At 71.1% G+C, this 56,629-nt stretch carries 53 protein-coding genes and 1 pseudogene; 12 read left to right on the forward strand and 42 right to left on the reverse strand.

What is annotated here, in order from left to right; translation table 11 throughout:
- From ABZS37_RS28855 to ABZS37_RS28865, 3 genes and pseudogenes are all read right to left on the reverse strand, one after another.
- A pseudogene (locus tag ABZS37_RS28855) lies at positions 1-97 on the reverse strand (AraC family transcriptional regulator); the annotation flags it as partial.
- A 384-nt stretch (positions 98-481) separates the two neighbouring features.
- Positions 482-2,020 (reverse strand): replication-associated recombination protein A, encoded by a 1,539-nt coding sequence (locus ABZS37_RS28860; RefSeq protein ID WP_355174097.1) that lies wholly within the window; start codon positions 2,018-2,020, stop codon positions 482-484.
- A gap of 74 nt (positions 2,021-2,094) precedes the next feature.
- The gene (locus ABZS37_RS28865) at positions 2,095-2,316 is read right to left on the reverse strand and encodes a hypothetical protein (protein ID WP_355174099.1); all 222 of its coding nucleotides are present in this window, start codon (positions 2,314-2,316) and stop codon (positions 2,095-2,097) included.
- A gap of 140 nt (positions 2,317-2,456) precedes the next feature.
- On the opposite strand from ABZS37_RS28865, the gene ABZS37_RS28870 reads away from it, so the two are divergent.
- A complete protein-coding gene (locus ABZS37_RS28870) occupies positions 2,457-3,197 on the forward strand; it encodes a GNAT family N-acetyltransferase (protein WP_355174101.1) in 741 nt (246 codons plus the stop codon).
- Positions 3,198-3,244: 47 nt separating this feature from the next.
- On the opposite strand, the gene ABZS37_RS28875 is transcribed toward ABZS37_RS28870, so the two are convergent.
- The 4 genes from ABZS37_RS28875 to aspS form a co-directional block, all read right to left on the reverse strand.
- The gene (locus ABZS37_RS28875; protein ID WP_355174103.1) at positions 3,245-4,549 is read right to left on the reverse strand and encodes an MFS transporter; all 1,305 of its coding nucleotides are present in this window, start codon (positions 4,547-4,549) and stop codon (positions 3,245-3,247) included.
- Complete coding sequence (locus ABZS37_RS28880; RefSeq protein ID WP_355174105.1) at positions 4,543-5,139, reverse strand: helix-turn-helix domain-containing protein; 597 nt, start codon at positions 5,137-5,139, stop codon at positions 4,543-4,545. Before ABZS37_RS28880 ends, ABZS37_RS28875 begins: the two co-directional genes overlap by 7 nt.
- A 58-nt stretch (positions 5,140-5,197) precedes the next feature.
- Complete coding sequence (locus tag ABZS37_RS28885) at positions 5,198-6,010, reverse strand: sugar nucleotide-binding protein (protein WP_355174107.1); 813 nt, start codon at positions 6,008-6,010, stop codon at positions 5,198-5,200.
- A 104-nt stretch (positions 6,011-6,114) separates the two neighbouring features.
- Positions 6,115-7,920 (reverse strand): aspartate--tRNA ligase, encoded by a 1,806-nt coding sequence (gene aspS, locus ABZS37_RS28890; RefSeq protein WP_355174109.1) that lies wholly within the window; start codon positions 7,918-7,920, stop codon positions 6,115-6,117.
- Positions 7,921-8,075: 155 nt separating this feature from the next.
- Between aspS and ABZS37_RS28895 the strand changes: the two genes are divergently transcribed.
- Together ABZS37_RS28895 and ABZS37_RS28900 are read left to right on the forward strand one after the other, a co-directional pair.
- On the forward strand, positions 8,076-8,789 hold the full coding sequence (locus ABZS37_RS28895; RefSeq protein ID WP_355174111.1) for a DUF998 domain-containing protein: 714 nt from the start codon (positions 8,076-8,078) through the stop codon (positions 8,787-8,789).
- 25 nt (positions 8,790-8,814) lie between these two features.
- A complete protein-coding gene (locus tag ABZS37_RS28900) occupies positions 8,815-9,462 on the forward strand; it encodes a DUF998 domain-containing protein (protein WP_355174113.1) in 648 nt (215 codons plus the stop codon).
- A 91-nt stretch (positions 9,463-9,553) separates the two neighbouring features.
- Here the strand turns inward: ABZS37_RS28900 and ABZS37_RS28905 are convergent, their stop codons facing one another.
- Complete coding sequence (locus ABZS37_RS28905; protein WP_355174115.1) at positions 9,554-10,600, reverse strand: S1 family peptidase; 1,047 nt, start codon at positions 10,598-10,600, stop codon at positions 9,554-9,556.
- Between the two features lie 290 nt (positions 10,601-10,890).
- The gene (locus ABZS37_RS28910) at positions 10,891-11,367 is read right to left on the reverse strand and encodes a helix-turn-helix domain-containing protein (protein ID WP_355174117.1); all 477 of its coding nucleotides are present in this window, start codon (positions 11,365-11,367) and stop codon (positions 10,891-10,893) included.
- Between the two features lie 55 nt (positions 11,368-11,422).
- Here ABZS37_RS28910 and ABZS37_RS28915 point away from each other — a divergent pair, with 55 nt between their 5' ends.
- The gene (locus tag ABZS37_RS28915) at positions 11,423-11,935 is read left to right on the forward strand and encodes a PaaI family thioesterase (RefSeq protein WP_355174119.1); all 513 of its coding nucleotides are present in this window, start codon (positions 11,423-11,425) and stop codon (positions 11,933-11,935) included.
- Between the two features lie 128 nt (positions 11,936-12,063).
- Here the strand turns inward: ABZS37_RS28915 and ABZS37_RS28920 are convergent, their stop codons facing one another.
- The 3 genes from ABZS37_RS28920 to ABZS37_RS28930 form a co-directional block, all read right to left on the reverse strand.
- Positions 12,064-12,999, reverse strand: coding sequence for an acyl-ACP desaturase (locus ABZS37_RS28920; RefSeq protein WP_355174202.1), 936 nt, complete (start codon positions 12,997-12,999; stop codon positions 12,064-12,066).
- A gap of 77 nt (positions 13,000-13,076) precedes the next feature.
- Positions 13,077-14,405, reverse strand: coding sequence for a histidine--tRNA ligase (hisS, locus tag ABZS37_RS28925; protein ID WP_355174121.1), 1,329 nt, complete (start codon positions 14,403-14,405; stop codon positions 13,077-13,079).
- A 71-nt stretch (positions 14,406-14,476) separates the two neighbouring features.
- Positions 14,477-15,196: an MBL fold metallo-hydrolase gene (locus ABZS37_RS28930; protein ID WP_355174123.1), complete on the reverse strand. Its 720-nt coding sequence runs from the start codon at positions 15,194-15,196 to the stop codon at positions 14,477-14,479.
- A 270-nt stretch (positions 15,197-15,466) separates the two neighbouring features.
- Between ABZS37_RS28930 and ABZS37_RS28935 the strand changes: the two genes are divergently transcribed.
- Together ABZS37_RS28935 and ABZS37_RS28940 are read left to right on the forward strand one after the other, a co-directional pair.
- Positions 15,467-16,345 carry a peptidylprolyl isomerase gene (locus ABZS37_RS28935; RefSeq protein WP_355174125.1) on the forward strand — a complete coding sequence of 293 codons (879 nt, stop codon included), beginning with the start codon at positions 15,467-15,469 and terminating at the stop codon, positions 16,343-16,345.
- A 60-nt stretch (positions 16,346-16,405) separates the two neighbouring features.
- Positions 16,406-17,245 (forward strand): peptidylprolyl isomerase, encoded by an 840-nt coding sequence (locus ABZS37_RS28940; protein WP_355174127.1) that lies wholly within the window; start codon positions 16,406-16,408, stop codon positions 17,243-17,245.
- Between the two features lie 66 nt (positions 17,246-17,311).
- Here ABZS37_RS28940 and ABZS37_RS28945 read toward each other — a convergent pair whose 3' ends face one another.
- The 8 genes from ABZS37_RS28945 to ruvC form a co-directional block, all read right to left on the reverse strand.
- Positions 17,312-19,822 (reverse strand): bifunctional (p)ppGpp synthetase/guanosine-3',5'-bis(diphosphate) 3'-pyrophosphohydrolase, encoded by a 2,511-nt coding sequence (locus ABZS37_RS28945; RefSeq protein ID WP_355174129.1) that lies wholly within the window; start codon positions 19,820-19,822, stop codon positions 17,312-17,314.
- 170 nt (positions 19,823-19,992) lie between these two features.
- On the reverse strand, positions 19,993-20,559 hold the full coding sequence (locus ABZS37_RS28950) for an adenine phosphoribosyltransferase (RefSeq protein ID WP_355174131.1): 567 nt from the start codon (positions 20,557-20,559) through the stop codon (positions 19,993-19,995).
- Positions 20,560-20,647: 88 nt separating this feature from the next.
- Positions 20,648-21,841 (reverse strand): protein translocase subunit SecF, encoded by a 1,194-nt coding sequence (gene secF / locus ABZS37_RS28955; protein ID WP_355174133.1) that lies wholly within the window; start codon positions 21,839-21,841, stop codon positions 20,648-20,650.
- 1 nt (position 21,842) lies between these two features.
- Positions 21,843-23,747: a protein translocase subunit SecD gene (secD, locus tag ABZS37_RS28960; protein WP_355174135.1), complete on the reverse strand. Its 1,905-nt coding sequence runs from the start codon at positions 23,745-23,747 to the stop codon at positions 21,843-21,845.
- A 273-nt stretch (positions 23,748-24,020) separates the two neighbouring features.
- Positions 24,021-24,359, reverse strand: coding sequence for a preprotein translocase subunit YajC (gene yajC, locus ABZS37_RS28965; RefSeq protein ID WP_355174137.1), 339 nt, complete (start codon positions 24,357-24,359; stop codon positions 24,021-24,023).
- A 140-nt stretch (positions 24,360-24,499) separates the two neighbouring features.
- The gene (gene ruvB / locus ABZS37_RS28970; protein WP_355174139.1) at positions 24,500-25,567 is read right to left on the reverse strand and encodes a Holliday junction branch migration DNA helicase RuvB; all 1,068 of its coding nucleotides are present in this window, start codon (positions 25,565-25,567) and stop codon (positions 24,500-24,502) included.
- A gap of 146 nt (positions 25,568-25,713) precedes the next feature.
- Positions 25,714-26,316: a Holliday junction branch migration protein RuvA gene (gene ruvA / locus ABZS37_RS28975; RefSeq protein WP_355174141.1), complete on the reverse strand. Its 603-nt coding sequence runs from the start codon at positions 26,314-26,316 to the stop codon at positions 25,714-25,716.
- The gene (ruvC, locus tag ABZS37_RS28980; protein ID WP_355174143.1) at positions 26,313-26,840 is read right to left on the reverse strand and encodes a crossover junction endodeoxyribonuclease RuvC; all 528 of its coding nucleotides are present in this window, start codon (positions 26,838-26,840) and stop codon (positions 26,313-26,315) included. The genes ruvA and ruvC overlap by 4 nt, the downstream gene beginning before the upstream one ends.
- 576 nt (positions 26,841-27,416) lie before the next feature.
- Here ruvC and ABZS37_RS28985 point away from each other — a divergent pair.
- On the forward strand, positions 27,417-28,199 hold the full coding sequence (locus ABZS37_RS28985; RefSeq protein ID WP_355174145.1) for a 3-hydroxybutyrate dehydrogenase: 783 nt from the start codon (positions 27,417-27,419) through the stop codon (positions 28,197-28,199).
- A gap of 14 nt (positions 28,200-28,213) precedes the next feature.
- Positions 28,214-30,133 carry a helix-turn-helix domain-containing protein gene (locus tag ABZS37_RS28990; RefSeq protein WP_355174147.1) on the forward strand — a complete coding sequence of 640 codons (1,920 nt, stop codon included), beginning with the start codon at positions 28,214-28,216 and terminating at the stop codon, positions 30,131-30,133.
- Positions 30,134-30,234: 101 nt separating this feature from the next.
- On the opposite strand, the gene ABZS37_RS28995 is transcribed toward ABZS37_RS28990, so the two are convergent.
- From ABZS37_RS28995 to ABZS37_RS29030, 8 genes are all read right to left on the reverse strand, one after another.
- Positions 30,235-30,843, reverse strand: coding sequence for a TetR/AcrR family transcriptional regulator (locus ABZS37_RS28995; RefSeq protein ID WP_355174149.1), 609 nt, complete (start codon positions 30,841-30,843; stop codon positions 30,235-30,237).
- Positions 30,844-30,854: 11 nt separating this feature from the next.
- Positions 30,855-32,423: an MFS transporter gene (locus tag ABZS37_RS29000; RefSeq protein ID WP_355174151.1), complete on the reverse strand. Its 1,569-nt coding sequence runs from the start codon at positions 32,421-32,423 to the stop codon at positions 30,855-30,857.
- 81 nt (positions 32,424-32,504) lie between these two features.
- Positions 32,505-33,176 carry a transcriptional regulator gene (locus ABZS37_RS29005; protein WP_355174153.1) on the reverse strand — a complete coding sequence of 224 codons (672 nt, stop codon included), beginning with the start codon at positions 33,174-33,176 and terminating at the stop codon, positions 32,505-32,507.
- A 78-nt stretch (positions 33,177-33,254) separates the two neighbouring features.
- Positions 33,255-34,268 (reverse strand): branched-chain amino acid ABC transporter permease, encoded by a 1,014-nt coding sequence (locus ABZS37_RS29010; protein ID WP_355174155.1) that lies wholly within the window; start codon positions 34,266-34,268, stop codon positions 33,255-33,257.
- Positions 34,265-35,146, reverse strand: coding sequence for a branched-chain amino acid ABC transporter permease (locus ABZS37_RS29015; RefSeq protein ID WP_355174157.1), 882 nt, complete (start codon positions 35,144-35,146; stop codon positions 34,265-34,267). The genes ABZS37_RS29010 and ABZS37_RS29015 overlap by 4 nt, the downstream gene beginning before the upstream one ends.
- Positions 35,143-36,393: an ABC transporter substrate-binding protein gene (locus ABZS37_RS29020; RefSeq protein WP_355174160.1), complete on the reverse strand. Its 1,251-nt coding sequence runs from the start codon at positions 36,391-36,393 to the stop codon at positions 35,143-35,145. The genes ABZS37_RS29015 and ABZS37_RS29020 overlap by 4 nt, the downstream gene beginning before the upstream one ends.
- 49 nt (positions 36,394-36,442) lie before the next feature.
- Entirely contained in the window at positions 36,443-37,135 is a 693-nt protein-coding gene (locus ABZS37_RS29025; protein WP_355174162.1) for an ABC transporter ATP-binding protein, read from the reverse strand.
- The gene (locus tag ABZS37_RS29030) at positions 37,122-37,883 is read right to left on the reverse strand and encodes an ABC transporter ATP-binding protein (RefSeq protein WP_355174164.1); all 762 of its coding nucleotides are present in this window, start codon (positions 37,881-37,883) and stop codon (positions 37,122-37,124) included. Before ABZS37_RS29030 ends, ABZS37_RS29025 begins: the two co-directional genes overlap by 14 nt.
- Before the next feature lie 224 nt (positions 37,884-38,107).
- Here ABZS37_RS29030 and ABZS37_RS29035 point away from each other — a divergent pair, with 224 nt between their 5' ends.
- On the forward strand, positions 38,108-38,965 hold the full coding sequence (locus ABZS37_RS29035; RefSeq protein WP_355174166.1) for an SPFH domain-containing protein: 858 nt from the start codon (positions 38,108-38,110) through the stop codon (positions 38,963-38,965).
- Positions 38,966-39,025: 60 nt separating this feature from the next.
- Here ABZS37_RS29035 and ABZS37_RS29040 read toward each other — a convergent pair whose 3' ends face one another.
- The 6 genes from ABZS37_RS29040 to ABZS37_RS29065 all read right to left on the reverse strand — a co-directional run bounded on the left by ABZS37_RS29040 (position 39,026) and on the right by ABZS37_RS29065 (position 44,536).
- Positions 39,026-40,402 (reverse strand): permease prefix domain 1-containing protein, encoded by a 1,377-nt coding sequence (locus tag ABZS37_RS29040; protein ID WP_354993729.1) that lies wholly within the window; start codon positions 40,400-40,402, stop codon positions 39,026-39,028.
- Positions 40,399-40,764 (reverse strand): helix-turn-helix transcriptional regulator, encoded by a 366-nt coding sequence (locus ABZS37_RS29045; protein WP_355174168.1) that lies wholly within the window; start codon positions 40,762-40,764, stop codon positions 40,399-40,401. Before ABZS37_RS29045 ends, ABZS37_RS29040 begins: the two co-directional genes overlap by 4 nt.
- 134 nt (positions 40,765-40,898) lie before the next feature.
- Positions 40,899-41,141 (reverse strand): hypothetical protein, encoded by a 243-nt coding sequence (locus tag ABZS37_RS29050; RefSeq protein ID WP_355174170.1) that lies wholly within the window; start codon positions 41,139-41,141, stop codon positions 40,899-40,901.
- 85 nt (positions 41,142-41,226) lie between these two features.
- Entirely contained in the window at positions 41,227-42,369 is a 1,143-nt protein-coding gene (locus ABZS37_RS29055) for an alcohol dehydrogenase catalytic domain-containing protein (protein WP_355174172.1), read from the reverse strand.
- A complete protein-coding gene (locus ABZS37_RS29060) occupies positions 42,366-43,823 on the reverse strand; it encodes an aldehyde dehydrogenase family protein (protein WP_355174174.1) in 1,458 nt (485 codons plus the stop codon). Before ABZS37_RS29060 ends, ABZS37_RS29055 begins: the two co-directional genes overlap by 4 nt.
- Positions 43,824-43,879: 56 nt before the next feature.
- Complete coding sequence (locus ABZS37_RS29065; protein WP_355174176.1) at positions 43,880-44,536, reverse strand: TetR/AcrR family transcriptional regulator C-terminal domain-containing protein; 657 nt, start codon at positions 44,534-44,536, stop codon at positions 43,880-43,882.
- A gap of 96 nt (positions 44,537-44,632) precedes the next feature.
- Here ABZS37_RS29065 and ABZS37_RS29070 point away from each other — a divergent pair, with 96 nt between their 5' ends.
- The gene (locus ABZS37_RS29070) at positions 44,633-45,805 is read left to right on the forward strand and encodes an acyl-CoA dehydrogenase family protein (protein WP_355174178.1); all 1,173 of its coding nucleotides are present in this window, start codon (positions 44,633-44,635) and stop codon (positions 45,803-45,805) included.
- A gap of 7 nt (positions 45,806-45,812) precedes the next feature.
- On the opposite strand, the gene ABZS37_RS29075 is transcribed toward ABZS37_RS29070, so the two are convergent.
- The 4 genes from ABZS37_RS29075 to ABZS37_RS29090 all read right to left on the reverse strand — a co-directional run bounded on the left by ABZS37_RS29075 (position 45,813) and on the right by ABZS37_RS29090 (position 52,426).
- On the reverse strand, positions 45,813-46,850 hold the full coding sequence (locus ABZS37_RS29075; protein ID WP_355174180.1) for an aminotransferase class V-fold PLP-dependent enzyme: 1,038 nt from the start codon (positions 46,848-46,850) through the stop codon (positions 45,813-45,815).
- Positions 46,851-46,978: 128 nt separating this feature from the next.
- Complete coding sequence (locus ABZS37_RS29080; RefSeq protein WP_355174182.1) at positions 46,979-48,412, reverse strand: FUSC family protein; 1,434 nt, start codon at positions 48,410-48,412, stop codon at positions 46,979-46,981.
- A gap of 383 nt (positions 48,413-48,795) precedes the next feature.
- The gene (locus tag ABZS37_RS29085) at positions 48,796-50,202 is read right to left on the reverse strand and encodes an FAD-dependent oxidoreductase (protein ID WP_355174184.1); all 1,407 of its coding nucleotides are present in this window, start codon (positions 50,200-50,202) and stop codon (positions 48,796-48,798) included.
- A 73-nt stretch (positions 50,203-50,275) separates the two neighbouring features.
- On the reverse strand, positions 50,276-52,426 hold the full coding sequence (locus tag ABZS37_RS29090; RefSeq protein WP_355174186.1) for a serine/threonine protein kinase: 2,151 nt from the start codon (positions 52,424-52,426) through the stop codon (positions 50,276-50,278).
- Positions 52,427-52,904: 478 nt separating this feature from the next.
- On the opposite strand from ABZS37_RS29090, the gene ABZS37_RS29095 reads away from it, so the two are divergent.
- Positions 52,905-53,258 (forward strand): hypothetical protein, encoded by a 354-nt coding sequence (locus ABZS37_RS29095; RefSeq protein ID WP_355174188.1) that lies wholly within the window; start codon positions 52,905-52,907, stop codon positions 53,256-53,258.
- Positions 53,259-53,460: 202 nt separating this feature from the next.
- Here ABZS37_RS29095 and ABZS37_RS29100 read toward each other — a convergent pair whose 3' ends face one another.
- Entirely contained in the window at positions 53,461-53,964 is a 504-nt protein-coding gene (locus ABZS37_RS29100; protein WP_355174190.1) for an NUDIX hydrolase, read from the reverse strand.
- Between the two features lie 161 nt (positions 53,965-54,125).
- On the reverse strand, positions 54,126-55,106 hold the full coding sequence (locus ABZS37_RS29105; protein WP_355174192.1) for a phosphotransferase: 981 nt from the start codon (positions 55,104-55,106) through the stop codon (positions 54,126-54,128).
- Between the two features lie 69 nt (positions 55,107-55,175).
- Here ABZS37_RS29105 and ABZS37_RS29110 point away from each other — a divergent pair, with 69 nt between their 5' ends.
- Positions 55,176-55,289, forward strand: a complete 114-nt coding sequence (locus tag ABZS37_RS29110; protein WP_354994047.1) for a DUF3224 domain-containing protein — start codon at positions 55,176-55,178, stop codon at positions 55,287-55,289.
- 169 nt (positions 55,290-55,458) lie between these two features.
- Here the strand turns inward: ABZS37_RS29110 and ABZS37_RS29115 are convergent, their stop codons facing one another.
- Positions 55,459-56,004, reverse strand: coding sequence for a hypothetical protein (locus ABZS37_RS29115; protein ID WP_354993745.1), 546 nt, complete (start codon positions 56,002-56,004; stop codon positions 55,459-55,461).
- A 214-nt stretch (positions 56,005-56,218) separates the two neighbouring features.
- Positions 56,219-56,569 (reverse strand): cyclic-phosphate processing receiver domain-containing protein, encoded by a 351-nt coding sequence (locus tag ABZS37_RS29120; protein WP_355174205.1) that lies wholly within the window; start codon positions 56,567-56,569, stop codon positions 56,219-56,221.
- Positions 56,570-56,629: the final 60 nt, after the last annotated feature.

Here is a 56,629-nt window from a genome sequence, read left to right on the forward strand (position 1 = left end):
GGCGGATGACGTGCAGGCAGAGGTCGATGCCGGCGGCCACTCCGGCGGAGGTGAGCACCCGATCGTCGCCGATGAAGAGCACGTCCGGGTCGAGGCGCCTCCCCCGGCCAGGGGCCGTCGACCGGTCGACGCGCGGGCGCACCGCCCGGGTCGCTCTGGCGCGGTGCGGGCGGCGCCGAGGTCTCCGGTGCACCTCCGCGCGCACCGGTCGGCTCTGCCGGCGCACCCGTACGCGGCCCGGCGGGTTCTGCCGGCGCACCCCCGCGCGGGCGGGTCGGCTCTGCCGGGGCCCCGTCCGGGCCCAGCTCGGTGCGTTGCTGTTTGGCCGAGCGCAGGTCGTCGATCCAGCCGAACTCCTCGCCGGCGACCGGTTCCGCCGGCTCGGCCTCGGCTGCCCGGCCTCGACCCCAGCGTCGCGTCTTGGCGCGGGGATCGCGCCGCTCGTCCGGGCCCTCGTCCGGGTGGTCCCCACCACGCGATCTCACTGTTGACCCTCTCCTGCGGCTTCAGTGCCGCTGTCCTGCATCGTGCCGGGAGCGCGCGTGTCTGTCGTCGGGCGACCGGTCTCGCCAGGAAGCGCCGACGCGGTCTGCGCCGTTACAGGCGGCTCGGCTGTCGGAGTCTCCGGACGGGCGGCCGGGGCCGGCAGGCCACGCACGATTCGGCGCAGCAGCGGCAGCCGGGTGGCCACCGATCGTTCCGCGCCGTGCGGGCTGGGCTGGTAGTAGTCGGTGCCCACCAGGTCGTCCGGGACGTACTGCTGGGTGACCACGCCGCGCTGGTCGTCGTGCGGGTAGCGGTAGCCGGTCCCGTGGCCCAGCCCTCGGGCGCCGGAGTAGTGCGCGTCGCGCAGCCCGCGCGGCACCGGACCGCCGCGACCCGCCCGCACATCGGCGATCGCGGCACCGATGGCGGTGGTGGCCGAGTTCGACTTGGGCGCGGTGGCCAGGTGGATCACCGCCTGGGCCAGGTTGAGCTGCGCTTCGGGCAGCCCGACGTACTCGACCGCGTGCGCGGCCGCGGTGGCCACGCTCAAGGCCCCGGGGTCGGCCATGCCCACGTCCTCGCTGGCGAAGATGACCAGGCGGCGGGCGATGAACCGGGCATCCTCACCGGCGACCAGCATGCGGGCCAGCCAGTGCACCGCGGCGTCCACGTCCGAGCCGCGCATGCTCTTGATGAAGGCGCTGACCACGTCGTAGTGGGCGTCGCCGTCGCGGTCGTAGCGCACCGCCGCCACGTCGACCGCCTGCTCGGCGGTGGCGAGGTCGATCCGCCCGGTGCCGAGCGCCGTCGCGGAGGCCGCCGCCGCCTCCAGCGCGGTGAGTGCCTTGCGGACGTCACCGGCGGCGAGCCGGACGAGGTGGTCCTCGGCCTCCGCGGTCAGGCTCAGCGCGCCGTCCAGGCCGCGCTTGTCGGCGACCGCGCGGCGCAGCAGGCCACGGACCGCCTCGTCGTCCAACGGTTGCAGGGTGAGCAGCACACACCGCGACAACAGCGGGGAGATGATCGAGAAATACGGGTTCTCGGTGGTCGCCGCCAGCAACGTGACCGTACGGTCCTCGACCGCGGCGAGCAGCGAATCCTGTTGGGTCTTGCTGAACCGGTGCACCTCGTCGATGAAGAGCACGGTCTGCGGGCCGCCCGAGCGGCGCTGGCGACGGGCCGCCTCGATCACCGCCCGCACGTCCTTGACGCCGGCGGAGAGCGCCGACATGGCGACGAAGCGGCGGTCGGTCGCCCCGGCCACCAGGTGCGCGATGGTGGTCTTGCCGCTGCCCGGCGGGCCCCAGAGGATCACCGACATCGGGGCACCGCCGGAGACCAACTGCCGCAGTGGGGCGCCGGGGGCGAGCAGGTGGTCCTGCCCGACCAACTCGTCGAGAATCACCGGGCGCATCCGGACGGGCAGGGGCGAATCGTCGGCCACCGCAGTAAAGCCGTCGACACCGGCGGGACCGTCGGGCGCGCTGCGCGACCCGGCGGGTTCACCGAGGGAGAAGAGGGCGTCGGACTCCATCACGAAGACAGTACCGGGCCGGGCCCACGACGCCGGAATCGCGCCGTGGGCCCGCCACGGGTGATCGGTTCCGGTCAGCCACGACCGGGGCGCCGGCCCCGGTACCAGCGGCCGCCGCCACCGCCGCCACCGCCGCGCGGGCCGCTGCCCACGCCGCCGAGGTAGAGCGAGAGCAGGAACAGTCCGAGGAGTACGAGCGTGTTCCAGTTGAACAGGTCCGGTGCTCCGAAGTTCGTGTCGAGCAAATCGATCAGCAGGGCGAAGCCAAAGACGATGGCGGCCAGGATGGCGAGCATGTCGGTCCTCCGGTGGGGGTTCCCAGTAGGTCGGCGCGTGATGTACCCAATCGGTCGACTCGTCAATCTCCACGATGGATTTGGTTGCGCCGCGGTGGCCCGGCGCAGGCGCTCGGCCGCTGACTCCTAGGCTGCTGAGCATGATCATCGACGACCAGGTGCTCCAGGACCGGAGCGCCATCCTGGCCGCCGTCGGCCACCACCCGTTCGCCCGGCACGCACTCGGGCGGGGCACGCCCGCGCACGGCTACCGGCGCGACGGCGCCGTGCTGTGGTTGGTGCCGCCCGAGCACGGGCCGGCCGGCTGCGCGATCGGCCCGGCTGGGCCGGCGATCGAGGTCTGTGTCGCGCTGGTCGCCGACGGGGTGCTGCGCCCGGAGCAGCGGCTGCACCTGCCCCGGCACGATCCCGCGCTGCTTGTGGGGCGACTCGCGGTGACCCGCCACGACGACTGGGACTTCCACTGGACCGACACGCCACCACCGGCGCAGGAGGACGAGCACCGGGTGGTACGACTCGCCGAGGCTGACCATCCGGCGCTGGAGGCGCTGATCGACGAGGCGTTCCCGAGCACCACCGCCCGACCGGGCGACCCACGAGTGGTGGCCTGGTACGGCATCCGGGCCGGCGACCGGCTGGTGGCGTGCGGCGCGGACCGCAGCCAGGGTGACATCGGCTTCCTCGCCGGCCTGACCGTCGCCCCCGACCAACGGGGTCGAGGTCTGGGTGCGGCGCTGACCACCGGGATGACCCGGGCGCTGCTGGCGCGCCACGACACCGTGGGGCTCGGCGTCTACTCGAGCAATGTCGGGGCGGTACGGCTCTACCGGCGGCTCGGCTTCACCAACACCCTCCCGCTCAGCACGCTACGGCTCGGCTGAGGGTGGGGCACCCCTGGTATCGCCTCGGGTAGCCGAAGGTGCCCTTCCTAACGCCCGGCGACCTGCGGCTCGGTGGATTCGGGAACTGCGGGCGGCTCGGCGGGATCGGCCGCGGGCTGGCGGCCGGCCAGCCAGGCGGGCAGGTAGAGCGGGGCGGCGACGGCCAACACCACCGCGCCAACCACCATGGCGGTGCCAACGCTGGTGGCGGCGGCGAGCGCGGTCAGCACCACCCCGCCGAGCGCGCCAGCCGGCTGCGCCATCATCGAGTTCAGTGAGAGCACGCTGGTCCGGTACGGGCCGTCGACCTGCCGGTGCAGCAGCCCATTGTGCAGCGGGTTGGACGCTCCGTGCACTGTGTAACAGGCGAGGTAGGCCACGAGCACTCCGACCGGCCCGGCGAACAGCCCCATCCCGACCACCGTGACGCCCTGCAGGATGCGCAGCAGGGCCGCGCCCGGTGCGGCGCCCAGCCAGCGCAGCAGCAGCGGGGTCAGTGCCGCGCCGGCAGCCGAGGCGATCCAGGCGGCCGAGTTGGCCGGTCCGAGCAGCGCGGCGGCGCGCTCCGGGTTGCCGATCACCTCGGCGAGCCGCACGGGCAGCAGCGACTCGAAGGTGACCATGCCGAAACCCCAGAACAGCTCCACGGCCACCAGGGCAAGCAGCACCCGGGACCGGCGCAGCAGCCCGACCGCCTGGCCGATCATCCGGGGCGCCTGCGCCACCGAGGCCCGTAGCGTCGCCGCTCCGCTGGCCGGCCGCTGCTCGACCAGCAGGACGAGCAACGCGACAAGCGCCGCCGCCTGCGCGAGGATGGCGACCAGCACGGGCGCCGTGAGCGCGCTGACCGGCCCGATCGGGCCGAGGGCGATCAGGCCACCGCTGATCAGCGCTCCAGCGCCGATGGCACCGCCGATGACGGTGCCGGCGTACCCGAGGCCCCGCTCATACTCGGCATCCGGGTCGGCGGCCAGGGTGGCATCGACGTACCAGGACTCCAGCGGGCCGCTGTCCAACGCCCGGTAGATCCCCTGCAATGCCCAGACCAGGAAGAACAGCGCGAACGAGTCGGCCACCGCGAACAGCGCCAGCGAGATGAGGTTGATCGCTCCGGCGGCGAGCAGCACCGGTCGGCGGCCGAGGGCGTCGGCGAACCCACCGGTGGGCAGCTCCAGCGCCAGCACCAGCAGCCCCTGCGCGGTGCCGACCAGGCCGATCTGCGGCAGCGACAGGCCCCGCTCCTGCATGAGCAGGATCATCACCGGAATCATGAGGCCGGTGGGAAGCCAGCGCAGGCCGTACAGCGTGAGGTAGCGAGCCCGAACCTGGCGTACGGTCAGCGCGCTCACCACCGCTCGTCCAGACGCGGGAAGCCAGCCAGGAACACGTGCACGGGTTTGACGTCCGCGGCATCGGCGACGGCTTCGTCGCGGTAGCGCATCAGCACCGCCCACAGGTCGTCGCTGAGGGCACGCAGTCGAGCTGGGTCGAGCGGCAGCACCAGGTCACTCATGCCGGCGGCGTCGCGCCAGGACCGGGACTGGTGGTGCTCGACGGCCATCCACCGCTCGGCCAGCTCGGCCATCACACGTACCTGGTCGGCCTGGATCCACTGGACGGCGGCGCGGGCGTCCGGGTCGTCGTCGAAATCGGTGGGCTCGAAGTTGCTCACGTCGTGCGCGGCCTGCCACCAGCGCTGCCGGCTACTGCCCCGGTCGGGGTCCTCGGTCACCAGCCCCACCTCGGCGAGTTGGCGCAGGTGATAGCTGGTAGCCCCGGTGTTGGTGCCCAACTTCTGGGCGAGGGCCGTGGCGGTTGCCGGGCCGTCGACGCGCAGCGAACCAAGCAGCCGCATCCGCAGCGGGTGGGCCAGCGTGCGGACATGCTGGCTGTTCAGATGGACGCGGCGGGGCTCGGCCGGCCCGTCGGATGAGGAGCTCATTCCTGCACACTATCTCTGCACACTTCCTATGCACAAGATTTATGCATAGGAAGTGTGCTCAGGGAGCAAGGAGTTCGCGCACCCCCCGCAGCCGGGTCCGCAGCAGGCCCGCGGCGCGGGAGGAGTCGAGGCGTACATCAAGGGGGCGGACCAGGCCGGTGGCAGCGCCGGTGGTGGTCTTGAGCCCGGCCGCGTCCAGGCCGAACCGCTCCGCGACCAGCAGTCCCAGGTCGGCGCGGCTGACGGCATCGGGGCCGGCAACGTTGAGCAGACCCGCGTACGAGGAGGCGACCAACTCCAGCACGGCGTCAGCCAGGTCGGTGACGTCGACCGGGCAACGGAGCTCATCGGTGAACAGGGCGGCCCGGCCGGCGAGCGCGTCCCGGCAGAGCTGGATCTGCTTACTGCCCTCCCCCAGGATCAGCGAGGTACGCACCAGGGCCGCGCCGGGGTCGATCGCCCGCACGGCGGTCTCGGCCGCGGCCTTCGCGGCGCCGTACGCGTGCACCGGGCTGGGTGGCTCGTCGTCGGCGTAGGGCGTGGGACGGCCAGCGTGCAGCGCGTCGCTGGACACGTGCACCAGCCGGGCCCCCACCTCGGCGGCGGCGACCGCCACGTGCGCGGCCCCGTCTGCGGTGACCGCCCAGTCGTCGTACCGGTAGGGGGTCCCGACCACGGCATCCGGCCGCACCTCGGCGACCAGCGCGCGCACCGCGGCCCGGTCGGTCACGTCCAGCCGCCGCCCGGCAACGCCCGGCGCGGTGATGTAGCCGGAGTGGAACGTCCCCACCACCGACAACCCGGCGCTGACGCCCCGCCGACACACCTCCGCGCCGAGAAGCCCACTACCCCCAACAACAAGCACCCGCATCCCAGCCCACTCCCCCGTCGCCATTGATCAAGAGGTTTGCGTCATCTCGCGGGGCGATGATGACGCAAACCTCTTGATCAACCAAGCAGGTGGGGGGTGGGGGGTTAGACCGGGTCGGCTACCGGGGCTGCCACGCCGGCGGTGCCGGTGTGGGGGGTGGCTGGGGGCTTGGGCTTGGCGTCGATGCCGGCCTCGGTGCGCTGCTGGGCGGTGATCGGCGTCGGCGCGCCGGTCAGCGGGTCGAAGCCGCCCCTGGTCTTCGGGAAGGCGATGACCTCACGGATGGAGTCCGCGCCGGCGAGCAGCATGCAGACCCGGTCCCAGCCGAACGCGATGCCGCCGTGCGGCGGGGCGCCGTACTTGAACGCCTCCAGCAGGAAGCCGAACTTGTCCTGCGCCTCCTCGGGGGTGATGCCGAGCAGGTCGAAGACCCGCTTCTGCACGTCACCCCGGTGGATACGGATCGACCCGCCGCCGATCTCGTTGCCGTTGCAGACGATGTCGTACGCGTACGCCAGAGCGCGGTCCGGCGCCTCCTCGAACCGGTCGACCCACTCCGAGTTGGGCGAGGTGAACGGGTGGTGCACGGCCGTCCAGCCGCCGTCGTCCGTGCGTTCGAACATCGGCGCGTCGACCACCCAGCAGAACGCCCAGGCGCTCTCGTCGATCAGCCCGGACCGCTTGGCGATCTCGACCCGAGCCGCACCGAGCAGCTCCTGCGCCTCCCGGCTGGTGCCGCTGGCGGCGAAGAACACCGCGTCGCCCGGCTTCGCGCCGACCGCGTCGGCGAGCCCGCCCAGGTGCTCGGCGGACAGGTTCTTGGCCACCGGGCCGCGCGCCTCACCAGTCTCGGCGTCCAGCACCACGTACGCCAGGCCACGCGCGCCACGCGCCTTGGCCCAGTCCTGCCAACCGTCCAGCTCCTTGCGGCTCTGCGCCGCGCCGCCCGGCATCACGACCGCGCCGACGTAACCGCCCGCGTCGATCGCCCCGGCGAAGACCCGGAACTCGGTGCCCCGCAGGTAGTCGGTCAGCTCGGTCAGCTCGACCCCGTAGCGCAGGTCCGGCTTGTCGGAGCCGTACCGGGCCATCGCGTCGTGCCAGGTGATCCGCGGGATCGGCCGGCTGATCTCGTGCCCGGCCAGGTCCTTCCAGAGCGCCGAGACGATCGCCTCGCCGAGGTCGATCACGTCGTCCTCGGTGACGAAGGACATCTCGATGTCGAGCTGGGTGAACTCCGGCTGGCGATCGGCGCGGAAGTCCTCGTCCCGGTAGCAGCGGGCGATCTGGTAGTACCGCTCCATACCGCCGACCATCAGCAGCTGCTTGAACAGCTGTGGCGACTGCGGCAGGGCATACCAGCTGCCGGGCTGAAGGCGGACCGGCACCAGGAAGTCGCGGGCCCCCTCCGGCGTCGAGCGGGTCAGCGTCGGCGTCTCGATCTCCAGGAAGTCCCGCTCGTGCAGCACGCCCCGGGCGAGGTGGCTGGCGCGCGAGCGCAGCCGCAGCGCGTTCGCCGGGCCGCTGCGGCGCAGGTCCAGGTAGCGGTACCTGAGCCGGAGGTCGTCACCGGCCTCGATCTGGTCGTCCACCGGCAGCGGCAGCGGGGCGGCCTCGGAAAGCACCTCCAGCTCGACGGCGGTCACCTCGACGTCGCCGGTAGGCAGCTCCGGGTTCTCGTTGCCGGCCGGCCGGCGGGTCACCTCGCCGGTGACCTTCACACAGAACTCGTTGCGCAGCGCGTGCGCGTCCTCCTCGCGGAACACCACCTGGACAACACCGGAGCCGTCGCGCAGGTCGACGAAGATGACCCCGCCGTGGTCGCGCCGGCGGGCCACCCACCCGGCGAGCGTCACCGTCGAGCCGGCGTCCGCGGCGCGCAGGCTTCCGGCATTGTGGGTACGGATCACGGCTGGCAACTCCTCATCGTGGAACAGTCCTCACCAGCATTCTGTCAGGGGTGGCCGCCCTGCCTCCGGGGCACCCGGCAGGCCGGCCCGATTCGCTGGTGGGGCGAACCGGCGAACCCGATTCAGCCGGCTGCCACGCCGGTTAACGTGGCGAAATGCGCGCCGTACCGAACTGGGCCGTCGCCACGGCGGTGGCCGGGCCCCTGCTGCTGGTGGGCGGCTGGACGGTCGCGGAAGCCCGACAGCCCACCGACTACGACCCGGTCCGGGACACCATCAGCGAGTTGGCCGGGCACGACGCCACCGACGCCTGGATCATGATCAGCTGTCTGGCGCTGCTCGGCTGCTGCTATCTGGCGATCGCTGCCGCGCTGCACGCCGCCGGGTTGCCGAGCCGCTTCCTGCTCGCCGTCGGCGGGGTGGCAACGATCGCGCTGGTCGCGTTCCCCCGGCCGACGGTCGGCGGTTCCCTCAGCCACGGCATCGCGGCGACCGTGGCCGTCCTCGCCCTGGCGCTCTGGCCGGCCGGTTCGGCGCTCCGACTGCCGCGCGGGCGGGACGCCGCGCATCCGGCCGTACCCGAGCCGCCCTGGGCGTTTCGCCGGGGGGTGGGGCTCAGTGCCACGGTCGTGCTGCTCGCCCTCTTCGGCTGGTTCGCGTTTGAGGTGACCAGTGGGTCCCGGACCGGGTTGGCCGAGCGCGTGACGGCGGTGGCCGTGTCGCTCTGGCCCCTGCTGGCGGTCCTCTCCGCCCGCCGGGCGCACCTCGTGTGGGCCGCTGGCGGCGCCGTACCCATCGGCCCGGAACTACCGACAGGCGGCGTCGTACCTCCGGATCCGCTTCGGCCAACCCACGGGCCCACTCCGTGACGGTCCGCACCGCTACGATCGCCCGATGTCCGCCGTCCCCCGCTGGGCCCTGGTGTCAGCCGTTGGCGCACCACTGTTTCTCATCGGGGGCTGGACGCTGGCGCAGGCCGCCCAACCCGCCGGGTTCGACCCGGTCCGGCAGACCATCAGCGCGCTTGCCGCCACGGGTGCGGACCATCGCTGGATCATGACGATCGGGCTGGCCGGCCTGGGCCTCTGCCACCTGATAACCGCGCTCGGTCTGGTCACTGCCGCGCCGGCGGGCCGAGGGCTGCTCGCGCTGGGCGGGCTGGCCACCCTGGTGCTGGTCGCCTTCCCACAGCGCCCGGGCGGCTCGACGACACACGTCGTCGCCGCCGGTGTGGCGTTCGGGGCGTTGGCTGTCTGGCCCGCCCTGGCCGTGCCCCGCGGAGCGGCGCCGTCCCTCGGTCGGGATCAGCGCCAGCCGCCCGACGGGTCAGCCCCGAGCGGAACCGCGCGCTGGACAGCGCTCGCGGTGGCGGCGGTCCTGCTCGGGCTGCTCGGCTGGTTCGCCGTCGAGTTCTTCGCCGACGGGGCATGGATCGGGCTGACGGAGCGGCTGTTGGCGGCCGGCGAGGCGGTCGTGCCACTGGCCGCCGTGCTCGCCGCGCTGGCCTCTGCGCGGCGATCGGGACCGTCCGGGTCCCGCTGATCGCCAGGGGTGCCGAGTACGGCCGGAGTCGTGGGCCAGGACAGCGAACGGGCCGCCGGAGGATTCCGGCGGCCCGCTGGCGGTTACTGGATCAGAAGACGCTGACGCCGTAACGGCTCAGGGCCTCGGTGACCGGCTGGAAGTAGGTCGTGCCGCCGCTGCTGCAGTTGCCGCTACCGCCAGAGGTCATGCCCAGGGCGGTGCCGCCGCTGAACAGCGAGCCGCCGCTGTCGCCCGGCTCGGCGCAGACGTTGGTGCGGATCAGACCGGAGACCGAGCCCTCGGCGTAGTTCACCGTGGCGTTGGTCGCGTTCACCGAGCCGCTACGAAGGCCGGTGGTGCTGCCGGAGCGCTGCACCGACTGCCCGACGGAGGCGTTGCCGGAGCCGGTGATGTCCCGGTAGCTGCCGTTGTAGAGGTAGACGTTCCCGGCGGCGTTGGCCGAGTTGCTGTGCCGCACGATGCCGTAGTCGTTGCCCGGGAAGCTCGTGCCGGTACGGGTGCCGATCAGCGCCGACTGGGCCGAGTTCGAGTACCAGTTCGCCGAGATGTTGGTGCAGTGCCCGGCGGTCACGAAGTAGTAGGTGCTGCCGCTGCGCACGTTGAAGCCGAGCGAGCAACGCCCGCCGCCACCGGCGTAGATGGCCTGGCCACCGGAGATCCGGGTGCTCAGCACGCCGGCCTCGGCCTCGACCCGGACCGCGCCGTTGGCCCGCGCGGCGGCGGCCTTGACCCGCTCCAGCTTGGCACCGGTGACGGTGCTGTCCACGGAGACGACGACCTGGTTGGTGACCGGGTCACTCCACCAGGCGGTGCCCGGGATCTTGGCGGAGCGCTCCAGGTCGGAGGTGGCCCGGTTGAGCTCGGCCGCACCGCGGGTGACGTAGCGGACGGCAGCGCCGGCCTTGCTCGCCTTGCTGGCGGCGGCCGCGTCGGTCACCGTGACGACGGACTTGCCGCTGGCGTCGATGTACGAGCCGGCGGAGCGGTCGCCGAGCTGAGCGGAGATTGCGGCAGCGGCATCGGGCGAGGCTGCGGGAGCGGCCTGGGCGGGCGCGCCGATGAGCGTGCCGACGACCAGGGTTCCGGACACGGCGACGGTGGCCGCGACGCGGAATGAGGACCTCGTGGGTCGCATGTAATAAACCTCCTGGGCGGGGGGTCGGGTCACGCCGGGGGCGGCGAACCCGAGGGGGGCAACCCGGCCGATCTGGGGAAACCGGCCGAGTGAACTGAAGTATTCACATACTTAAGATCATTGACAAGGCTTGGTTTCGCCCGGATTCGCCGATCTTGGCCGGTCACATCGCCGCAACACCACTGACACGCTGGCGAACAAGCACCGTCACACCAAATCGACGCCGGATCCATTTTGGGCGGGCACGATCATCGATGCCCGAAGACCCCGGATGGCGCGAGTGCCGCCCGTCAGGGGGTACGACGGCGGGCGCCGGGACCCGGGCGGGACACCACGTCGCGTGACTGACCCACGTCGTGCCCGTCGGCACATCGCAACTCGACGCGTACCGGCGCGCCACAGTCACGGTGAGCGACGCTCAGCGGCGAGCCTTCCGGGTCGGCGAGGTACCGGTCGCCCCACCCGAGCACGGCGACCAGCACCGGCCACAGGTCCAGGCCCTTCTCCGTCAAGCGGTACTCGTGGCGCAGCCGGCTGCCGGGCTCCCGGTACGGCTCGCGACTCAGCACCCCCTGCTCCACCAGGGTGGCCAGCCGGTTCGTCAGCACCTGACGCGGAATGCCGGTGCGCACCCGCATGTCGTCGAAGCGGCGCACGCCGGTGAACACCTCGCGGAGCACCACCAGGGTCCACCGCTCGCCGAGGATCTCCATCGTGCGGGCGATGGTGCAGTTCTCCACCGACCAGTCCAGTGCCGCGGGTCGCATCCGACCAGGCTAGGTCTCGTTGACAGACTCAGCAAGATGCTGCGAGGCTGCGTCCATGACGCAGACGCAGGAACCGGCGCGCAGTCGTACCTTCACCTGGTCGGACCCGGCGACCAACGCGGCCCAGGTCGGTCGGCGAAGCGGCCTCGACATGCTCCGGGCGATGATCGCCGGTGAGTTGGCCGCGCCGCCGGTGATGCACCTGATCGACATGGCCCGGATGGAGGCCGACGAGGGGCGGGTCGTCGTCGAGCTGATGCCGCAGGAGTTCCACTACAACCCGCTCGGCACCGTCCACGGTGGCGTCCTCTCGACGCTGCTCGACACCGCCGCCGGCTGCGCCGTGCACACCACGCTGCCCGCCGGCCTCGGCTACACCTCGCTGGACCTCAACGTGAAGTTCCTCCGCCCGGTCACCGTCGACAGTGGCACGCTGCGCTGCGAGGGCACGGTGCTGCAGAGCGGCCGCCGCACGGCCCTGGCCGAGGCCCGCATCACCGACGCGAACGCCCGCCTGATAGCCCACGCCACCAGCACCTGCCTCCTCTTCCCCCTCACCGCTGCCTAACCCCACCCACCCCCACCCCGCGATCTTGCACTTACTGTCGCCGGAATGCGGCGACTGCGCGGATATGCCCCGGCAGCAAGTGCAAGATCGCGGGGCGGGGGTGGGGTGCGGGCGGGGCGGGTGCGGGTTTAGCGGAGGGCGAGGCGGGCGGCTCGGGCGTCGCGCTTCTCCTCGAAGCGGCTCGCGGCGCGCTCCAGGGTTTCCAACTGAGCGGCCAGCTCCTCGCGGGCGGCTTCGCCGTCGGCGTTGAGGCCGGTCACGTTGAAGACGTCCCACTGACGCAGCACCGGCTGCAGCACCTCGTCGCGGTGCTGGCGCAGGTCGTAGATGCCGGCCAGGGCGATCGCCACCGACTTGCGGGCGAAACCCTCGATGCCACTGCCCGGCATCTGAAAGTCGGCCACCACGTCGGCGACGGCCCGCATGGCCTGACTCGGGGCCAGCTCGAACGAGGCGGCGAGCAGGTTGCGGTAGAAGACCATGTGCAGGTTCTCGTCGGCGGCCACCCGGGCCAGCAGCGCCTCGCAGGCGGGGTCGCCGGTGGCCTTGCCGGTGTTGCGGTGCGAGATGCGGGTGGCCAGCTCCTGGAACGAGACGTACGCCAGCGAGTGCAGCACCTCTTCGCCGTGGGCGTTGGTGTAACCCTCCGACATGTGCGTCATCCGGGCGCGCTCCAGCGCCACCGGGTCGACCGCCCGGCTGACCGTCAGGTAGTCGCGGATCGCCGTGCCGTGCCGGCCCTCCTCCGCGGTCCACCGGTGTACCCAGGTGCCCCACGCGCCGTCCCGGCCGAACAGGGTGGCGATCTCGTGGTGGTACGAGGGCAGGTTGTCCTCGGTCAGCAGGTTCACGATCAGCGCGGTGCGGGCCACGTCGGGGATGGTGGAGTCGGTCGGTGACCACGCCTCGCCGCCGAGCGGCCCGTCGAAGGTCCGCCCTTCGCTCCACGGCACGTACTCGTGCGGGAACCACTCCTTGGCCAGTGTGAGGTGGCGGTCGAGGTTGCGCGCAACCACCGGCTCCAACTCGACGAGGAGTGCGGTCTGACTCATTGTGGTACTCATGGTCACGAGAAGCTCCCTACGGTGGCGTAACTTACGCTACCGTAGGTCCCCGCGGCCGTGTGCGCCAGTTGTGAGAGTCACCTGACCAACGGCTTGACGTCTTCCTGGAGCGGCATCCACTCCCCCGCAACGGCCGTGACCTGCTCGCCCGAGCGGATGTCCTTCACCTCGTCCGGCGCACCGTCGGCCCCCGGGAACCAGACGTACGGGATGCCCCGCCGCTCGGCGTAGCGGATCTGCTTGCCGAACTTCGCCGCGCTCGGCGACACCTCGGTCGGCACCCCGCGCCGCCGCAATGCCTCGGCCACCCGGTTGCTGGACGTGCGCTGCTCCTCGCTGGTCACCGCGACGAGCACGGCGGTCGGCACCTCGCGGGAGATCGACAGCTCACCCGCACCGAAGAGCAGGCCGAGCAGCCGGGTCACCCCGATCGAGATCCCCACCCCGGGGTACGAGGTGGCGCCGGCAGTGGCCAGGTTGTCGTACCGGCCGCCGGAGCAGATCGAGCCGAACCGCTCGTAGCCGCGCAGCTGAGTCTCGTAGACGGTGCCCGTGTAGTAATCCAGGCCACGGGCGATGCGCAGGTCCGCCACGCAGAGACCGGGCGAGTGCTCGGCCGCGGTCTCCACCACCCGGACCAGCTCCTCGATGCCCTCGTCGAGCAGCGGGTCGGTCACCCCGAGCGCGCGGACGGCGTCGGCGAACGACGCGTCCGGAGCGGAGATCTCGGCCAGCGCCAGGCACGCCTTGGCCTGCGCCTCGCTCGCTCCGGCGGTCTGTGCCAGCAGCTCGGCCACCTTCGCCGGGCCGATCTTGTCGAGCTTGTCCACGGCGCGCAGCGCCGCCTCCGGGTCGGTCAGCCCGATGCCCCGGTAGAAGCCCTCGCAGATCTTGCGGTTGTTGACCTGGATCGTCACCGGCGGGATCGGCAGCGAGCGCAGCGCGTCCCCGATCACCAGCGGCATCTCCGCCTCGTGGTGCGGGGCCAGGGTGTCCCGGTCGACGATGTCGATGTCGGCCTGGACGAACTCCCGGTAGCGGCCCTCCTGCGGCCGCTCACCCCGCCACACCTTCTGGATCTGGTAGCGGCGGAACGGGAAGGCCAGCTTGCCGGCGTTCTCCAGCACGTACCGGGCGAACGGCACGGTCAGGTCGAAGTGCAGGCCGAGCTGGTCGTCACCGCCCGAACCCTCGGCGTCGGCGTGCAGCCGCCGGATCACGTAGACCTCCTTCGAGGTCTCGCCCTTGCGCAGCAGCTGGTCCAGTGGCTCCACCGCGCGCGTCTCCAGCGGGGCGAAGCCGTACAGCTCGAAGGTGTCCCGGATCTTCTCGAGCACGAACTGCTCGATCATCCGCTGGCCGGGGGTCCACTCCGGGAAGCCGGAGATGGGCGTGGGCTTGCTCATGGGCGTACTCCTTGCGGTTCCGCGCCCGCGGCGCGGTGGTGTCGTGGGTCCGCGCGCGGCGCGGAGAAGGTCTAGAGGCCCCGGGTGGGCGCCGCCGGTCGGCCGCCGCCGACCTGCGCCACCTCGATGAGGTACGGATTGCTGGCGCGCTCGCGGCCGATGGTCGTGCTGGGGCCGTGGCCGGGCAGCACGACGGTGTCGTCGGCCAGCGGGAGGATCTTGTCGCGCAGGCTGGTGAGCATGGCTGGCATGCTCCCGCCCGGCAGGTCGGTGCGGCCGATCGAGCCAGCGAAGAGCACGTCGCCGGAGAGGCACAGCTCGTCGGCCTCCCAGCCCGACCCCGCGCCGGGCAGCCGGAACAGCACCGACCCGCCGGTATGGCCCGGGGCATGGTCGACGGCGATCTCCAGGCCGGCGAGCGTGAGGGTGGCGCCGTCGGTCAGCTCCGCCACGTCCTCTGGCTCGCTGTAGGTGAGCCGGCCGCCGAAGAGCGACGCCAGGTCGGCTGAGATGCCCTTGGACGGGTCGGCCAGCATCTCCCGGTCACCCGGGTGCACGTACGCGGTGATGCCGCGCGCACCGCAGACCGGCGCGACCGAGAAGGTGTGGTCGAGGTGGCCGTGGGTGAGCAGGACGGCGGCCGGATGCAGGCGGTGCTCGGCGAGCAGCGCGTCGAGCTGGTCGAGCACCCCGATGCCGGGGTCGACCACCACGCACTGCTCCCCCGGCGCGGTGGCAACCACGTAGCAGTTGGTGCCGAAGGCGTCCGCGGGAAAGCCGGCCACGAGCACGGGCGCTGTCCTTTCCGTCGAGCAGCTGTCGTCCTGTCCAGCAGCCTAACCGGCGGGCCGAGCGAGTTTGCCGCGTCCGTCCCTCCCACCCCGCGAGGCACAGTGACAACTCCCGATAAGCGCTGCTCGGAACGGGGTGGACCTCGTACACCACATTCCCAGTCGCTAGCCGTACACTCTGGCGGGCGTGTGGCGCGGCACACGTGGCGCCCGGACGGGCCGGGACGCCCGGCCGCCGGCGACAACCAGGTAGAGGAAAGGGGAGCACGGGTGGCTTCCAGCAGGGACCGGCAGCGCAAAATGGCGCGGGCCAAGCTCGACCGGCAGTTGGCACGCCGGGCCGCCGCCACGCGGCGCCGTCGGCGGATCCAGGCTGGCGTCGGTGCCGCCCTGATCCTCGTACTGGTCGTGGCCGGCTCGGCCTGGGCACTCGGAGCCTTCGACTCCGACCCGAAGCAGAACACGGCGACGGAGGACACCTGCCTCTGGACGCCGCAGGACGCGACGACCAACACGAACCTCAAGGACGTCGGCACGCCGGAGACCAAGGGCCTGCCCACCGACGGCACCCGGGCGATGACCGTGACCACCAACCAGGGCGCGCCGATCACCGCGGAGCTGAGCCTGACCAACTCGCCGTGCGCGGCGGCGAGCATCGCCCACCTGGCGAGCAAGTCGTTCTACGACAACACCAAGTGCCACGAGATCACCACCGAGGGCGCGCTGCGCTGCGGCGATCCCAGCGGCACCGGCCTCGGCGGGCCGACCTACTCGTTCTACGACGAAGAGCTGCCGACCGTGCCGTCGGCGTCTCCGTCGGCCAGCCCAGCTCCCGGCCAGCCGCCGACGTACCCGAAGGGCACCGTGGCGATGATCGCCAACCCACCGGGCAACAACGGCAGCCAGTTCCTGCTCTTCTTCAAGGACTTCACCACCACCGACCCGAAGTACCCGGTGATCGGCCGGGTTACCGGCGGGCTGGATGTGGTGGAGAAGATCGGCGCTCTCCCGACCGTGGACAATGGGACCGGGGCCAAGGTCAAGCCCGGCACCGACGTGACGATCCAGAGCCTCACTGTCGGTGAGCCGGTCACCGGTGCGGCACCGTCGGCCTCCGGCGCCCCGGCCAGCAGCCCAAGCGCTGGCTGACCGGTCGCCACCACCCACCCAAGCGGCACCCCAGCAGCAAACAGCCAGGAGGATCCAGGCGTGACGTCCACCAGAGAGCGGCAGCGCGCGGCGGCACGCGCCCGGCTCGAGAAGGAGATGGCCGAGCGCGCGGCCAAGGCCCGCAAGCGGCGGCAGACGCAGGCAATCGTCAGCGCGGGTGCCGCGCTGGTGCTCGTGGTCGCCGGCACCGTCTGGCTGGCGATGACCCTCGGCGGCGACGACGACAAGCCCGACACGGCCGCTCAGGCGCCCGGCGCGTCCGAGTGCGCGTTCACCGCGCTCCCCACCGAGCAGCGGCCCGCGCAGATCAAGGACGTGGGGCTGCCGAGCAACGAGCAGTCCGCCACCGGCGTGCAGACCATGACGATCGACACCAACCTGGGCCCGATCACCGCCAAGGTCGACCGGTCGCTGGTGCCGTGCACGGCGGGCAGCTTCAGCTACCTCGCGGAGAAGAACTTCTTCGACAACACCAAGTGCCACCGCCTCGTGACCGAGGGCATCAAGGTGTTGCAGTGCGGTGACCCGAGCGCGACCGGCAACGGCTGGCGGGAGACCGACGGCACCGGAGGCCCGAGCTACCGTCTGCCCGAGGAGAACCTGCCGACCGACAAGCGCCCGCCGTACCCGGAGGGTGTCATCGCGATGGCCAACTCCGGCCAGCCGGGCAGCACCGGCAGCCAGTTCTTCATCGTCTACGGCGACTCGCCGCTGGACCCGGCGTACACGGTGGTGGGCACCATCACCGGTGGCCTGGACCTCGTCAAGGACGTGGCCAAGAGCGGCGACGACGGGGCGTTCGCCCAGCAGGCCGGCGGTGGCCACCCGAAGAAGGAGGTCGTCATCAAGGACCTCATGATGAGCAACCCGCAGGGCTGACGCCCGAGAACACGACGAAGCGCCCGCCGGCTGAGCCGGCGGGCGCTTCCGTGTGCGGGGTACGCGTCAGGCGCCGGAGGTGACCCGGTACGCGTCGAAGACGCCGTCCACCTTGCGGACCGTGGCCAGCAGGTGGCCCAGGTGCTTCGGGTCGGCCATCTCGAAGCTGAACCGGCTCACCGCCACCCGGTCGCGGGTGGTGGTGACGGTGGCGGAGAGAATGTTGACCCGCTCGTCGGAGAGCACCCGGGTGACGTCGGCCAGCAGTTTGTGCCGGTCGAGGGCCTCCACCTGGATGGCGACCAGGAACGTCGAGGCGGAGGTGAGTTTCCAACTCACCTCGACCACCCGCTCGCTCTGCGCCCGCAGGTCCTCCGCGTTGGCGCAGTCGTCGCGGTGCACGCTCACCCCACCGGAGCGGGTGACGAAGCCGAACACCGAATCCGGTGGGACCGGGGTGCAGCAGCGGGCCAGCTTGATCCAGACGTCGCTGACGCCGCGGACCACGACACCGGGGTCGCTGCTGCTCTGCCGGCTACGCGGCGGCCGGGTGGCGACGGCGGTCTCGGCGATGTCCTCCGCCGCGCCCTCCTCGCCGCCGTACGCGGCCATCAGCTTCTGCACCACCGACTGCGCGGAGACCTGGCTGTCGCCGACCGCCGCGTAGAGCGAGGCCACGTCGGCCAGGTGCAGGTCCCGGGCGATCGACATGAGCGCGTCGGACGTGAGCATCCGCTGCAACGGCATGCCCTGCTTGCGCATCGCCTTGACGATCGAGTCCTTGCCGGCCTCGATCGCCTCCTCGCGCCGCTCCTTGTTGAAGTACTGGCGGATCTTCGTCCGCGCCCGCGGGCTCTTGACGAAGCCCAGCCAGTCCTGAGTCGGCCCGGCGGTCTCGGACTTCGACGTGAAGATCTCGATCACGTCGCCGTTGGACAGCGTCGACTCCAGCGGCACCAACTTGCCGTTGACCCGCGCCCCGATGCACTTGTGCCCCACCTCGGTGTGCACCGCGTACGCGAAGTCCACCGGCGTCGACCCGGTCGGCAGCGGGATGACGTCACCCTTCGGGGTGAAGACGTACACCTCCTGGCTGGACAGGTCGAAGCGCAGCGCGTCGAGGAACTCGCTCGGGTCGGCCGCCTCCCGCTGCCAGTCGAGCAACTGCCGCAGCCAGGTCATCTCGTCGATGTGCGCCGGCGGGCCGACGATCTGGGTGCCCTTGTGCTCCTTGTACTTCCAGTGCGCGGCGATGCCGAACTCCGCGGTGCGGTGCATCGCGTACGTGCGGATCTGCATCTCCACCGGCTTGCCGGTGGGCCCGATGACCGTCGTGTGCAACGACTGGTACATGTTGAACTTGGGCATCGCGATGTAGTCCTTGAAGCGGCCCGGCACCGGCTGCCAGTTGGCGTGGATCACACCCAGCGCCGCGTAGCAGTCGCGAACCGTGTCGACCAGGATCCGCACGCCGACCAGGTCGTAGATGTCGTTGAAGTCGCGACCCCGCACGATCATCTTCTGGTAGATCGAGTAGAGGTGCTTCGGCCGCCCGGTGGTCTCCGCCTTGATCTTGGCGGCCTTCAGGTCGGTCTGCACCTTCTGCGTCACCTGCCGCAGCAGCGCCTCGCGCTGCGGCTGGTGCTCCCCGATCAGCCGGTTGATCTCCTCGTAGCGCTTCGGGAACAACGTGCCGAAGGAGAGATCCTCCAGCTCCCACTTGATCGTGTTCATACCGAGCCGGTGCGCGAGGGGGGCCAGGATCTCCAGCGTCTCCTTGGCCTTCTGCTCCTGCTTGGGGCGGGGCAGGAACGTCAGGGTGCGCATGTTGTGCAGCCGGTCGGCCAGCTTGATCACCAGCACCCGCGGGTCCTTGGCCATCGCCACGACCATTTTGCGGATCGTCTCGGCCTTGGCCGCGTCACCCAGCTTGACCTTGTCGAGCTTCGTGACGCCGTCGACCAGCAGGGCGACCTCGCCACCGAAGTCGGCACGCATCTGGTCGAGGGTGTATTCGGTGTCCTCGATGGTGTCGTGCAGCAGCGCGGCGACCAGCGTGGTGGTGTCCATCCCCAGGTTGCCGAGGATGGTCGCCACGGCAAGGGGGTGGGTGATGTACGGGTCACCGGACTTGCGGTACTGCCCGGAGTGCCACCGTGCGGCCGTGTCGAAGGCGCGCTGGAGCAGGCGGGCGTCGGCCTTGGGGTGGTTGTCGCGGTGGCTCGCGATGAGCGGCTCCAGCACCTCGCTGACCTGCGAGGTCTGCCAGGGCGCGTTGAACCGGGCCAGCCGGGCCCGGACCCGCCGACCGGTGGGCGCGTTGGACAGCCCGAAGCCACCGCTGGGCGACGGGTCGATGCCCGCGTCGGTCGGGAACGGCACCACGACCCCATCGGCGCCCGGGGACGCCTCGACGCTCGGCGGGCCGCTGGTCGGCCGCACCGCGCTCTCGCCCGGGGCCTTGCCGGAGCCCGTCACCCGGGCCGGCGCGTCGCCTGTCCGGTCGGTCACCGAGCCGTCAGCGTCGCCTGTCGGGTGCACCGTGCCCTCCGCCGGAGGGACGACATCGTGGGACACCGGCCTCCTCACCGCTCGCCGGAAACACACCGGCCGAACATCGGCCGGCCTGGTCTCGCGCCGCCGGACGGCATACCGCCGGCGTCAGCAATGGGCAATGCTACCCGCCCGGGCGGGCCCCTGCCGCTCCGCCGGACGGTCGGCACGGGCTCCGCCCGACCGGTCGGGGATCAAACGGTCAGCAGAGCATGTACGGGACGGGGCGCCAGCTTCTTCCGCCCACCCAGGAAGCCGAGCTCCAGGAGCACGGTGAAGCCGGTCACGGTCCCGCCGGCCCGCTCGACCAGGTCCAGAGTCGCCTCGGCGGTGCCGCCGGTGGCGAGCACGTCGTCGACCACCAGCACCCGGTGCCCGGCGGTGAAGGCGTCCTCGTGCACCTCCAGGGTCGCCTCGCCGTACTCGAGGGCGTAGGAAATCGAGTGCGCCGGGCGGGGCAGCTTGCCGGCCTTGCGCACCGGCACCACGCCCACCCCGGCCGCGTACGCGACGGCTGCCGCGACGACGAACCCGCGTGCCTCGATGCCGACCACCACGTCGAAGGCGTCCCGCCCGTGGTACTCGACGATCCCGTCGACCACCTCACGGAAGACCTTTCCGTCGGCGAACAGCGGCATCAGGTCCTTGAACATGACGCCGGGCTTGGGGAAGTCGGGCACGTCCAGCACCCGGCTGGCGACCAGTTGGGCGGCCCCCGGGCCGCTGTCCCCGCGCACCGCGGTGCTGTGGGTCTCCGTCACGGCTGTTTCGTTTCCCTTCAACGACGACGGCGTCCGGCAATGCTGCTCGCACAGCATGCCGGACGCCGTTCGGGTCTTTCCGCCCGGGTCAGCGCCGCTTGGCGCCACCAGGCCGGTTGCCGCCGCCACCCGGGCGACCGCCCCGGGCACCGGTCGGCCGCTTGCCCGTCGGCCGAGCGCCCACCTTGGGGGCGGCACCGGCCAGCGCGGCGGCGTCCGGGTCGAGCGGCTCATCGCCCGCGTCGACCTGGGCCGGGCTCGGGGCACCCTTCGGGGTGACCTCGCCCCGGGCGAGAGCGCCCCGACGGGCCAGTACGCGCTTGTTGTGCGCCTGGATCCGCGGGTCGTAGTTCTTCAGCAACGCCAGCAGCGGCGTGGCCACCAGGATGGAGGTCAGGAATGCCACCGCCATACCGACGAACAGCACCAGGCCGAGGTCCTTCAACGTGCCGGCGCCGAGCAGGCCGGCACCGATGAAGAGCAGACCGCCGACCGGCAGCAGAGCGACCACCGAGGTGTTCAGCGACCGCATCAGGCTCTGGTTGACGGCCAGGTTGGCCGCCTCGCCGTACGTCTGGTTGTTGTTGGCGGTGATGCCCCGGGTGTTCTCCTGGACCTTGTCGAAGACCACCACCACGTCGTAGAGCGCGAAGCCCAGGATGGTGAGGAAACCGATGATCGTCGACGGGGTGACCTCGAAGCCGACCAGCGAGTAGATGCCGGCGGTGAGGATCAGGTTCGTGATCAGCGAGGCGACCGCGGCGACGGCCATCCGCCACTCGAAGCGCAGGATCAGGTAGACCATCACCAGCGCGATGAAGATGACCAGGCCGAGGACGGCCCGCTCGGTGACCTGGCTGCCCCACGCCTCGCTGACCTGGTTGCCGCTGATCTGGTCGGCGTTGATGCCGAGGTCGTCGGCGATCTGGGCCTTGACGGCGTTGGCCTGCTCGGCGTTGAGCTGCCCGGTGCGCAGCTCGTAGGAGTCGCCGCCGGGACCGCCGACCTTCTGCGCGGTGGCGACCTCGATGCCGGTGTTCTCGGCGGCGAGCGCCGAGTTGACCTCCCGCTCGGCGTCCTCCAGGGTGCCGACGCTGGCCGGCACCTGGAACGAGTTGCCGCCGGCGAACTCGATGCCGAGGCTGAAGCCGCGCAGCCCGAAGCTGAGGATCGCGATCAGGATCAGGACACCGGCGACGCCGAACCAGAGCTTGCGCCGGCCGACGATGTTGAGACCGGCCTCGCCGTTGTAGAGGCGGCTCGCCAGACCGTTTTCAGCCATCTCAGGCCTCCTTGGCGCGCGAATTGCGGGGCTGAGTCTGCTGGGTGCGGGCCGGAAGCGCCCGGCCCAGACCGCTGACCCGCGGGGACAGGAACGCCTGGGTCCGGGCGAACATCGTCATGATCGGGTGCCGGAACAGGAAGACCACGACCAGGTCGAGCACGGTGGCCAGGCCGAGGGCGAACGCGAAGCCCTTGACCGTGCCGACCGAGACCACGTAGAGCACCACCGCGGAGAGCAGGGTGATCGCGTTGGCCGAGATGATCGTCCGGCGGGCCCGGATCCAGGCGCGGGGCACCGCGCTGCGGGGGCTGCGCCCCTCTCTGATCTCGTCCTTCAATCGTTCGAAGTAGATGACGAACGAGTCCGCCGCCACACCGAGCGAGACGATCATGCCGGCGATGCCGGCGAGGGTGAGCGTGAAGCCGATCTGCCGGCCGAGCACCACCAACGCGCCGAAGACCAGCAACGCCGAGAGGATGAGGCTCAGGAAGATCACCGAGCCGAGCAGCCGGTAGTAGAAGAACGAGTAGATGATGACCAGCAGCATGCCGATGCCGGCCGCGAGCAGACCGGCGCGCAGGTGGCTGGCGCCCAGCGTGGCGGTGACGTTCTGCTGCTCCTGCTGCTCGAAGGTCACCGGCAGCGCGCCGTAACGCAGCTGACCCGCGAGCGCACTGGCGTCCTTCTGGTTGAAGTTGCCGGTGATCTGGGAGTTGCCGGTCAGCACGCCCTGGATCTCCGGGGAGGAGACGATCTCGTTGTCCAGCACGACGGCCACCCGGCACTTGCCGTCCTGACCGAGTGCGGTCGCGTCGCAGGCCTGGCCCTCGTTGTTGAACGCCTCACGGGTGAGGGCGGTCCACTTGCCCTGGCCGTTGCCGGTGAAGTCCAGGCTGACCACCCAGGCGTTGGTCTGGTCGAGCACCGCGTCGGCGTCGGACACGTCGGTGCCGAGCACCTTGGCCTGGTCGAGCAGGTACTTCGAGACCTTGTCCTCGCAGGAGACGACCTGCTGCTTCGGGTCGGAGATCGACGCCGGCGGGCGCTCGTCGAGCTGCTCGCAGCCGATCGTCGGCACGTTGAACTGCATCTGCGCCGGCAGCACCGCGACCTCGCGCGCCGACAGCGTGCCGAACGGCTTGAGCTTGTCAGCCAGCGACGGGTCGGTGGTCAGGTCTGCGGGGGCCTGCAGACCGTTGGCGGCCTGCCATGACGCAGCGCCGACCTTCTGCTCGACGGCCTTGCGCTGCTCCTCGATGCTGGCCGGGACCGGCTCGGCGCTGGCGCTCGGCGACGGCGCGGCGGCGCTCGCCGAGGCGGACGCGGAGGGGGTCGGCGTGGCGCTGGGCGACGCCGGGGCCATGCCGCCCTGACCGCCGCTGGGCGACGAGGTCGCCTTCGGCGCGCCGCTGCCCGACGGGGTCGGGACCGCACTGCCGGACGGGACCGCACTGCCGGACGGGACCGGCGTGGCGGCCGGCGGCGGCACGGCAGCCGTCCCGCTGCCGTCGGCGGCCTTGAGCACCTTGCGGAAGCGCAGCTCGGCCGCGCTGCCCACGTCGGTGAGGTCCCGGTTTTCACCGGGCAGGGAGATGACGATGTTCCGGTTGCCCTCGGTGACCACCTCGGCCTCGGCCACGCCGAACGCGTTGACCCGACTCTCGATGATCTGGCGGGCCTCCTCGAGGTTCTCCGCCGTCGGAGGCTTGCCGTCGACGCTGTTGGTCGCCTCCAGCGTCACCCGCGTGCCGCCGATGAGGTCCAGGCCGAGCCGGGGCTCGAGCCTGTCCTTCAGGCTGCCGCTGGCGCCGGAGAAGAACACCAAAAGATAAAGGACGACGAAGATGAACCCGAGCACGGCGAGCTGCCGCCCGGGGCGCATCTGTCCCTGAGGTGGTGCCACGGCTGTCCTGTCTCCCTGTACGGTCGCGCCGCTGTGCGCAGCGGCGGCGGTGTCGGGCCGGGTCCCGGCCGACGGCTCTACCCTGAGCCGACGAGGTGCCGACACGAGGGCCGGTCACGCCGGCGCGGGACGCCGACGGTCACGGGAACGTGCCGACGTCCGGCGTCGACCCAACTATCCAGTTTTCACGTCTCGTCCGCTGCCCCGTCGGGCGCGGCGGTCCGGAAGCCGTTCGACCGGCCGTACGCCGGACTCGCCACCCCTCAGGAGGGGTCAGTCCTTGGCGGCGTCCGCGTCCTCGCTGATCGGCTCGCTCGGCAGCTCCGCGCGGGTGACCACCCGTGCGATGGCCGGGCGGGCGTAGCGGGTCTGCACGCCCGGAGCGACCTCGATCAGGACGGTGTCGTCCTCGATGCCGGTGACCGTGCCGTAGAGCCCGCCGATGGTCACGACCTCGTCGCCGGGGCCGAGGCTCGACTGCATCGACTCCGCCTCGCGACGGCGCTTCTGCTGGGGCCGGATCATCATGAAGTACATGACACCGAAGAGCAGGGCGATCATCAGGATCGGCGTGAAACTGCCGGCCCCGCCACCCGCTGCTGCTAATTGCACGGTTACTGACCTTCCCATTGGCCACCGGCCCGGCACCTGGGGTGCCGGAGCGGAGGCGGATTCTCACGTCCTGTAGAGACCGCGGCGAAGTCTAAACCCTGCACCTGAGAACGCCGAATGCGGCACAGATCACGTTCACATCACGGCTGATCGGTATCCAAGGAGAACAGATCGGGCACAGGTGGACTATCCATGCCAAATGTACCATTCGGTGGTGTGCGCCCCAGATGCCGCCAGGCGGCCTCGGTAGCCACCCGACCCCGAGGCGTACGGGCCAACAGACCAGCGCGCACCAGGAACGGCTCGCAGACCTCCTCGACCGTGTCCGGCTGCTCCCCCACCGCCACGGCAAGGGTGGACAGACCGACCGGACCACCTCGGAACGAATCGACCAGTGCGGTCAGCACCGCCCGGTCCAACCGGTCCAGGCCGAGCGCGTCCACGTCGTACACGATCAACGCGGCACGGGCGGTGGCGAGATCGACCACGCCGTCGGCCCGCACCTCCGCGTAGTCGCGGACCCGGCGCAACAGCCGGTTCGCGATTCGCGGGGTGCCCCGGGAGCGGCCGGCGATCTCGGTCGCGCCCTCGGCGGTGATCGGCACGCCGAGAATCCGCGCCGAGCGGTGCAGCAGCGTCTCCAGATCCGCCGGGGCGTAGAAGTCGAGGTGCGCCACGAAGCCGAACCGGTCCCGCATCGGCCCGGTCAGCAGGCCCGAGCGCGTCGTCGCGCCGACCAGCGTGAACGGCTCGACGTCCAACGGAATCGCGGTCGCGCCCGGCCCCTTGCCGACCACCACGTCGACCCGGAAGTCCTCCATCGCGCTGTAGAGCAGCTCCTCGGCCGGCCGCGCGATGCGGTGGATCTCGTCGATGAAGAGCACGTCGCCCTCGGCGAGACTCGTCAGGATCGCCGCGAGGTCACCGGAACGCTCGATCGCCGGGCCGCTGGTCACCCGGATGCCCGCGCCCAGCTCGGCGGCGACGATATTCGCCAGACTCGTCTTCCCGAGCCCCGGCGGGCCGGAGAGCAGGATGTGATCCGGTGGCGACCCCCGCCGCATCGCGCCCTGCAACAACAGGTCGAGCTGGTCGCGCACCCGGTCCTGGGCGATGAACTCGGCCAGCCGTTTCGGCCGTACCGTGGCCTCCGCGTCCCGGTCGGCGTCGCTGACGTACGCCGAGACAAGCCCCTCGGTCTCACTCACCGTGCCCTCTTCATTCGCGACTGCGGGGCTCGCAAGCCCGGCTCACTCCTCGCGCTCATCGAGCCCTCTTCATTCGCGACTGCGGGGCTCGCAAGCCCGGCTCACTCCTCGCGCTCATCGTGCCGCCTCCCGTCGCGGCTGGGCGTTCATCGGGTGCGACCGAGCAGGCGGATGGCCTGCTTGAGCAGGACCGGCACCGGCGGGGTCTCGCCCTCGATGCTCTCCGCCACGGCGGCCACCGCCTGATCGGCCTGACCGGCCGTCCAGCCCAGCCCGACCAGTGCCTGCCGGACCTGTTCGGGCCAGCTGCCCCGGGTCACTCCGCCCACGCCGTCGGCGCCGATCGACACCGGGCCGATCCGGTCGCGCAGCTCCAGCACCAGGCGTTCGGCACCCTTCTTGCCGATCCCGGGAACCCGCGTCAGCGCGGCCGTGTCGGCGTTGGCGATCGCCTTGCGTACCGCGTCCGGGGTGTGCACGGCCAACACCGCCTGGGCCAGCCGCGGGCCGACCCCGCTAGCGGTCTGGAGCAGCTCGAACAGCGACTTGGCGTCGTCGTCGGCGAAGCCGTAAAGGGTCAGCGAGTCTTCCCGCACGATCAAGCTGGTGGCGAGCCGGGCGACCTGCCCGACCCGCAGCTCCGCGAGCGTCCCGGGGGCGCAGTGCACGGCGAGGCCGACACCGCCAACCTCGATCACGGCCTGGTCCGGGCCCGTCGCGGTCACCGTGCCGCGCACGCTGGCGATCATCGTGCTCCTCCTCGTCGTGCCCGGTCGGCCGCCGCGGCCAGCTTGGAACGGGTCCCGCCCCGCCACACATGGCAGATGGCCAGGGCGAGCGCGTCGGCGGCGTCGGCCGGCTTCGGTGGCTCGGCCAGCCGCAGCAGCCGGGTCACCATGGCGGTCATCTGCGCCTTGTCGGCCTGACCGGAGCCGGTCACCGCCGCCTTCACCTCGCTCGGGGTGTACGTCTGCACCGGCAACCCGGCGCGCGCCCCCGCCAGCACGGCGATGCCGCTGGCCTGCGCGGTGCCCATCACCGTACGGACGTTGTGCTGGCTGAACACCCGCTCGACGGCGACGCTCTCCGGCTGGTGCTTGGCGACCAACTCGGTCAGCGACCGGTCCAGGTGCAACAGGCGCAGCGACAGGTCGTCGGCCGGGTCGGTGTAGACCACGTAGTAGGCGACCAGAGTGCAGGGCCGGCCGGGCACACCCTCGACCACGCCCACCCCACACCGGGTCAGCCCCGGGTCAACCCCCAGCACCCGCACGCCGCCCCCTCCCCCAGCCGTCAGCAGTACGTGTGTTCGACACCCTAACTGCCTGCTCTCTCACGGGCCCCACGGGACACGCCCTCGCATTCGTTGCGGCGTCTGCGCCGTGCGCAGCGCTTGCGCCGCCCGTCCATGCCAGGCCCTCACGTCGGGGGCCGCGCCTGCCCGCCCCACGTCGGGGCCGGCCTACGTCGGGACCCTGACCGGCTCGCCTGCTGCCGCATCCGAAGCGCCTTGCCCGTCTCTCGCGGCCTTTAGTGCGGAGATCTTGGACAGTTTCCGTTAGGAGGGCCCGCCGAGCTAACGGAAACTGTCCAAGATTGCCAGAGCTCGCGGCGCGCGTCGCGCCAACGCTTGTCGATCATGGCGTTGTGGTGGGAGCAGAGCGCGCGAATCGTCGGTAAACGGGCATCACAATTCCATGATCGGCGGAGCGGCGGGCCGCCAGCACGGCGAGGGCCGCCAGCACGGCGAGGGCCGCGAGGGTTGCCGGGGTTGCCACACAGCTTTGCCCCGGAGTATGTGTCGCTGGCCCATGTGCCGGGGAGCACACAGCTCGTAACTTCTTGCGCCATGACGGCAGAACCCGTGGCGGTCCCCCACGTCGTACAGGTCGACCTCGCCGGTCGGACCGCCCTGGTCACCGGGGGCGGCAGCGGCATCGGGCGGGCCTGCGCCCTGCGGCTGGCTGCGGCCGGCGCCCAGGTGCTCGTGGTGGACCGCAACCTGGAGGCGGCCAAGGCCGTGGCCGCCGAGGCCGGAGGCCGGGCCGAGGGCGTCGACCTGTCCGACGCCGCGGCCGTGGACCGCCTCGACGTGGACGTGGACATCGTGGTGAACAACGCCGGGCTCCAGCACGTCGCGCCTGTGCAGGACTTTCCCGTCGAGCGCTTCGAGTACATCCAGCGGGTGATGGTGGAGGCGCCGTTCCTGCTGATCCGCCGGGCGTTGCCGCACATGTACGCCCGGGGGTGGGGGCGGATCGTCAACATCTCCTCGGTGCACGGGTTGCGTGCCTCGCCGTACAAGGCGGCCTACGTCTCGGCCAAGCACGCCCTGGAAGGGCTGTCGAAGGTGGTCGCCCTTGAGGGCGCCCCGCACGGAGTGACCGCCAACTGCATCAACCCGGCGTACGTGCGCACCGCCCTGGTGGAGAGCCAGATCGCCGACCAGGCGGCCAGCCACGGCATCGAGGAGGCCGAGGTGATCGAGAAGATCATGCTGGCCCGGGCCGCGATCAAGCGACTGATCGAACCGGAGGAGGTCGCCGAACTGATGGCGTACCTCTGCTCGCCGCCGGCGGCGTTCATCACCGGGGCGTCGATCGCCCTCGACGGGGGCTGGACGGCCAACTAGTGGGCCCGAGCACAATGTCGACCATGTCATCGCCGGTGGAGTTCCTGGAACTGCTCGCCCGTGAGGCCGCGGCGGTCGAGTTCGAGGGACCGCTGGTGGCCGCGCGGGCCGCCGGGCTGCCGCCCGACCGGTTGGCCGAGCTGGAGCAGGCCAAGACGGTGGCGTTGCGGGTCCGCGCGCTGCTGGAGCGTCGGCGCCGCCGCGAGACCGAGCTGTCCGGCCTGTACGACACGGTCAGCGACCTGGCCGGGCTGCGCGACCTGGACGACGTGCTGCGGGCGATCGTGCACCGGGCCCGTAACCTGCTCGGCGCCGACGTGGCCTACATGACGCTCAACGACGACGAGCACGGCGACACGTACATGCGGGTGACCGACGGGTCGGTATCGGCCCGTTTCCAGCGGTTGCGACTGCCGATGGGCGCTGGCCTCGGGGGCCTGGTGGCCCAGTCCGGAGCCCCGTACGTCACCGCCAACTACGGCGAGGACGCGCGCTTCCACCACACCGGTGAGATCGACGCCGGGGTCGGGGAGGAGGGCCTCGTGGCGATCCTCGGGGTGCCGTTGCGGCTCGGTTCCACCTCGATCGGTGTGCTCTACGCGGCCAATCGTTCGGCCCGGCCATTCGTCCGCGAGGAGGTGGCGCTGCTGGTCTCGCTCGCCGCGCACGCCGCGGTGGCGATCGACACCGCCCGACTGCTGACCGAGACCCGCTCGGCGTTGGCCGAGCTGTCGGCGGCGAACACCACCATCCGGGCGCACAGCAGCTCGGTGGAGCGGGCCGCGGCGGCGCACGACCGAATGACCGCGCTCGTGCTGCGCGGCGGCGGTGTGGAGGACGTGGCGGCCGCGGTGACCGAGGTGCTGGACGGTGCGCTGCTGGCGCTGGACGCCGAGGGCCGGCTACTGGCCCGGGTCGGCGAGATCAACGAGCCGGACCGGGCGGACATCGTCGAGGCGGTGGCCGCGTCCCGGACCGAGGGGCGCAGCGTTCGACGCGGCCCACTCTGGTACGCGGCGGTGGTTGCTGGCGCGGAGAACCTGGGTGCCCTGGTCCTGCGCCCGGACGACGAGCTGGTCGACGCCGACCAGCGGATCCTGGAACGCGCCGCGCTGGTGACCGCGCTGCTGCTGCTGTTCCGTCGGACGGTCGCCGAGGCGGAGGGGCGGGTCCGCGGCGAGTTGCTGGACGACCTGATCGCCCGCCCGCTGCGCGACACCGACGCGCTGCGCAGCCGGGCCCGACGACTCGGGGTGGACCTGGACGCGCCACATGTGCTGGTGGCGGTGGGCGACGACGCGATCGCCGCGACCGGCTCGGCCCGGCAGCGGGTGCTCTCCTGGGCCACCACGTACGCCTCGGCGCGTGGCGGGCTGGCAGCGGCGCGCGACGGCCGGGTGGTGCTGATGCTCCCGGGGCTGGACGCCGGTGGCAGTGCCCGTGCGGTGGCCCGGGACCTGTCCCGGGTGACCGCCCGACCGGTGACCGCCGGGGCGAGTGGCCCGTCGAACGGGCCGGCGGCGCTGGCCGGGACGTTCCACGAGGCGGATCGCTGCCTGACCGCGCTGGGCGCGCTGGGCCGTGCCGGTCAGGGGGCGAGCACCGCTGAGCTGGGCTTCGTCGGGCTGCTGCTGGGCACGGTCGGTGACCGGGGTGAGAAGGACGTGACCCAGTTCCTCAGCGCCACGGTCGGGCCGGTGGTCGACTACGACGCCCGGCGGGGCACGGCTCTGGTGAAGACGCTGGAGGCGTACTTCGGGGTGGGTGGCAGCCTGGCCCGGGCCGCCGAGCAGCTGCACGTGCACGTCAACACGGTGACCCAGCGGTTGGAACGGGTCGGGCAGCTGCTCGGCACCGACTGGCAGCGGCCCGAGCGGGCGCTGGAGGTGCAGCTAGCGTTGCGCCTGAACCGCCTCCGCGCCCCCGCCGGCTGACGCGCCGATCTAGGGCAGATCATCGCTGGTTGATCTCCAACAGCAGCGATATCCCCTAGATCGGCGGGGCGGGGCGGGCGCGGGGCGGGGCGCGGGGCGGGTCAGCGGGCCTGGAGGCCCGCCAGCACGGTGTCGACGACCTGCTCGGGCAGGGTCTGGTCGTCCAGGTCCGGGTTCCATTGCAGCACCCGCTGGATCAGCATCGGCCCGGTGAGGAGAGCCATCGTCACCTCCACGTCGATGTCGGGCCGGAGCGTTCCCTCGTCGATCCCGCGCCGGAGCACCTCGCGCATCAGCTGCCGGCGCGGGGCGATGATGTTCTGGTAGAGCTGGAAGTGGTCGGGGCTGCGGTTCACCTCGGGCACCAGGCAGGGCATGATCTTCGCCGCGCGCGGGTCGACATTTTTCCCGATGGCGCCGACCAGCAGGATCAGATCGTCCCGGATGGTGTGCCCCTCGGGCTGCGGCAGGACGCCCTTGAGCCGGCGCAGCGCGTCCAGCAGCAGCGCATCCTTGCCGGCCCAGCGGCGGTAGATGGTGGCCTTGCCGACCCCGGCGCGAGCGGCGATCGCCTCGATCGAGAGCGCCTCGGTGGTGCTGCCCTCGGCGAGCAGGTCGAGGGCGGCCTCGATGATCGCCTCGTCGGCGCGGAGGCTCCGCGGTCGCCCGGGCGACCGCGGAGCATCGGCAGTGGACATCATGTCGGACATTGTCCCCGAACCTAGGCCGTTCCGGCCAACTCGGGTTCTGCGGCCGGCGCCGCCGGTACGGCAGGCGTGACCTCCCGGCCCGGCATCCAGCGCAGCACCACCAGGATCCCGAGCGCGGCGACCACCGCGGAGAGCCCCGCCGCCCAGTGCATGGCGGTGACGAAGGCGTCGTTGGCCGCCGAGATCAGCGCCGGTGCCGCCGGGCCGAGTTGCCCGGCCGCCGCGTACGCCCCGGAGATCGACTCGTTGGCCGTGTCGCGGGCCTGCGCGGGCAGACCGGTCAGCGCGCCGTCCATGTCGGCCCGGTAGACCGCGGAGAGCACCGAGCCGAGGACCGCCACGCCGAGCGCGCCGGCCACCTGGCGGACGGTGTTGCTCACCGCGGAGCCCACGCCGGCCTTCTCCCGGGGCAGCGCCGACATGATCGACTCGGTTGCCGGCGGCATGATGTTGGCCATTCCGACGCCCTGGAGGAAGAAGACGACCAGCACGATCCAGATCGGGGTGGACGCGTCGATGAAGGCGAACGCGGCCAGTGCCAGCACGGTCAGCGCCAGCCCGACGGTGGCGACCGCCCGGCCGCCGTAGCGGCGGACCATCGCGGCGCTGCGCGGCGCGAAGATCAGCTGGGCGCCGGCGAAGGGCAGGAAGAGCAGGCCGGTCTGCAGCGGGCTGTAGTCGCGCACCAGTTGCAGGTAGAACGAGCTGAAGAACATCACGCCCATCGCGGCGAAGAACACCAGGCCGACGATGGCCACGGGTGCGGCGAACCGGGGCAGCGTGAACAGCCGGACGTCCAGCGACGGGTGGTCGCTGCGTCGTTCGTGCTGCACGAACCAGGCCAGCACCGCCAGGCCGACGAGGATCGAACCCCAGGCCACCGGTCGGCCGAAGCCGTGCTCGCCGCCGTCGATGATGCCGTAGGAGAGGGCGACCAGGCCGACCACGGAGAGCAGGACGCCGGGCACGTCGACGCGGCCCGGACGGGGGTCACGCGACTCGGGGACCAGCAGGGCGACCAGCACCACGCCGACGGCGACCACCGGCACGTTGATCAGGAAGACCGAGCCCCACCAGAAGTGCTCCAGCAGCGCACCGCCGAGGATTGGGCCGATCGCCACGGCGAGGCCGACCGCGCCGGCCCAGACGCCGATCGCCCGGCCGCGCTCGCGCGGGTCGAAGACGTTGGAGATGATCGACAGCGTCACCGGCATGATGGCCGCGCCGCCGACCCCCATCAGGGCGCGGGCCGCGATCAGCTGGGCCGGGCTCTGGGCGTACGCGGAGAGCAGCGACGCCAGCCCGAACAGCACCAGACCGATGATCAGGAAGCGCTTGCGGCCGGCGCGGTCGCCGAGCACCCCGAAGGTGAACAGCAGCCCGGCGAAGACCAGCGTGTAGGAGTTGATGGACCACTCCAGCTCGCCCTGGCTGGCGCCGAGGCCGTGCACCGGGTCGGCCAGGGTGCGCAGGGCGACGTTGAGAATCGTGTTGTCGAGGACGACCACGAGGAGGCTGATCACCAGCACCCCCAGGATCGCCCACCTCCTCGGGTGGCCCGTGTTGTCGTGCAGCTCCATGCCTGATTTCCCCCCATGCTTTCCCCGCGGCGTAATACGATACGGGTCAGACTCGTAACGGAGGTCAGAGTACGGCCCGCATTAACGATACGGTACCGATCCGTATCGTATGTGGTGGGCATCACGTCCCGGAGACGCGGCCAGACAGGCGGCGACAGCGGCAGGCAGCGTGCCCAGGTGGTTCGCCGGAGCGGTGAGCGGCTCGATCCAGCCCGGCCCCGCGCCGTACACCCGCAGTAGCGGGAAGTCCCGGGCGAAGCGCACGAGGCGGTACGCGCGGCCGGTGACCGGCGTCTGCGACCACAGCACGACGGTGCGCGGGCGGGCTCGGTTCACCGCGCTGGGCAGCGCGCGCCAGGGCAGCGCGGGGCCGAGATGCAGACAGCCGCGCCCCTGCTCGCGCAGCGCGGCGGAGAGCGCGTTCAGGCCGAGGCAGTGCGCCTCCTTCTCGGCGCCGGCCAGCAGCACCCCACCAGTGGGCAGTGACCGGCCCGGCTCCCGGAGGTACACGTCCAACCCGACCCGGACACCCTCACAGAGGGCGTGCTCGACGGCGATCTCGATGGCGGTGCGCCCCGGCAGCTGGGCCAGCAGCGGCCGGCAGACCTGCTCCCAGAGCGCCGGCACGCCCCACGCGCGGGCCATCTCCAGCAGCACCGTGGCGACACGGTTACCGTCTAGGTCCTCAGCCGCCAGCGAGACGCGCTTGTGCGCGATCTCCACGGCATCCACCGGCATCGAAACGGTCAGCACCAGACGTCCCCCCGGGTAGACGTTCCCTACCCGGGGGTTCGCTGAAACGGCGCGCGATGGATGCGCCCATCGCGAGATTTACCGGCGGCGGGCCGCCAGCCGATGGGCCAGCGCGGCGGCACTGCCCCAGATGCCGCGCCGGAACAGCACCACGACGAGGACGAAGATGCCGCCGGTCACCAGGCCGATCGCCTCGAACCCGGAGAACGACAACCAGTCCTCCAACCGGACCACGATGCCGGCGCCGAGCACGCCGCCCCAGAGCGTGCCGATCCCGCCGAGCACCACCACGATGACGGCCTTGCCGGAGGTGGTCCAGTGCAGCACGTCCAGCGAGACGAACCGGTGCCCGACCGCGAACAGCCCACCGCCGAGTCCGGCGATGAACCCGGAGAGGACGAACGCGGTGAGCTTGTAGCGGTGCACCGGATAACCGAGCGCCCGCGCCCGGGCCGGGTTGTCCCGGATGCCGACCAGCACCCGACCGAACGGTGAGTGCACGATCCGCCAGGCGGCGGCCAGCCCGAGCAGCACGATCGGCAGGATCGCGTAGTAGAAGAAGTAGTCGTCGGTGAGATCCCAACCGAACAATTCCCGGGGTACGCCCTGGAGCCCGTTCTCGCCCTGGGTCACCGAGCGCCACTCGTTGGCCACGTAGTAGACCATCTGCGCGAAGGCCAGGGTCACCATGGCGAAGTAGATGCCGGTCCGCTTGACCGCCAGGTAGCCGATCGGCACCGCCAGCACGGCCGCGGCGAGCGCGCCGGCCAGCACCGCGAGCGGAAACGGCAGGCCCGCGTGGATGGCCACCAACCCGGTGACGTACGCCGAAGTGCCCCAGAACGCGGCGTGACCGAAGGACATCAGCCCGGTGAAGCCGAGCAGCAGGTCCACCGCCACGGCGAACAGCGCCCAGCAGAGGATGTCCACCGCGACCGCCGGGTAGAGGCCGTTGGGCAGCCACGCCGCGACGACCAGCCCGACGGCGAGCAGCGCGTACCGCATCCAGCCGGGCGCCCGGGCCACGGCGATCAGCCCGGACGGCGGCGTCGAACGGGACGCGTCGGCGGGAGTGTCCACGGTGCTGGTCATGCCGGCGCCTCCTCACGACCGAACAGTCCGGCCGGTCGCCAGAGCAGCACGACGGCCATCACGATGAAGACGATCGTCTGCGACACGATCGGAAAGTTGGACAGGTACGCCTCGCCCCACGCCTGGATCAGACCGATGCCGAAGCCCGCGGCGACCGAACCGAAGATCGAGCCCAGCCCACCGATCACGACCACCGCGAACACCACGATGATCAGGTCGGCCCCCATCAGCGGGTTGACCGCGCGCATCGGCGCGGCCAGCACACCGGCCAGCCCGGCGAGCCCGATGCCGAAGCCGAAGACCGGGGTCACCCAACGTCCGACGTCGATACCGAAAGCGCGGGTCAGGTCGGGCCGCTCGGTGGCCGCGCGGACCACCATGCCGATCCGGGTACGGGTGAGCACCCACCACACCGCGACGCAGAGCAGCACCGCGAAGACGAGGATGAACACCCGGTAGGTCGGGAAGTCGAAGAGCCCGAAGTTGACCGACCCGCTCAACAGCGACGGGGTGGCGTACGGGCTGGACTGCACGCCGTACCGCAGCTTCACCAGATCCTGCAGGATCAGCGTCAGGCCGAAGGTCAGCAGGAAGTTGTAGAGCGGGTCGAGCTTGGTCAGCCGATGGATCACGGCGCGTTCCAACGCCATCCCGAGCAGGCCCAGCCCCACCGGCATGATCACCAGGGCCGCCCAGAACGGCACGCCCGCCTCGGTGAGCAGCACGTACGCCCCGAACGCGCCGAGCATGTAGAACGCTCCGTGCGCGAAGTTGACCACCCGCAGCATGCCGAAGATGACCGCCAGCCCGAGGGCGAGCAGGGCGTAGAACGCCCCGCTCACCAACCCGTTGAACGTGTTCTGCGCGAATCCAGTCATAGCTTGCAGTCCGCGGAGGGCGCGCGGAACGCCTCCGCGGCGGGGATCGTCTTGAGCACCTTCACGTAGTCCCACGGCTCGGTGACCTCGGACTGGGGCTTCACCTGGGCCAGGTACGCGTCGTGCACCACCCGGTGGTCCTCGGCGCGGATCCTGCCGTTGCGCAGGAAGACGTCCTCGACCGTCTTGCCCTCCAGGCCCTTGACCACGGCGTCCGCGTCGTCGGTGCCGGCGGCCTGCACCGCCTCCAGGTACTGCAGGGCCGCCGAGTAGTTGGCCGCGTGCGCGAAGGTCGGCCGGGTGCCGGCCTTCTGCTGGAAGCGGTCGGCGAACTCCCGGTTCTTCGCGTCGAAGTTCCAGTACCAGGCGTCGGTGTACGTGGTGCCGGCAAGCGCGGCCGGGGTGAGCGAGTGGATGTCGGTGAGGAACATCAGCCCCACCGCCAGGTCGACGCCCTTGTCGCGCAGCTTGAACTCGTTGTACTGCTTCACCACGTTGACCAGCTCCGCGCCAGCCTGCATGGTGCCCAGCACGTCCGGCTTCGGGGTCAGGTTGGGCGCCTTGAGCAGGAAGGTGGAGAAGTCGCCACTGGTGTTCGGGAACGGCGCGCCGTCCTTGGCGACCACCTTGCCGCCGGCCGCCGTGATCGCGGTGGAGAAGCTCTTCTCCATGTCCTGACCAAAGGCGTAGTTCGGGTACAGGATGTACCAGTTCTTGCCGATCTGCTCGGTGGTGGTCTTCCCGGTGCCGTGGGCCAACATGTACGTGTCGTACGCGTAGTGGAAGGTGTACTTGTTGCAGCTCTTGCCGGTCAGATCGGTGGTCGCCGCACCGATGTTGAAGTAGAGCTTCTTCTTCTCCTTCGCCACGTCGGCGACCTTCAGTGCCGCCGACGAGGTGGGCACGTCCAGGATCAGGTCGACGCCCTTGCGGTCGTACATCTCCTGGGCCTTCGAGTTGGCCACGTCCGGCTTGTTCTGGTGGTCGGCGGTCTGCACGGTGATGTCCTTGGTCACCGCCTTGTCGCCGTACTTGGCGGTGAAGTCGGCGATGGCCATCTCCACCGCCGTCACCGAGTTCTTGCCGGACAACTCCGAGTACGCCCCGGACTGGTCGTTGAGCACGCCCAGCACGATCTTGTCGCCGGTCAGCTTCTGGTCGCCACCCGACTGGGGCCCACCGCCGCCGCAACCGGCGACCAGCACCACCGCGGCCGACGCCGCCGCCACACCCACCGTCCTGCGCATGCCCACTCCATCCATCCCGTGCGTCGTCGCGCGGGTCGTCGTTGAAAAATCAGATCCCGAGGTACGCGAGCAGCTCGCGTTCCCGCGAACGCACCTCGGAGTTGTCCATCGCCTCGGCGACGCGTCCCTCGGCCAGCAGGTAGTGCCGGTCGGCGACACCCGTGGCGAAGTGCAGGTTCTGCTCGACCAGCAGCACGGTCACCCCGTGCCGCTTGGCCTCCCGCAGCAGGTCACCGACCTGCTGCACCAACAGTGGAGAGAGCCCCTCGGTGGGCTCGTCGCAGAGCAGCAGCCGGGCGCCCATCCGCAGCACCCGGGCCAGCGCTAGCATCTGCTGCTCGCCGCCGGAGAGCATGGTGGCCGCCGAGTCCCGACGGCTGTAGAGGGCGGGGAACGCCTCGTACACCCGCTCCAGCGACCACGGGTCGGGGCCGACCCTGGGCGGCAGGGTGAGGTTCTCGGTGACGGTCAGGGTGGCGTAGCTGCCCCGGTCGTCGGGCACCCAGCCCAGCCCCAGGCGGGCCCGCTTGTGCGCCGGCAGCCTCGTGATGTCACGCCCGTCCAACTCGACCAAGCCGCGCTGGCCGGAGTGCAGCCCCATCACGCAGCGCAGCAGAGTGGACTTGCCGGCGCCGTTGCGCCCCACCAGGGTGACCACCTCACCGGCGGCGACCTGGAGGCTGACGTCCCGCAGCACCTGCGCCTCGCCGTACGCGGCGGAGAGGTTCTCAATGCGCAGCATCAGCGGCTCCCAGGTAGGCGGTGATGACGCGCTCGTCCGCGCGAACCTGCTCGTACGGGCCCTCGACGAGGACCTTGCCGGCCTGCAGCACGGTGACGGTGTCGGCGAGGCGGCCGACCACGCTCATGTTGTGCTCGACCATCACCACGGTCCGGCCCTGACGGACCTGACTGATCAGCTCGACGGTGCGGTCGACGTCCTCCATGCCCATCCCGGCGGTCGGCTCGTCGAGCAGCAGCACCTTCGGGTCCAGTGCCAGGGCGATGGCCAGCTCCAAGGCCCGTTTGCGGCCGTACGACAGCGACTCGGACGGGGCCTGTGCCAGGTCGGCCAGCCCCACCATCGACAGCAACTCGTCGGCCCGCTCGGTGTAGCGGCCCATCAGCTTCGCCGAGCGCCAGAACCGCCAACCCAGTCCACTGGACGACTGCAGGGCCAACGCGACGTGCTCCCGGGCGGACAGCTGCGGGAAGAGGCTGGTGATCTGGAACGAGCGGGCCACGCCGAGCCGGGCGACCTGCTCCGGGGGCAGCCCGGTGACGTCCCGCCCGGCCAGCTCGATCCGCCCGCCGCTGGGGCGCAGGAAGCCGGTGAGCAGGTTGAACAGGGTGGTCTTGCCCGCGCCGTTCGGGCCGACCAGCGCGTGCACACTGTCCGGCGCGACGTCGAGGTCGACGTCGTCGACCGCCCGGAAGCCCCGGAAGTCGCGGGTCAGCCCACGGGCCGACAGGAGCGCTTGCCCGGCCATCGCCTCATCCTCCGCACGGTCGCGGCGACGGTCGCTTCGGTGACCGTGGTCACAGGGCCGTCGCGTGGACGAAACCTACGGCCGGCCATGCACGTCGAACCATGTCGATGTCATCCATATTCAGCCGCCGGGAGACGTGCGCAAACTCCACTCCCCGGCGTCACCGACTTGACCGGCCCCCCTAGGTTGATGATCCACACAGCCCCAACGAAAGGCCCCAACCCATGCCCGCCGGTTTCACCATGGCGATCGTCTTCGCCGTCGCCATGGCGGTCAGCGCCGTCCTGGCGCTCGTCGCCCCCAGAAGCGCCATGAAACGGACCGCTGCCCTCGCGGCGCTCGGCCTCTTCGCCGTCACCGTGCTGATCGGCGTCGCCTCCAGCGCCCACTCGGTGCCCATCCGCTCGGTCGGCATCGTCACCAGCTTCGGCAAGCCCACCGGCGAGGTGACCGGCTCGGGCCTGAAGTGGGTGGCCCCCTGGCAGAAGGTCGGCGAGTGGGACGCGGGCCGGCAGAAGTACGACCACATCGGCGGCAACAACTGCGTACGGGTCCGCACCGGCACGCTCGCCGACGCCTGCGTCGAGGTGCTCATCGAGTGGCAGGTCAAGCCGGAGAACGCGCCGAAGCAGTTCATGGACTACAAGGGAGACTTCGTCAGCTTCCGGGGCCAGCGGGTGGGTGTGCAGCTCGACAGCGCGGTCAACGACGCCTTCGCCGCGTACAACCCGCTGGAGAAGATCGACGCCCAGACCGGCGACCTCAACGTCGACCTGAAGCCGTTCGCGGCGAACATCAAGACCAGCGCGGACACTCGGCTCGCCACCGACGTGGACATCCTCTCGGTGACCATCACCCGGGTGAACCACGACGACAAGACCGAGGGCAACATCAAGGCGTTCCAGGACAAGCTGGCACAGACCCGCAACCTGGAGCAGGACCGTAAGAACGCGGAGATCTCCAAGCAGATCACCGAGACCAACGCGAAGGTCGACAAGGTGACCCGCTGCCTGGAGATCGCCGAGAAGAACGGCGCCAACCCGGGTCTGTGCATCAACCCGGGCATCGTCACCGGCAAGTGACGTGCAGCCGGCCCACCCTTGGCGGGCGGGCCGGCTTCCGCGTCACGTCGATCGCGCCGTCTAGGCGTAGCTGAACAACGGCGGGAAGACGAGGACCACGATCCAGGCCCACGCGGCGTACACCGGCAGGTAGCCGGTCTGCCACCGTTCGAGCGCCGCGAACGGTGTACGCCGACGGACGAAGCTCAGCAGGAGCCACGCCGACCACGCGAGGTTGACCAGCAGGATCGCGTTCTCGCCGAGCGCTGCCGCCCGGTTGGGCGTGCTGCCGTAGTCGTCGGTGATGCGCCCGGTGATCTCCAGCAGCACCAGCACGTCGATCGCCAACGCGCTGAGCACGAGTGCGAGTTGGAGCTTGTCGAACGGGCCGGGCGGGGCCAGCGGATCGCGGGCCGAGAGCGAGTAGAGCAGCAGCCCCAGCACCACGACCAGCAGGAGGTCGAACAGGATCAGCGCCTCGCGCTCGACGTCGATGCCGTGGCTGGTCCAGACGACGGCGACGAGGAAGGCGAGCAGGGCGGCCGTGAAGAGCGGGGTGAACAGCCGCGTGAGGACCGGCGCGATGTTCTCGACGACGCTCTGCTTGGCCTCGACGAGCCACCCGGCCACGACGACCGCTGCCGCGGCGCCGCAGGGAAGGAGCCAGTGCGAGATGAACTCCTCCGGGACGATTCCGATGGCGTCGAAGGTGTTGAACAGGAACGCGGCGAGCACGCCGCCGCCGAGGGCCATCAGCACGAAGTAGATGAACCACTCGCCGGTGAAGCGGATGAAGTCCATGCGTCGGCGAGACGAGCGCCAGTCGTCAGCGACGTAGGCCAGACCGACCACGAGCCACAAGGCGATGGGAAGGTGGACGCTGGTGACGACCACGGACTGCGAGTCGTCCGCCAGGGGATAGACGTTGGCCGCCACGGCGCCGAGGGCGAACAGCGCCACCAGCACCGCGATCACCGCCGGTCGGGCGCTGCGGCGCCAGGCCAGGAACGCCGCCAGCCAGGGCAGCGCGAACAGCGTGAAGTTCCGCGCGTAGAACGAGCCGTCGTCGTTGAAGGTCAGCCCGAACAGCGCCGGCACCTTGACGGACGCGACCGCGCCGGCCGCACAGCCCAGCATGACCCACAGGTCCCGCCGGGAGCGCGTGCCGGTGGCCGGGCTGCCGGAGTCGCCGGTCAGCACCAGCTGCTTCCACAGCCGTTCCGAGTGCTCCCGGGCGAACTCGCGGGAGAGTTCGTCGAGGCTGCCCATCCGCTTGACCGCGACCAGGAACGCCTCGTCCGGGCTCAGGCCCGCCGCGACGAGCTCGTCGACCGAGCCGCGGAGGTGGTCTTCGAGCTCGTCGGCGTCCGACGGTTGCAGCTCCCTGCGGCGGAGCACGTACTGGCGCCACTGCTCGAACTGCGCCTCCAACTCCTCCGGACCGTCGTGTGCCGTCATGCGAGGCCCTCCAGCGGGCGCACCGTGAGCGGCGTACGGTCGTGCCAGATCTCCTTGAGCGCGCCCACGACGGTGTCCCACTGCCGGCGCTGCTCGGCCAGCTCGGCCAGGCCCCTGTCGGTGATGCGGTAGTACTTGCGCCTCCGCTCGCCGGCGACCGACTGCCAGCTCGACTCCACATAAGCGAGCCGCTCGAGCCGGTGCAGCAACGGGTACAGCAGCCCCTCGGTCCAGTCCAGCTCACCTCCGGACAGCTCGTTGATCCGCCTGAGGATGGCGTAGCCGTAGCTCTCACCCCCGGCCAGGATGCCGAGCACCATCGGTGTCGCCGAGGCGGCCACCAGATCCTTAGCGACCTTCACGAGACCTCACCACGCTCCCCCAATCCAAGCCTAGAACCATTATGCATAGTACTGCTAGGTATAAGAGGGCGCGACGGGCCCATCACCTGGCCCTGCCTGCGGTCCGCCCTGCTCGACGACATCCGTTCGTCTGGTCAGAACGGATAGGAGTACGGATGGCCCGTGACGTGGTCGTAGATCGCCCGCAGCCACGGCTGGCGGACCTCGCGCAGCCGCGCCAGCGTGCAGAGGAACACCGCCACGTCGGGTCGAAACAGCCCGGCGGGCATCAGCGGCGGCGGGTCGTCTCGGCGGGCGTCGACGGGCATCGTGCCGGCGCCCGGATCGGAAGTGGCACCCGCGACAACGGCACGCTCAGCGTGCACCGCAACCCGCACAGGCGAACACCGTCATGCGACCTCCCGGCCCACACCCACACCAACCCGCAACGCGGCCCACCCTCGCACCGGCCGACCCGCGTGCTCAGTCCAGGGTGACCACCCAGCGAGCGCCCTCGCCCCGGGCCAGCCGGCCGAACGCCGTGGGCGCGTCGTCCAACGGGATCGTGCCGCTGACCAGTACGCCGAGATCCAGCGAGCCGTCAGCCAGCTCGGCGGCCAGCACGGGCACCTCGCGGTCCGGGTCGGACGAGCCGTACACCGAGGAGCGCAGCGTACGGGCGGAGTGGAAGATGTCCAGCGCGCCGAGGCTGACCATGTCGTCCTTGGCGCCCATGCCGACCACGGTCACCGCTCCCCCACGCCGGGTGAGCCGCCAGGCCGCCCGGATGGTGGTGGCACGGCCGACACACTCGAAGGCGTGGTCGACGCCCCGACCCTCGGTGCGCGCCCGTACCTCCTTGGAGAGCCGGTCGTCGGAGAGCAGGAAGTCGGTCGCGCCGGCGGCGAACGCCAGGTCGCGCTTGGCCTCGGCGACGTCGACGGCCAGGATCGTGGTGGCGCCGGCCCGGCGGGCCGCGGAGAGCACGGCCAGCCCGACGCCGCCGAGCCCGATCACCGCCACCGACTCGCCGGGAGCCACCCGGGCGGTGTTGCCGACCGCGCCGACGCCGGTGAGCACCGCGCAGCCGAGCAGCGCGGCCCGCTCCGGGGGCAGACCGGCGGGGATCGGGATGACGGCGTTCTCGGGCACCACCACCGCCTCGGCGAGCGCGCCGAGGCCGAGGGTCAGGTGCAGCGGGAGGCCGTCGTCGGTTTCGCCACGCGGCACAGTCGGGGCCGTGGTGTCGGCGCAGAGCCACGGCTCCCCGCGCCGGCACCACCAGCAGGCCCGGCAGGCCGGCGCCCAGTTGAGCACCACCGGCGTGCCGACCGCCAGCCGGCTTCCGGGCCCGGTCTCGGCCACCACCCCGGTCGCCTCGTGCCCGAGCACCAGCGGGAACCTCGCGGCGAGGGTGCCGTTCACCATGGACAGGTCGGAGTGGCAGACACCGGCGGCGCGGATCGTCACCCGCACCTCGCCGGGGCCGGGCGCGGGCAGGCGTACCCGCTCGACCCGCAGCTCGGCGCCGGACTCGCGCGCCACCAGCGCGCGAACGGTGACCGGCGCGGCCGTCGGCGCGGGGCCGCCCGCCGCTGCGGTCGGGGCCAGCTCAGGGCCGCTCATCGCTGGATCGCCTTCAGCTCGCAGAACTCGGCGAGGCCGTGCACGCCCAACTCCCGGCCCAGGCCGGACTGCTTGTAACCACCGAACGGAGCGAGCGGGTTGAACGGCGCGCCGTTGATGTCGACGGCGCCGGTGCGCAGCCGCCGGGCGACCGCGAGCGCCGCGTCGGTGTCGGCGGACCAGACCGCGCCGGCCAGCCCGTACTTCGAGTTGTTGGCGATGGCGACCGCCTCGTCGGTGTCGTCGAACGGGATGACGGCGAGCACCGGGCCGAAGACCTCCTCCTGGGCGAGCGCGCTGTCGGGGTGCACGTCGGCGAAGACGGTCGGGGCGACGAAGTGCCCCTGGGCGGGCACCGGGGCATCCGGGCCGCCGGCGACCAGTCGGGCACCGTCGGCGAGGGCCCGGTCGACGTGGCCGCGCACCCGTTCGACCTGGGCGGCGGAGACCAGCGGGCCGAGCCGGGTGGCCGGGTCGAACGGGTCGCCGAGCCGGTAGCCGGCCACTGCCGTGGCGATCAGGTCGAGCGCCTCGTCGTACCGGTCGCGGTGCACCAGCATCCGCGTCCACGCCGTGCAGGTCTGGCCGGAGTTGAGCAGGGCGTTGCCGACGCCCACCTTGACCGCGGTGGCCAGGTCGGCGTCGGCGAGGATCACGTTGGCGGACTTGCCGCCCAGCTCCAGCGCGACCCGGGCGATCCGGTCGGCGGCGCGCCGCATGATCCGCGCGCCGGTGGCGGTGGAGCCGGTGAACGAGACCAGGTCGACGTCGGGATGCCCAGCGAGGGCCTCGCCGACCACCGGCCCGGTGCCGGGGACGAGGTTGAGCACACCCGGCGGCAGCCCGGCCTCGGTGACCGCGTCGAAGAGCAGGTACGCGGTCAGCGGGGTCAGCTCGCTGGGCTTGAGCACCACCGTGCAGCCGGCGGCCAGCGCGGGCGCCAGCTTGGCCATCACCTGGTGCAGCGGGTAGTTCCACGGGGTGATCGCGCCGACCACGCCGATCGGCTCGCGGACGACGAGGGAGTTGCCGATGCTCTCCTCGACCGGTGGGCGGGCGGCGAGCGCGACGTGGTCGCGCAGCACGGTCAACGGCAGCCCGACCTGCACCCGGGTGGCGAGCTTGAGCGGTGCGCCCAGCTCCACGGCGATGGTGCGGGCGAGGTCGTTGGCGCGCGCGGCGAGCGCGGTGTGCAGCCGGTCGAGGTGGGCGGACCGCTCGGCGGGAGCGGTGGCCGACCAGCCGGGGAACGCGGCGCGGGCGGCGGCAACGGCGCGGTCCACATCGGCCGGGGTGCCGGCTGGCACCTGACCGATCAGCTCACCGGTGCTCGGGTTCTCCACGTCGATCACGTCACTGGCGGTGGACTCGGTCCACTCGCCGGCGATGTGCAGGTGGCGCCGGAGGCGCAGGGCGTCGGGCAGCAGCTGCGACGGCGGGGCGGCGAGGTCCATGTCGTCCCTTCGGGGGTGGGCGATGGGCGATGAAACTAGCGCTGGGAGTTTGGACGCTACCCGCTAGGCAGGGCGGACTCCACCGCGCCGACGGTGCGGGCGTACTCGGCGGCCAGGCCGTGCAGCAGGGCGTCCAGGCCGAGGGCGAAGGCGCCCTCGTCCACGCTCTGCTGGTGCTCGGCGAGCCGGTGCGCCTGACGCAGGTGCGGGTAGTGCGCCGCGTACAGCTCGGGGTCCTCGACGAAACCGCGGGCGAAGGAGCCGAGCGCCGAGCCGGCCACGAAGTAGCGCAGGGCAGCGCCGATGTGGGTGGCCCGCGCGGGCGGCCAGCCGGCGCGTACCAGCCCGCCGTAGACCGCGTCGGCCATGGCCAGCGCGGCCGGTCGGCGGCCCGGCCCCTGGGCCAGATACGGCACGATGTTGGGGTGCGCGGTGAGCGCCCGCCGGTATGACCAGGCCCAGTCGCGCAGCGCGGCGGCCCAGTCCCGGCTGGCGAAACCGCTGGTGTCGACGACGCCGGTGACCGTGTCGGCGACGGCGTCCAGGATTTCGTCCTTGGTGGCGAAGTGGTTGTAGAGCGATGGCCCGCGTACGCCCAGCTCGGCGGCGAGCCGGCGGGTGGAGAACGCCGGCAGGCCCTCGGCGTCGATCAGCGCGGTGGCGGTCTCGACGATGAGCTGCCGGGTGAGCCGGGGCTGACGTGGTCGGGGCACGGCGCTCCTCGCGGTCTCGGCTTTGGGTCTGGACGCGGCAAAACTTACAGCGCTAGTTTAAGGGTGACCGGCTGCGCCAACGCCAGGAGGACCACCGTGGACTTTTCGCTGACCGACGAGGAGCGGGCGGTACGGGACACCGTCCGATCGTTCATCCGCCGCGAGGTGATGCCCCTGGAGGCGGAGGTGCTCCGCCGGGAGCGGGCGCACCAGCCGGGCCTCGACCACTCCGAGGTGCGTGAGCTGCAACAGAAGGCGCGCAAGTTCGGCTTCTGGGGCCTGGCCACCCCGGAAGAGTACGGCGGGATGGACCTGCCGGCGGTGCTCCAGTCACTGATCTGGACCGAGCTGGGCCACACGTTCGTGCCGTTCCGCTTCGGCGGCGAGGCGGACAACATCCTGTTCCACGCCACCGAGGAGCAGAAGCAGGAGTTCCTCATCCCGACCATCGAGGGCGAGCGGCGCTCCTGTTTCGCGATCACCGAGCCGGGGGCGGGCTCGGACGCCGCGAACATCCGACTCTCCGCCCGCCGCGACGGCGACGACTGGGTCCTCGACGGCGAGAAGACCTTCATCACCGGAGGCCACGATGCCGACTTCGCCATCGTGGTCGCGGTGACCGACCGGGAGAAGGGCGCCCGCAACGGCGGCGCCACCGCGTTCCTGGTGGACCGGGCGATGGGCTGGCGCTCCGAGTGGATCCAGACCATGGGCGAGGGCGGGCCGGCGTCGCTCATCTTCGACGGCGTACGCGTGCCGCACCGCAACATCCTCGGCGAGATCGGGCAGGGCTTCACACTGGGCATGGAGTGGATCGGCAAGGGCCGCTACACCATCCCGTCACACGCCATCGGCATCGCCGAACGGGTGCTGCAGATGGCCATCGACTACGCCAACACCCGTGAGACCTTCGGCGCGAAGATCGGCACCAACCAGGCCATCCAATGGATGATCGCCGACTCGGAGACCGAGCTGGAGGCGGCCCGCTGGCTGGTGTTGCGCTCGGCGTGGACGGTCGACCAGGGCATGGACCCCCGGCACGCCTCGTCGATGGGCAAGCTCTACGGCGCCGGCATGGTCAACCGGGTCGTCGACCGGGTGCTCCAGATCCACGGCGGCATGGGTTACACCCGTGAGCTGCCCATCGAACGCTGGTACCGGCAGGTCCGGCTGTACCGCATCTTCGAGGGCACCGACGAGATGCAGCGGCTGATCATCTCCCGCGATCTGCTGCGCGGCTACACGAAGATCGGCGGTCACCTGGCCTGAGCGGGGCTCAGTCGGTCAGCGCCTCCAGGGCCGCGTCCACGTCGGCCTCGGTGGAGTAGATGTGGAACGAGGCGCGGACCCGTCCGGCGCGGACCGCCGCCCGGATGCCGGCCGTCGCCAGGCGCTGCTGCGCGTCGGGCACGTCCACGCTGACGATGGCGCTCTGCCCCGTCGGCCGGCCCAGCCCCGTCAGGAACCGGTTGGCCAGCGCCACGTCGTGCGCCCGGATCGCCGGCACGCCGATCTCGGCGACCAACTCCAGGGCGGGCGCCGCCCCGACCCAGCTGAACCAGGCCGGTGAGATGTCGAACCGGCGGGCGTCGTCGGCCAGCCGCAGCGGCGGGCCGTAGTAGGAGGCGTGCGGGTCGCGGCCCGCGTACCAGCCGGCGGCGTCGGGGCGCAGCCGGTCGCGCAACGCCGGAGCCAGATAGGCGTACGCGGTGCCACGCGGATTCATCAGCCACTTGTAGCCGCCGACCACCACCACGTCGGCCCGGCTCGCGTCGAACGGCAGCCAGCCACACGCCTGGGTGGCGTCCACCACCACCAGGGCGCCGTGCGTACGGGCCGCCGCCACGATCTCGTCGTACGCCGCGACAGCCCCGTCGGCCGACTGCACCAGACTGAACGCGACCAGATCGGTGTCGGCGTCGATCGCGTCGACCAGCGACTCCGGCGGCACCGTACGAACCGTGACCCCACGATCCTCCTGGACCAGCCAGGGGAACAGGTTCGAGGTGAACTCGACCTCGGGGACCACCACCGTGGCCCCGGCCGGCAGCGCCGCCGCGACCGGCGCGAGGAGCTGGGACACGGCCGCACCGACCGCCACGTCACCGACCGGCACTCCGACGAGGCCGGCGAACGCCGTCCGGGCCCGAAGCACCGACTCGCCCCAGCCCTCCCACGACGTACGGCCGACCCGCCACTCGGCGAGGGCCTCCTGCAGCGCCGTCCAGGCCGGCTCGGGCGGCAACCCGTAGGTGGCGGTGTTCAACCAACCGGGCTCCGGCTGCCACAGCTTCTGTGCCTGCTCGATCTCCATGTCGTCGACGCTAGGCGGGGCGGCGTCGAACGGGCACGACCAATCGGCGAACGGCGGCCTGTCAGGTCTCGGCCGGAAGCCGACAAGCACAAACAGCAGAGGGTACGACGCCATCGCGCCGAACAACGTCAGCGGCGGCGGGCCGGTCTGTCACCAGCGGGCGCGTGGATCCGGGCGAGACTGTCGGCGAGACCGGAGAGCCACCGGTCAACCTCCACCAGGTGCCGAACCGACTGAGGGTCGACCTCGCCGAGAAGCGGACGGATCCGGTCCAGCTCATCGGAACAGGCGGTCAGGACAGGCGTCGGGCCCGGCGGCCGGCCGTGCGCCACCTCGCCGGCGAGGTCGTCGTACACCGATTGCAGGTGCCCTGCGGAGTCCCGCAGCAGCGCCGCCGCCGCGGGCCAGCCGGCGAGGCAGCCGGGCGGGTTGCGCCGCAACAGCGACTCGGCGCCGGGCACCACGTGGTGCCCGGCACTCAGGACGGCCTCCCAGTTCACCTGCTGACGGTGCGGATCGTGCCGCTCCAAGTGGTACTGGCAGTACGACGAGTCGACGAGGACCATCTGCCGACGGACGAGGTCGAGGGCACGGTCGGGAGGCGAAGCGCCACCGAGCATCGCCTGGACGGTCTGCTCGACCGCGTACGCGTTGGCCGCCAGATAGCCGGTGGCATTGTGCCGTAGGTCGCGGCTCGCGCCACGCGGCCATATCGCCACCCCGGCGAGCACGCCGATCACCGCGCCGAGAAGTACGTCGACGAGCCGGGCCTCGGCGAGCCGCCACCCTTCAGGGCTGAGCTGAGCGAAGACGACCGTCAGCAGCAGGGTGAACAGCGCCTGCTGCCACACCGGGCCGAGTAGGCGACCAACACCGAAGGCCAGCATCAGGGTGACCGGCAGGACGACGGCGTACACGATCGGCTCGTCGACGACGAGCATCACCCCGCCGCTGACGACCGCACCGATGATCGTGCCCAGCACGGCCGGCCGGAGCGCCGTGCGGGTGTCCGCGGCCGAGGTACGCAGGACCGTGAGGGTGGCCAGCAGCACCCAGAAGCCGTGGGTCAGCTGCAACAGCCCGGCGGCCACCCGAGCGATGGCAAGCGCCACGGCCAGCCGCAGCGAGCTGTGCAGGTGGGCCGAGCGGGGTGCCAGGTGGGAGCGGAACTGCCACCAGTACAGCGTCCAACGGCCGCGCCGCGCGTACTCGAACAGCCCTGAGTAGGCATCCTCGCCGTCGAGCCGCGCCCCGGTGGCCACCCGGGCACCGACGGCGAAGACCCGCACCTGGTCGGCGAGGGCCAGCACCGTCGCGTCCCGGCACAACCGGGGTACGTCCGACCCGTCGCGGCCGTCGCCCTCTCCCCCGGGGTACGCCACCTCAGCGCGACCGATCGCGGCGTCCAGGTCACCGAGGTCCACTGCCGGGACACCCGGCGACAGGCTCCGGCCAGCGGCCCTGGTGGTCTCGGCGCACGAACGCAGCAACCGCGCCGCCGCCAGGTCCGGGATCGGCTCCGGCGGCGCGTCCGCCGCCAGCCGGTCCGCCCCGGCGAGCACCTCCCGTAACGCGACCGCGCGAGCCCGCGGCGATCAGCGCCCAGACCGCCGGCAGAGACAGGACTAGGTTCCGCGCCCGCTGCGGTGCCGGGCCGGGCAGCTGCGCGAACGACCCGGCGGCGATCACGCCGAACAGGCCGTACGTGGCGAGCACCGAACTGCCCGCGCCGTAGCGGCAGCCGTAGAAGACGACGGACGCGACGAGCGTCAGGCGTGCCGCGCGTCGCAGGATGGCGTCCCCCGGGTCACGACGGCGAAGCCGGCCCAGGAGGCTGGTTCCGAGCACGCCTGCTCCCCCGGGTTCGTCGCAGCGCCCCTCCCCGGCCCACCATTCTTCCCCGAGCCTCCCGGCGACGGCGGGTTTCGCGACGAACGGCCGACGTCTAACGGCTCCGGAACAGGCCGAGCCGGAGCGCTCGGAACAGGGTGCCGGGGCGGCTCAGGGTCGCCGGGTGGTCGAGCATGGTGGTGACCCGACCCAGCCGGGCGTTGAGCACCGGGTCGGTCAACGACGTCCGGAAGAGCAGGTCACCGAACCACTTGGTGACCTTGTACCCGGGCGGGTACGGCCCGTCGACGTGCGGAAGCTCGATGTCGGCGGTGGTGGAGATCTGCCAGGCGGCGTCGACGACCACCCGGACGTGGTCGAAGTACGTCCGCGCGGGCTCGTCGTGCGGCTTCGGGCCGGACCGGAGGTACGCCGACAGGCAGGAAGCGTGCAGCGTCGCGGAGGTCATGCCCTGGCCGTACACCGGGTTGAAGGACGCGACCGCGTCACCGGCGGCAACCAACCCGGCGGGCAGGCGGTCGAGCTTGTCGAAGTCGCGGCGTCGGCTGTCCGCCTGGTGGTAGGTGATCACCCCGCCCAGCATCTCCCCGTGCTCAGCGATGTCGCCGAACATCCGCGGGTAGTGCTCACGGCAGCGTGCGGTGAAGTCGGCGACGTCGCGGCTGGGCCGGTCCTCGTCGTAGCCGGCTACCAGCATGATCCAGCGGTCACCCTCGACCGAGTTGATCCCACCGATCCGGGCGGTACGACCCTTGCCCGCCATAGTGTGAAAGACCGCCACCCAGGCGTCGCTGACCTTCTCGTCGCGCCGGTAGAGCGCCGTCGCGTAGTTCAGCTTGATCGGCATTCGTCGCATCGGCGGGCGGGGCCAGCCGTGCTCGGCCAGCCAGTCGCTGAGCCGGCTGGACCGCCCCATCGCGTCAACCACCAGGTCGGCCGGTTCGACGACCGGCTCGGTGCCGCCCTCAGGCACGTATCGCGCGCCGGTGACGCGCCGCTCGTCGAAGAGCAGCCCGTCCGCCCGGCCGTACACCATGCGGATGTTGTCGACGGCGAGCGTCCGCCGCCGGACCAGCGCCTCCAGGAACGGACGCGTGGTGATCAGCGCCGGCCCGGTGCCGGTCGCTGCCGGCGGCAGCCCCAGCACGCCGTTCACGAAGATCTTCGCCGTGCCCTGGTCGCTCGGTGGCGGAGGGGCACCGAGCGCGAGCGCCTCGTCGGCGATGCCGGGAAACCAGCGTTCCAACTGGACCTGACCGGCGGGCAGCAGCGCGTGCACCTGGCTGCCCTGGGGCACACCTGGACGAGGCCCGGCATCGACATCGGACGGGTCCCGTTCGATGATCAGCACTTCCTCGGCGTGGTCGCTCAACACCCGAGCAGCCATCAGCCCGGCCATGCTGCCACCGAGCACCACCGCACGTCGCATGACCACTGTGGTCGCGGCCGGTCGTTCGGCCGTCGCTATCTCCGAGAAAAGCCGGGACGGAGAGGGTGGCATGCGATCGCTCCTCGGGTGGTCGGGAAACCTCGGCATCCACGACCGTAACCACCGGAGCGCCCGCAGTCAGCGCTCAGCTGGCCCGCCCTTTCTGGTTGGCGGTCCCGTTGCACTGCCAGATCTGCAACCGGGCGCCGTTGTCCGGGTTCGCGTCGAGCACGTCGACGCACCTGTCGGCCTTGGTGTTCACCAGGTCGTAGGCCTTGTTGAGGGTGAACTTCTGCGACCCCGCACCGGAGCAGTCAGCCAGTTGGACAGCGGCCCCATCCGCGGTGGAGTGACCGGCGACGTCCAGGCATTTGCCCATCGAACGAACCGTGCCGTCGGCGGGAAAGGTCCACAGCTGCTTGGCGGTCCGGCGACAGTCCCAGATCTGCAGTCGAGCACCGGCGGCGGCGTTGCCATCCGGGATGTCGATGCAACGGTCACTGGCGAAGCTGACGATCTGCTTCCCGCCAGGCGCGTTGCCCTGCGTCGGAGACGGCGGCGGCGGGGCCGACGGCTGCTGCGCCGGGATCCCCGGGCCGGTCGTCGCACCGTTGCCCGTCCCCGGCGACGGCTGCCCCGGGCTCCCGGACGGTGGCCCGCCGGCAGCTCTGGACGGCGAGCCGCCCGCGACCGGCAGGCCCTGAAAACCGTCCGTGATCAGCGCGAGGACACCCGCGCTCGCCGACCATTCGGCCGCCGACGTGGTCCAGCCGATCGAGTACGCGTGCCCGTTGTGACCGACGAACGCACGGCTCACCGTGTGCATCGGTGTGCCGTCCTCATCGGTGTACGTCCACTCCCATTCGGCGGCCCGCACCTGGTAGCGCAGCGCGGTGAGTCGGACCTGCCGGTAGTCGGCGTACCGCTTGCGTTCCGCCCTCTCCGTCGCCCGCAGCTCAGCGACCAGGTCTGCGGGGACGGACCGGAGTTCCTCGACGACGAGCACCCGGCTGCCGTCCGGCTCACGGAACTCGGCCCGCTCACCGTCGCGTCGCGACTGCCAACCGTCCGGCACCGGTACGAGGAAGCGCGGATCGTCGCGGTGATAGCGCCAGCCCGCGGGCGCCGGTGGCAGCACCCTGGACACCGGCGTCTCGGCGATTGGCGACGGGTTCGCGGTCGGTGCCGCCACCTGGCCCTCGCCCGCGTCGCCGGGCAGCCCGCCGTGCAGCAGGGACGCGGTCACCAACACCACGAGCAGCAGGGCGACGGCCGCGAGCGACCCGATCAGCCGAACCCGACGCGTGCGGCTCGGCGTTGGGACCGCTGCCTCGGGGTCAGCCGGCGACGCGGGCAGGCCGGACTCGACGGTGACGAACTCGGGCACGATCTTCGGACGGGGCACTTCGGCCGTGGTGTTGATCCGGGCTAGCGGCCCGTCGCCGGTAGCGCTCACCTGGGCGACCAGTTCGTCTGCGGCAGCGGCGGCCTGGCGTAGGAGCCGATCCGCCTCCTCGGCGCTGATCCGCTGATCCGGCTCTCGACGCAGCAGTCCTTCGAGGACTGGGGTCAGCTGACCGGCACGCTGAGCCGGCGGTGGCGGCTCGGTGGCGAGCGCCGCCAGCGTGGCGATGGGAGACGAGCGGTGGTACGGGGTACGTCCCTCGACCGCCGCGTAGAGGGTGGCGCCGAGCGACCAGAGGTCGGCGGCCGGGCCGACGTCGCCGTCGGTGGCCCGCTCCGGTGCGAGGAACGCCGGCGAGCCGAGCACCATCCCGGTCTGGGTCATGCGTGGGTCGCCGGGGAGGGTGGCCAGACCGAAATCGGTCAGCACCACCCTGCCGTCGTCGGCGAGCAGCACGTTGGCCGGCTTGACGTCCCGATGCAGCACGCCGGCGTGGTGTGCGGCCCGCAGCGCACCCAGCACGCCCAGCCCGATCCGCGCGGCGCGGGCCGCCGGCATCGGCCCCTCTGCTTCAAGCACCTGGTGCAGGGATCGGGATGGGACGAGCTCCATCACGATCCAGGGGTCGTCGCCCGAGTGCAGCACGTCGAAGACGCGTACCACGTTGACGTGGCCGAGGCGGGCGACGGCCCGCGCCTCGCGCATGGACCGTTCGCGCATCTCCCGGCGTTCGTCGTCACGCAGGCCCGGCGGCGCCACCAACTCCTTGATGGCCACGTCCCGCTGAAGCATCTCGTCACGGGCCTGCCACACGCGGCCCATCCCGCCCTGGCCGAGCGGACGGACCAGCCGGTAACGATCGGCAATCAACTGTCGAGAGGCGTCGGGCACGACAGGAAGGTACCCGGCAATGTTTACGGGCCCAATTCTTGTGGCAGGCGAAAAAGCGACAGTTGGGTATGTCACAGGCCGGTTCGGCGGTTAACCACTACACCATTTCGGCACAACTCCACTATTGACACCAGCACTGTCGCCCAGCGCGATGTTACCAACACGTATATCGGCAATGTGCTATGAATATCGAATGAATTCGAATTCTGTGCGGACCAGGGATGCGGGGGTCCTGGTCCACCCGGAGCCCGTGCCAGGCAACCGGACCAGGCCGTTTACGGCGTGGAGCCTCCTGTGCCTGCTGGTGGTGCTGTCCGCCTGTACGACCACAGGCGATTCGAGCCAACCCACCGCGCCGCCGGTCGATGGCAAAACTCCGTCGACGCGCGGGAGCAGTGCGGAGCTGCCATGCACGCCATCGGTAGACGCGATGCCGGAACTGCCAGCGGATTATCGGCTCGTCGGAGAAGACGTGGCGGTGCCTGACGACACGGTGCTGTCGGCGGAAGAATCCGGGGAGGCCGATCCAGCGGCTCGACTATTCGCCAAATGGGGGCTCGTCGTACGCGCGGGCGCGGTCGTCGACCTCCGGGTGGCACCTGGATGGGAAGACGACGCTCGGATCGGGTGGGGTGCTGCCGGCACGCCAGCGGCGACCGCCACGGTGCACGCCTGCGCGCCGACCGACGGGCACGCTCAGTGGATGGCCTTCGTCGGCGGCACCTGGGTTGCGCGTGCCGCCTGCGTACCCCTCATCGTGCGGTCGAACGGCCGGGAGGGCCGCGTCGACCTCGGCATCGGCGTTGCCTGCGGCAAGAGCAGCACGCCGTAAACCCATCTAGACCGCGTCGCCGTGCTCGGTTCACCGCGGCGAAAACAAACCGAGAGTCCCAGGAGCCCGAGCTGGTCTCGCTGCGGGAGAAGGTCCGCACTCTCAAGCGGACCGCGGAGGACTCAACCCACGACGCCGCCAAGCGCACCCGGGAGTTGGAGGACACGATCCGCGTCTACGCCAAGCCGACAGAGGACGGGGATCACCCCGCCGGGGAGCCGTTCTCCAAGTAGACCGTGGCCGACGCCTCCCGGGCAGCCAGGCACGGCAACAGACGCCTCGCCAACAGGTCAGGCAGGGCCCGCGCCGCGTCGGCCGCGGGCAGAAACGCGTACGAGCGAAGCTCATCAGCCGGCAGACGAATACCGGCGATCTCCTCCGCGGTCAAGACGCCACCGTCAAACACCGTTATGACGCCCTCACTGCGGCCCGGCCGCGACGGCACCCAATCCATGGCCAACAAGCGACCGGGATCTCGATCGAGTCCGAGCTCTTCCTTGACCTCCCGGACAGCCGCCTGCCGAGGCGACTCGTCGAGATCGACGGAGCCGCCGGGCAGCTCCAGGAAGTCGACATACGTCGGTTCCACAACCAGCACCCGACCCGACTCGTCGAACAGCAGGACCGTGGACGCCATGCGCTTACGCGGCAACGCCAGATCGAACTCTGCCACCGGAACCGCCGACGGTGTCGCCTCGAAGGTCATACCGGCACGCTAGCCGCTCGTCCGGCAGCCATAGCGCACGTGAGGTGGGTCGACAACGCTTTCCCCATCTCGATGGCCGCCCGACGACGGGACTCATCGACGGACTGTCGCTGTCGAGGCGGCTGGGCGGCCTGAAGTCGGCCTGCCACGGCTCTCGGCCTTTAGCGTGATGTCAGTTGGCTCAGCGCTGACGGTCCCCACCCCGTCGGGTCATCGCCGGGTGGCACCATCGCCAAGCCCTGCCAGAGCAGGAGGATGTCCAGCCAGCCCGCCTCAGCCGGACTCAGCGGGCGCTCGGACTCGTAGCCGGTAAGGAATTCCGCGCGAACCTCGGCCGGCACCGGCCCCCAGTTGTGGTAGCGGGTCCCGAGCAGGACCGCCGCGCGAGCCAGCTCGACGAGTCGGTGCTCATGCCGAGCTTCCTCGAAGTCGATGATCGCGGCGATCTCACCGCGGTTACACAAGATGTTGGCGGAGCGGAAATCAAAATGGACGAGCTGCCGGGGAAGCCGGTCGGGTGGCGCGCTGGCGACGAGCCTGCGCAATGTGTCGCGAGCCGCCACCGGCAGATGATCGGCGCACGAGTCCAGCCAGTCGCCAATCCAGGCCTTCAATGGCTTGGCCGGGACGACAGGCGCGGGAATCTGATCGGCGTCCGGATATGCCGCCAGCGCAGCCTGCAATCGGGCCAGTACGACGCCGGCCGCCCGCACCTGGTCGAGATCGGCGGTGTCGAGAAGGTCGCCCACGATTTCGCGCTGCACGCCGATGGAGACACGATCGACCTCGACCTGAAGACGGCCGTCTCGCGCGGGAACCGGCGCCGAAACCGGCAGCCCCCGGCCGTGGAGCCAGCTCGTGAGACGCGCCGTCTCCGCCAAATGCGGGAAACGCTCGGGCACTACCGACCACTTCGCGAGCAACCGACCGGATGGCGTGCCGACCCACGCCAGCGCGTTGCCGCCACTCATCACGATCCGCTCGCTGGAGTCGATACGAACGCCCCAGTGCTTGTCCAGCGTGTCGGCGACCCAGCGGCCGGCCGCCTGCCCGTCGCTGAACCCGAACCGTCCGTCGAGCGTGTGGTGAGGGTCCTGAGCCTCCCACAACATCTCCAACACCGGAGCATGTGATTCGACCACGCGGCGTATCCCATCACAGGACCGGTGAACTTCGCTGGCCCGGCGCCACGGGTCCAGGCCGGCCCCGTCGTGGCGGCAGCAGATGTTGGCACCGGCGACCTGACCGGTATCCGCGGCACAGGAGGCATGACAGTCGACGAGGACGGCACCCACCGCATCTGGTTCGACTTCGAATTGTCCTGACACCCGCCTCCCCGGTGGGCGACCGATGTTGATTAATGAAGCGTTCCCATCCCGCCCCGACGGCGTTCGGGCATGACGTAGGTGTTTGTCCCTTGGTTGCCGGACCGCCTACGCGGCCTGTTGAAAGCAATTTCGTTGCTCGTTTGATCTAGACACCGCTACGACGGCCTTATGGCGCGTGCTCGGGTTCGGCGGCGGTGGCAGGCAGTTGGCGGGCCAGTTCGCGCCGGAGCAGGTCGCGTCCGGGGCTCATGTTGACGAGTGGAACCAAGATCTCGTATGGCCGGCTCTGCCCATGCCCCGCCCATTCCCACCGCTTCAGCGGGGGTCGGGTCTGGTCCGGGTCAGCCGGCTCGATCACCAGGAATGCCCTCCACCGACCCCGGATCTCGGCGCGAGCGATGTTCGACCACTCGATGGCCAGGACGCTCCCGCCCGAACCCGCCACTTCGAGGTGCTCTCCGCTGAGCCGCAATGGCAGCCGTGCCTGGTGGCCGGAGGCCGATGGACGGGCCAGACGCACGGAGTATCGGAAGATCAAGAACCACAGGAGAGGCATCCACAGCCCGTCCCACCACTTGTCGCCCGTGGCCAGGTTGATGCCTACACCTGCTCCTGTCGCGGCGGGGAGCGCGATGGCCAAGTGGACGATTTCACGGCCCACAGAGCGTCTGAACACGATGGTGAGAGGCTCATCGGCATCGGTCACGCCCATGGTCGTGCCCCGCTGGCCCGAGAGTCAAACGACGCAAGAATGGCCTCCCCGGCAATACTTTCAACCTCGGACACCGTCGCCCACCCGTCATCCACCGACGGTGCAACTCCTGCCCACACGGCGAACCGGATCACTTTGCCGAAAGCGGTGAGGGTGTGGGCCTACTCATCTGGCCGTCCGAGCGTGACGGCCGTCCGGCGGCGGCTTGTTGTGATCAGCTCGCCGCCGGGCGGTCGCGATAGCCGACGTCCGTGGAGTCCGACGGGACGTGGACGCGATAGTTCCAGTGCCGTAGGACCCTGCGCAATCTTCCCGGCACCGTTCGGGTTGGCGCGGAGTGGGCATTGATGACGCCGATTTCGGAGGGTCGCTTCTCGAACGCGGCCTGTTCCAGGATCTCCACGACCGGCCAGATCGTGTCGTCCCCACCCAAGTCGTGATCCAGCCACAGCTCGTCCAGGCACCCGTCCCGGTACCGAGCGAGAAGCTCGACTCCGGCAGCATTCGTCCGCGCCACCTTGGCGTTGCAGCCGTCGTGGTTCGAGAGGCCGCCCGGATCAGTCATTACGTCCGGCAAGCGCTGACCGAGACCAAAAAGGACCTCCTGCTGGAGTATTAGGGTCGA

It is taken from the genome of Micromonospora sp. NPDC005413 (assembly GCF_040606435.1).
Lineage (GTDB): Bacteria > Actinomycetota > Actinomycetes > Mycobacteriales > Micromonosporaceae > Micromonospora.

Coding starts and splice junctions, on each gene's coding strand:
- ABZS37_RS29120 (WP_355174205.1), bottom strand. CDS start 56,569: ATGACTGATCCGGGCGGCCTCTCGAACCACGACGGCTGCAACGCCAAG.
- ABZS37_RS29030 (WP_355174164.1), bottom strand. CDS start 37,883: ATGGCCGGGCAAGCGCTCCTGTCGGCCCGTGGGCTGACCCGCGACTTC.
- ABZS37_RS29075 (WP_355174180.1), bottom strand. CDS start 46,850: ATGGAGATCGAGCAGGCACAGAAGCTGTGGCAGCCGGAGCCCGGTTGG.
- ABZS37_RS28865 (WP_355174099.1), bottom strand. CDS start 2,316: ATGCTCGCCATCCTGGCCGCCATCGTCTTTGGCTTCGCCCTGCTGATC.
- ABZS37_RS28870 (WP_355174101.1), top strand. CDS start 2,457: ATGATCATCGACGACCAGGTGCTCCAGGACCGGAGCGCCATCCTGGCC.
- ABZS37_RS29010 (WP_355174155.1), bottom strand. CDS start 34,268: ATGACCAGCACCGTGGACACTCCCGCCGACGCGTCCCGTTCGACGCCG.
- ABZS37_RS29035 (WP_355174166.1), top strand. CDS start 38,108: ATGCCCGCCGGTTTCACCATGGCGATCGTCTTCGCCGTCGCCATGGCG.
- ABZS37_RS29040 (WP_354993729.1), bottom strand. CDS start 40,402: ATGACGGCACACGACGGTCCGGAGGAGTTGGAGGCGCAGTTCGAGCAG.
- secF (WP_355174133.1), bottom strand. CDS start 21,841: ATGGCTGAAAACGGTCTGGCGAGCCGCCTCTACAACGGCGAGGCCGGT.
- ABZS37_RS28880 (WP_355174105.1), bottom strand. CDS start 5,139: ATGAGCTCCTCATCCGACGGGCCGGCCGAGCCCCGCCGCGTCCATCTG.
- ABZS37_RS28995 (WP_355174149.1), bottom strand. CDS start 30,843: ATGTCCGACATGATGTCCACTGCCGATGCTCCGCGGTCGCCCGGGCGA.
- ABZS37_RS29025 (WP_355174162.1), bottom strand. CDS start 37,135: ATGCTGCGCATTGAGAACCTCTCCGCCGCGTACGGCGAGGCGCAGGTG.
- ABZS37_RS28885 (WP_355174107.1), bottom strand. CDS start 6,010: ATGCGGGTGCTTGTTGTTGGGGGTAGTGGGCTTCTCGGCGCGGAGGTG.
- ABZS37_RS28910 (WP_355174117.1), bottom strand. CDS start 11,367: ATGCGACCCGCGGCACTGGACTGGTCGGTGGAGAACTGCACCATCGCC.
- ABZS37_RS28900 (WP_355174113.1), top strand. CDS start 8,815: ATGTCCGCCGTCCCCCGCTGGGCCCTGGTGTCAGCCGTTGGCGCACCA.
- ABZS37_RS28920 (WP_355174202.1), bottom strand. CDS start 12,999: ATGAGTACCACAATGAGTCAGACCGCACTCCTCGTCGAGTTGGAGCCG.
- ABZS37_RS28985 (WP_355174145.1), top strand. CDS start 27,417: ATGACGGCAGAACCCGTGGCGGTCCCCCACGTCGTACAGGTCGACCTC.
- ABZS37_RS28915 (WP_355174119.1), top strand. CDS start 11,423: ATGACGCAGACGCAGGAACCGGCGCGCAGTCGTACCTTCACCTGGTCG.
- ABZS37_RS29055 (WP_355174172.1), bottom strand. CDS start 42,369: ATGAGCGGCCCTGAGCTGGCCCCGACCGCAGCGGCGGGCGGCCCCGCG.
- ABZS37_RS28860 (WP_355174097.1), bottom strand. CDS start 2,020: ATGGAGTCCGACGCCCTCTTCTCCCTCGGTGAACCCGCCGGGTCGCGC.
- ruvA (WP_355174141.1), bottom strand. CDS start 26,316: ATGATCGCCAGCGTGCGCGGCACGGTGACCGCGACGGGCCCGGACCAG.
- ABZS37_RS29020 (WP_355174160.1), bottom strand. CDS start 36,393: ATGCGCAGGACGGTGGGTGTGGCGGCGGCGTCGGCCGCGGTGGTGCTG.
- ABZS37_RS29015 (WP_355174157.1), bottom strand. CDS start 35,146: ATGACTGGATTCGCGCAGAACACGTTCAACGGGTTGGTGAGCGGGGCG.
- ABZS37_RS29000 (WP_355174151.1), bottom strand. CDS start 32,423: ATGGAGCTGCACGACAACACGGGCCACCCGAGGAGGTGGGCGATCCTG.
- ABZS37_RS29085 (WP_355174184.1), bottom strand. CDS start 50,202: ATGCCACCCTCTCCGTCCCGGCTTTTCTCGGAGATAGCGACGGCCGAA.
- ABZS37_RS28905 (WP_355174115.1), bottom strand. CDS start 10,600: ATGCGACCCACGAGGTCCTCATTCCGCGTCGCGGCCACCGTCGCCGTG.
- ABZS37_RS29115 (WP_354993745.1), bottom strand. CDS start 56,004: ATGGGCGTGACCGATGCCGATGAGCCTCTCACCATCGTGTTCAGACGC.
- ABZS37_RS29060 (WP_355174174.1), bottom strand. CDS start 43,823: ATGGACCTCGCCGCCCCGCCGTCGCAGCTGCTGCCCGACGCCCTGCGC.
- ABZS37_RS28990 (WP_355174147.1), top strand. CDS start 28,214: ATGTCGACCATGTCATCGCCGGTGGAGTTCCTGGAACTGCTCGCCCGT.
- hisS (WP_355174121.1), bottom strand. CDS start 14,405: ATGAGCAAGCCCACGCCCATCTCCGGCTTCCCGGAGTGGACCCCCGGC.
- ABZS37_RS29100 (WP_355174190.1), bottom strand. CDS start 53,964: ATGACCTTCGAGGCGACACCGTCGGCGGTTCCGGTGGCAGAGTTCGAT.
- ABZS37_RS28895 (WP_355174111.1), top strand. CDS start 8,076: ATGCGCGCCGTACCGAACTGGGCCGTCGCCACGGCGGTGGCCGGGCCC.